Source organism: Pseudomonas sp. BF-B-30 (assembly GCF_019956305.1).
GTDB lineage: Bacteria > Pseudomonadota > Gammaproteobacteria > Pseudomonadales > Pseudomonadaceae > Aquipseudomonas > Aquipseudomonas jessenii.
This window is the reverse complement of sequence record NZ_JAHBDG010000035.1, coordinates 1-55,242: the sequence shown is the minus strand read 5'-3', so window position 1 is coordinate 55,242 and position 55,242 is coordinate 1. Positions and strand designations below refer to the sequence as shown.

46 protein-coding genes are annotated in these 55,242 nt (G+C 61.2%); 27 read left to right on the top strand and 19 right to left on the bottom strand.

Translation table 11 applies throughout. From position 1 onward, the window contains the following. Positions 1-357 precede the first annotated feature (357 nt). Complete coding sequence (gene mrdA / locus KGB29_RS18910) at positions 358-2,250, top strand: penicillin-binding protein 2 (RefSeq protein ID WP_150814916.1); 1,893 nt, start codon at positions 358-360, stop codon at positions 2,248-2,250. Positions 2,251-2,262: 12 nt separating this feature from the next. Here mrdA and KGB29_RS18905 read toward each other — a convergent pair whose 3' ends face one another. Continuing rightward, the gene (locus tag KGB29_RS18905) at positions 2,263-3,222 is read right to left on the bottom strand and encodes a LysR family transcriptional regulator (protein WP_150814917.1); all 960 of its coding nucleotides are present in this window, start codon (positions 3,220-3,222) and stop codon (positions 2,263-2,265) included. Between the two features lie 155 nt (positions 3,223-3,377). Here KGB29_RS18905 and KGB29_RS18900 point away from each other — a divergent pair, with 155 nt between their 5' ends. The 6 genes from KGB29_RS18900 to KGB29_RS18875 all read left to right on the top strand — a co-directional run bounded on the left by KGB29_RS18900 (position 3,378) and on the right by KGB29_RS18875 (position 8,969). Further along, positions 3,378-4,679 (top strand): MFS transporter, encoded by a 1,302-nt coding sequence (locus tag KGB29_RS18900; RefSeq protein WP_057713891.1) that lies wholly within the window; start codon positions 3,378-3,380, stop codon positions 4,677-4,679. Continuing rightward, positions 4,676-5,431: a class II aldolase/adducin family protein gene (locus tag KGB29_RS18895; protein WP_150814918.1), complete on the top strand. Its 756-nt coding sequence runs from the start codon at positions 4,676-4,678 to the stop codon at positions 5,429-5,431. Before KGB29_RS18900 ends, KGB29_RS18895 begins: the two co-directional genes overlap by 4 nt. Next, positions 5,428-6,369, top strand: a complete 942-nt coding sequence (locus KGB29_RS18890) for a 2-hydroxyacid dehydrogenase (RefSeq protein WP_191626134.1) — start codon at positions 5,428-5,430, stop codon at positions 6,367-6,369. Before KGB29_RS18895 ends, KGB29_RS18890 begins: the two co-directional genes overlap by 4 nt. A 205-nt stretch (positions 6,370-6,574) precedes the next feature. Further along, the gene (locus KGB29_RS18885) at positions 6,575-7,954 is read left to right on the top strand and encodes an MFS transporter (RefSeq protein WP_150814919.1); all 1,380 of its coding nucleotides are present in this window, start codon (positions 6,575-6,577) and stop codon (positions 7,952-7,954) included. A gap of 18 nt (positions 7,955-7,972) precedes the next feature. Then, positions 7,973-8,365 (top strand): RidA family protein, encoded by a 393-nt coding sequence (locus tag KGB29_RS18880; RefSeq protein ID WP_150814920.1) that lies wholly within the window; start codon positions 7,973-7,975, stop codon positions 8,363-8,365. Next, complete coding sequence (locus KGB29_RS18875) at positions 8,358-8,969, top strand: RraA family protein (RefSeq protein ID WP_150814921.1); 612 nt, start codon at positions 8,358-8,360, stop codon at positions 8,967-8,969. Before KGB29_RS18880 ends, KGB29_RS18875 begins: the two co-directional genes overlap by 8 nt. On the opposite strand, the gene KGB29_RS18870 is transcribed toward KGB29_RS18875, so the two are convergent. The 9 genes from KGB29_RS18870 to KGB29_RS18830 form a co-directional block, all read right to left on the bottom strand. Beyond that, positions 8,966-9,883 carry a LysR family transcriptional regulator gene (locus KGB29_RS18870; protein WP_046043224.1) on the bottom strand — a complete coding sequence of 306 codons (918 nt, stop codon included), beginning with the start codon at positions 9,881-9,883 and terminating at the stop codon, positions 8,966-8,968. The two genes, KGB29_RS18875 and KGB29_RS18870, sit on opposite strands and share 4 nt — an antisense overlap. Before the next feature lie 143 nt (positions 9,884-10,026). Further along, a complete protein-coding gene (locus KGB29_RS18865) occupies positions 10,027-11,157 on the bottom strand; it encodes a glycosyltransferase family 4 protein (RefSeq protein ID WP_150814922.1) in 1,131 nt (376 codons plus the stop codon). After that, positions 11,158-12,288 (bottom strand): glycosyltransferase family 4 protein, encoded by a 1,131-nt coding sequence (locus KGB29_RS18860; RefSeq protein ID WP_150814923.1) that lies wholly within the window; start codon positions 12,286-12,288, stop codon positions 11,158-11,160. Further along, on the bottom strand, positions 12,272-13,648 hold the full coding sequence (locus tag KGB29_RS18855) for a glycosyltransferase family 4 protein (RefSeq protein WP_150814924.1): 1,377 nt from the start codon (positions 13,646-13,648) through the stop codon (positions 12,272-12,274). Before KGB29_RS18855 ends, KGB29_RS18860 begins: the two co-directional genes overlap by 17 nt. Beyond that, positions 13,645-14,904, bottom strand: a complete 1,260-nt coding sequence (locus KGB29_RS18850; protein ID WP_150814925.1) for an ABC transporter ATP-binding protein — start codon at positions 14,902-14,904, stop codon at positions 13,645-13,647. The genes KGB29_RS18855 and KGB29_RS18850 overlap by 4 nt, the downstream gene beginning before the upstream one ends. Continuing rightward, positions 14,904-15,701, bottom strand: a complete 798-nt coding sequence (locus KGB29_RS18845; RefSeq protein ID WP_150814926.1) for an ABC transporter permease — start codon at positions 15,699-15,701, stop codon at positions 14,904-14,906. The genes KGB29_RS18850 and KGB29_RS18845 overlap by 1 nt, the downstream gene beginning before the upstream one ends. Then, a complete protein-coding gene (locus KGB29_RS18840; RefSeq protein ID WP_150814927.1) occupies positions 15,702-17,144 on the bottom strand; it encodes a mannose-1-phosphate guanylyltransferase/mannose-6-phosphate isomerase in 1,443 nt (480 codons plus the stop codon). Positions 17,145-17,147: 3 nt separating this feature from the next. Further along, the gene (gmd, locus tag KGB29_RS18835) at positions 17,148-18,119 is read right to left on the bottom strand and encodes a GDP-mannose 4,6-dehydratase (RefSeq protein ID WP_057713902.1); all 972 of its coding nucleotides are present in this window, start codon (positions 18,117-18,119) and stop codon (positions 17,148-17,150) included. Next, on the bottom strand, positions 18,116-19,030 hold the full coding sequence (locus KGB29_RS18830) for a GDP-mannose 4,6-dehydratase (protein WP_150814928.1): 915 nt from the start codon (positions 19,028-19,030) through the stop codon (positions 18,116-18,118). The genes gmd and KGB29_RS18830 overlap by 4 nt, the downstream gene beginning before the upstream one ends. Before the next feature lie 423 nt (positions 19,031-19,453). On the opposite strand from KGB29_RS18830, the gene KGB29_RS18825 reads away from it, so the two are divergent. From KGB29_RS18825 to KGB29_RS18805, 5 genes are read left to right on the top strand one after another with little or no spacing between them, the layout of a single operon-like run. Next, on the top strand, positions 19,454-21,046 hold the full coding sequence (locus tag KGB29_RS18825; RefSeq protein ID WP_150814929.1) for a glycosyltransferase: 1,593 nt from the start codon (positions 19,454-19,456) through the stop codon (positions 21,044-21,046). Continuing rightward, on the top strand, positions 21,040-22,344 hold the full coding sequence (locus KGB29_RS18820; RefSeq protein ID WP_150814930.1) for a glycosyltransferase: 1,305 nt from the start codon (positions 21,040-21,042) through the stop codon (positions 22,342-22,344). Before KGB29_RS18825 ends, KGB29_RS18820 begins: the two co-directional genes overlap by 7 nt. Further along, positions 22,341-23,207, top strand: coding sequence for a class I SAM-dependent methyltransferase (locus KGB29_RS18815; RefSeq protein ID WP_150814931.1), 867 nt, complete (start codon positions 22,341-22,343; stop codon positions 23,205-23,207). The genes KGB29_RS18820 and KGB29_RS18815 overlap by 4 nt, the downstream gene beginning before the upstream one ends. Continuing rightward, positions 23,204-24,361, top strand: coding sequence for an acyltransferase family protein (locus KGB29_RS18810; RefSeq protein WP_150814932.1), 1,158 nt, complete (start codon positions 23,204-23,206; stop codon positions 24,359-24,361). Before KGB29_RS18815 ends, KGB29_RS18810 begins: the two co-directional genes overlap by 4 nt. Beyond that, complete coding sequence (locus tag KGB29_RS18805; protein ID WP_057713908.1) at positions 24,355-25,188, top strand: class I SAM-dependent methyltransferase; 834 nt, start codon at positions 24,355-24,357, stop codon at positions 25,186-25,188. Before KGB29_RS18810 ends, KGB29_RS18805 begins: the two co-directional genes overlap by 7 nt. Positions 25,189-25,262: 74 nt before the next feature. On the opposite strand, the gene KGB29_RS18800 is transcribed toward KGB29_RS18805, so the two are convergent. The 5 genes from KGB29_RS18800 to KGB29_RS18780 all read right to left on the bottom strand — a co-directional run bounded on the left by KGB29_RS18800 (position 25,263) and on the right by KGB29_RS18780 (position 30,487). Continuing rightward, positions 25,263-26,051: an SDR family oxidoreductase gene (locus tag KGB29_RS18800; protein ID WP_150814933.1), complete on the bottom strand. Its 789-nt coding sequence runs from the start codon at positions 26,049-26,051 to the stop codon at positions 25,263-25,265. 46 nt (positions 26,052-26,097) lie between these two features. Continuing rightward, entirely contained in the window at positions 26,098-27,645 is a 1,548-nt protein-coding gene (locus tag KGB29_RS18795) for an amino acid ABC transporter permease/ATP-binding protein (protein ID WP_150814934.1), read from the bottom strand. A 64-nt stretch (positions 27,646-27,709) separates the two neighbouring features. Then, complete coding sequence (locus KGB29_RS18790) at positions 27,710-28,504, bottom strand: ABC transporter substrate-binding protein (protein ID WP_057713911.1); 795 nt, start codon at positions 28,502-28,504, stop codon at positions 27,710-27,712. 46 nt (positions 28,505-28,550) lie between these two features. Continuing rightward, on the bottom strand, positions 28,551-29,621 hold the full coding sequence (locus tag KGB29_RS18785) for an isopenicillin N synthase family dioxygenase (protein WP_150814935.1): 1,071 nt from the start codon (positions 29,619-29,621) through the stop codon (positions 28,551-28,553). Positions 29,622-29,635: 14 nt separating this feature from the next. Next, a complete protein-coding gene (locus tag KGB29_RS18780) occupies positions 29,636-30,487 on the bottom strand; it encodes a sugar phosphate isomerase/epimerase family protein (protein WP_154908859.1) in 852 nt (283 codons plus the stop codon). Positions 30,488-31,048: 561 nt separating this feature from the next. Here KGB29_RS18780 and KGB29_RS18775 point away from each other — a divergent pair. The 8 genes from KGB29_RS18775 to KGB29_RS18740 all read left to right on the top strand — a co-directional run bounded on the left by KGB29_RS18775 (position 31,049) and on the right by KGB29_RS18740 (position 41,715). After that, positions 31,049-32,359: an MFS transporter gene (locus tag KGB29_RS18775; protein ID WP_057713914.1), complete on the top strand. Its 1,311-nt coding sequence runs from the start codon at positions 31,049-31,051 to the stop codon at positions 32,357-32,359. Between the two features lie 25 nt (positions 32,360-32,384). Beyond that, positions 32,385-33,614: a Zn-dependent hydrolase gene (locus KGB29_RS18770; RefSeq protein ID WP_150814937.1), complete on the top strand. Its 1,230-nt coding sequence runs from the start codon at positions 32,385-32,387 to the stop codon at positions 33,612-33,614. A gap of 153 nt (positions 33,615-33,767) precedes the next feature. After that, positions 33,768-34,793 carry a histone deacetylase family protein gene (locus KGB29_RS18765; protein ID WP_150814938.1) on the top strand — a complete coding sequence of 342 codons (1,026 nt, stop codon included), beginning with the start codon at positions 33,768-33,770 and terminating at the stop codon, positions 34,791-34,793. Positions 34,794-35,037: 244 nt separating this feature from the next. Continuing rightward, positions 35,038-36,942, top strand: coding sequence for a sigma-54-dependent Fis family transcriptional regulator (locus KGB29_RS18760; protein ID WP_150814754.1), 1,905 nt, complete (start codon positions 35,038-35,040; stop codon positions 36,940-36,942). Continuing rightward, a complete protein-coding gene (locus KGB29_RS18755) occupies positions 36,942-38,660 on the top strand; it encodes an ABC transporter ATP-binding protein (RefSeq protein WP_057713918.1) in 1,719 nt (572 codons plus the stop codon). Before KGB29_RS18760 ends, KGB29_RS18755 begins: the two co-directional genes overlap by 1 nt. After that, positions 38,650-39,327: a S8 family serine peptidase gene (locus KGB29_RS18750; protein ID WP_150814755.1), complete on the top strand. Its 678-nt coding sequence runs from the start codon at positions 38,650-38,652 to the stop codon at positions 39,325-39,327. The genes KGB29_RS18755 and KGB29_RS18750 overlap by 11 nt, the downstream gene beginning before the upstream one ends. Further along, positions 39,324-40,622 carry a lycopene cyclase family protein gene (locus KGB29_RS18745; RefSeq protein WP_150814756.1) on the top strand — a complete coding sequence of 433 codons (1,299 nt, stop codon included), beginning with the start codon at positions 39,324-39,326 and terminating at the stop codon, positions 40,620-40,622. The genes KGB29_RS18750 and KGB29_RS18745 overlap by 4 nt, the downstream gene beginning before the upstream one ends. A gap of 94 nt (positions 40,623-40,716) precedes the next feature. Then, positions 40,717-41,715: an acyltransferase family protein gene (locus KGB29_RS18740; protein ID WP_150814757.1), complete on the top strand. Its 999-nt coding sequence runs from the start codon at positions 40,717-40,719 to the stop codon at positions 41,713-41,715. Between the two features lie 103 nt (positions 41,716-41,818). Here KGB29_RS18740 and KGB29_RS18735 read toward each other — a convergent pair whose 3' ends face one another. Then, positions 41,819-43,309, bottom strand: a complete 1,491-nt coding sequence (locus KGB29_RS18735) for an aldehyde dehydrogenase family protein (RefSeq protein ID WP_150814758.1) — start codon at positions 43,307-43,309, stop codon at positions 41,819-41,821. A 525-nt stretch (positions 43,310-43,834) separates the two neighbouring features. Between KGB29_RS18735 and peaA the strand changes: the two genes are divergently transcribed. The 4 genes from peaA (at position 43,835) to peaD (ending at position 48,392) form a co-directional block, all read left to right on the top strand. Beyond that, on the top strand, positions 43,835-45,415 hold the full coding sequence (gene peaA / locus KGB29_RS18730; protein WP_223544013.1) for a quinohemoprotein amine dehydrogenase subunit alpha: 1,581 nt from the start codon (positions 43,835-43,837) through the stop codon (positions 45,413-45,415). Positions 45,416-45,496: 81 nt separating this feature from the next. Further along, positions 45,497-46,927 (top strand): quinohemoprotein amine dehydrogenase maturation protein, encoded by a 1,431-nt coding sequence (peaB, locus tag KGB29_RS18725; RefSeq protein ID WP_008056152.1) that lies wholly within the window; start codon positions 45,497-45,499, stop codon positions 46,925-46,927. Position 46,928: 1 nt separating this feature from the next. Then, on the top strand, positions 46,929-47,252 hold the full coding sequence (qhpC, locus tag KGB29_RS18720) for a quinohemoprotein amine dehydrogenase subunit gamma (protein WP_008016081.1): 324 nt from the start codon (positions 46,929-46,931) through the stop codon (positions 47,250-47,252). Positions 47,253-47,273: 21 nt separating this feature from the next. Then, complete coding sequence (peaD, locus tag KGB29_RS18715) at positions 47,274-48,392, top strand: quinohemoprotein amine dehydrogenase subunit beta (RefSeq protein WP_150814760.1); 1,119 nt, start codon at positions 47,274-47,276, stop codon at positions 48,390-48,392. A gap of 273 nt (positions 48,393-48,665) precedes the next feature. Here peaD and KGB29_RS18710 read toward each other — a convergent pair whose 3' ends face one another. Further along, a complete protein-coding gene (locus KGB29_RS18710) occupies positions 48,666-49,067 on the bottom strand; it encodes a lysozyme inhibitor LprI family protein (protein WP_057716582.1) in 402 nt (133 codons plus the stop codon). A 277-nt stretch (positions 49,068-49,344) separates the two neighbouring features. Here KGB29_RS18710 and KGB29_RS18705 point away from each other — a divergent pair, with 277 nt between their 5' ends. Beyond that, on the top strand, positions 49,345-49,833 hold the full coding sequence (locus KGB29_RS18705; protein ID WP_150814761.1) for an SRPBCC family protein: 489 nt from the start codon (positions 49,345-49,347) through the stop codon (positions 49,831-49,833). Between the two features lie 286 nt (positions 49,834-50,119). On the opposite strand, the gene inhA is transcribed toward KGB29_RS18705, so the two are convergent. Next, positions 50,120-50,806, bottom strand: coding sequence for an isonitrile hydratase (gene inhA, locus KGB29_RS18700; RefSeq protein WP_102671074.1), 687 nt, complete (start codon positions 50,804-50,806; stop codon positions 50,120-50,122). Positions 50,807-50,895: 89 nt separating this feature from the next. On the opposite strand from inhA, the gene KGB29_RS18695 reads away from it, so the two are divergent. Continuing rightward, the gene (locus KGB29_RS18695; protein WP_150814762.1) at positions 50,896-51,879 is read left to right on the top strand and encodes a GlxA family transcriptional regulator; all 984 of its coding nucleotides are present in this window, start codon (positions 50,896-50,898) and stop codon (positions 51,877-51,879) included. 40 nt (positions 51,880-51,919) lie between these two features. On the opposite strand, the gene KGB29_RS18690 is transcribed toward KGB29_RS18695, so the two are convergent. Continuing rightward, a complete protein-coding gene (locus KGB29_RS18690; RefSeq protein WP_150814763.1) occupies positions 51,920-53,743 on the bottom strand; it encodes a glycoside hydrolase family 15 protein in 1,824 nt (607 codons plus the stop codon). 257 nt (positions 53,744-54,000) lie between these two features. Here KGB29_RS18690 and KGB29_RS18685 point away from each other — a divergent pair, with 257 nt between their 5' ends. Beyond that, positions 54,001-55,173, top strand: coding sequence for an MFS transporter (locus KGB29_RS18685; RefSeq protein WP_150814764.1), 1,173 nt, complete (start codon positions 54,001-54,003; stop codon positions 55,171-55,173). Positions 55,174-55,242: the final 69 nt, after the last annotated feature.

Below are 55,242 nucleotides of genomic sequence, written 5' to 3'. Positions count from 1 at the left end.
TCCCGAACTCAGCAGTGAAACGATGCATCGCCGATGGTAGTGTGGGGTTTCCCCATGTGAGAGTAGGTCATCGTCAAGATTAAATTCCGAAACCCCTATCTGCGTATGCAGGTAGGGGTTTTGTTTTTGGCGTCCCTGTAGGCGCGAGCCCGCTCGCGAAAAACCCGAGAGCGCTGCGGGGCATCAGGTTTCCCGCGTCATCGTTAACGTCCATCGCGAGCGAGCTCGCTCCTACAAGGTCACTGTAAAAAAAATCACATAAACCTGACTCCGCGCTTTTGCTAAGGTGCAGCTCATTTTTAATGGACTGAGTTTGCGCCCACGGATCGGCATTCTTTTCAAAGAGTTGCTGTAGAAATGCCCGAACCGATACCCATCAAGGACCACGAGAAAGAGACACGCCTGGTCAATAAAAGGCTGATGGCCTGCGGCTTGTTCGTTGCCGCTGTCACCTGTGCGCTGGTAGTGCGCCTGTATGTCCTGCAGGTGGTCGAGTTCGACTATCACTCGACCATCTCCGAAAACAATCGCGTACATGTCCTGCCAATTACACCGACTCGCGGGTTGATCTACGACCGCAACGGCGTACTTCTCGCGGATAACCGTCCCAGCTACAATCTGACCATCACCCGCGAACGTGCTACCGATGTAAACGAAGAGCTGGACGAGGTAGTCAATTTCCTGCATTTGCCCGCTGAAGACCGCTCGCAGTTCGACAAGGCGATGAAGCAGGCACGTCACCCCTTCGTACCTGTGACGTTGTTCTATGAACTGAGCGAAGAGCAAATTGCCGTACTCGCCGTCAACGAGTTCCGCTTGCCGGGCCTCGATGTCGAGCCGCAGTTCGTTCGGCATTATCCATTGGGCGAGCACTTCGCCCATTCGGTCGGCTACGTCGGACGTATCAACGAGAAAGAGTCAAAGGCTCTGGATACCGTGGAGTATCGAGGCACCCAATCCATCGGCAAGACCGGGATTGAAAAATTCTACGAGAAACAACTGCACGGCCATGTCGGTTATGAGGAAGTCGAAACCAATGCCCAGGGCCGCGTCCTGCGAGTGCTCAAGCACACTGACCCGGTGCCAGGCGAAAACATTGTCCTGAGCCTCGACGTCAAGCTTCAGGAAGCCGCCGAGCAAGCCTTGGGCGATCGCCGTGGCTCGGTGGTCGCACTGGATCCCTCGACCGGTGAAGTGTTGGCCATGGTCAGCAACCCGAGTTTCGATCCGAATCTGTTCGTCACCGGTATCAGTTCCAAGGAGTACTCCACGCTACGGGACTCCATCGACCGACCGCTGTTCAACCGTGTGCTGCGCGGTCTCTATGCGCCGGGTTCGACCATCAAGCCGGAAATGGCAATCGCTGGCCTCGATGCCGGTGTCGTCACACCACAGACCCGTGTGTTCGACCCCGGTTATTACCAGCTGCCGGATTTCGATCACAAATACCGCAACTGGAACCACAGCGGCGACGGCTGGGTGGATATGGATGCGGCGATCATGCGTTCCAACGACACCTACTTCTATGACCTGGCACACAAGCTCGGTATCGATCGTCTGCACGACTACATGGCCATGTTCGGACTGGGTGAGAAAGTCTCCCTGGACATGAATGAAGAGTCCACCGGCCTGATGCCATCCCAAGCCTGGAAACGCGCCACCCGTCGTCAGGCCTGGTATCCGGGCGAGACGGTGATTCTCGGTATCGGCCAGGGCTACATGCAGGTCACGCCACTGCAGTTGGCCCAGGCGACGGCGCTGATTGCCAACAAAGGTGTGTGGAATCGCCCGCGCCTGGCCAAAACCGTGGACGGTGTCGCGCCGGTGGATGAGCATCCGATGCCGAACATTCTGCTCAAGGATCCTCGCGACTGGGAGCAGGTCAACCATGGCATGCAGATGGTGATGCACGATGCCCGCGGGATTGCCCGGGCCGCAGCCGCGGGCGCGCAGTACCGTATCGCCGGTAAGAGTGGTACCGCGCAAGTGGTGGCGATCAAGCAGGGCGAGCGCTACAACCGGGAGAAAACCCGTGAGCGTAACCGCGACAACGCCTTGTTCGTCGGTTTTGCCCCGGCCGAGCACCCGAAAATCGTGATTTCGGTGATGATCGAAAACGGCGAGGCGGGTGGCCGTGTCGCCGGACCGGTCGTGCGGGAGATCATGGACGCCTGGCTACTCGATCAGGACGGGCATCTCAAGCCGCAGTACGCAGCGCCGAGCAAGGCACCGGGCGATCCTCACGTCTGAACCTTCATGGCTTCACAGCACAGGCTCACGGATGCTGAGCATGTGCTGGAAGCTCTCGAGGAACACCGATTCAGCCTGGCTCATCTTCTGTTCGCGATTCCACAACAGCTGGATATCGAAATCCACCACCCCGTCTTCCGGCGGCAAGCGCCAGAGCAGACCTTGCTCGACATCCCGGCGCACCAGATGGGTGGGCAAGGCGCCGATGCCGTAACCCGCGCAGATCAAGCGGTAAATTTCTTCGAAACTGGTGGAGGAGGCGACGATCTTGCCGGTGAAGCCTTGCTGGTCGCGGAACAGCGTCAGGGGTGAAAGATTGCCGCCGAGTTGATCGCTGGTGAAGCTGACGAAGTTTTCCGCCGCCAGTTGTTCCAGGGTCAGATTCTGTTGCCCGAACAGCCGGTGACGTTGGCCACAAAAGTAAGCATAGGTCTCGCGAAACAGTACCCGTTGTTCCAGTCGTGGCTGTGGCAAGCGGCACAGGCCAACGCCGACTGTCGCAGTTTTTTGCAGCAGCGAACTGATGATGTTCGAACTGCCCATGACCTCGACTTCCAGCTCGATTTTCGGATGGGTTTCATGGAAATCAGCGAGGAAGTCATCGTAATGCCGAGCCTGCACACCGCTGACGGTGAGGATGCGGATCTTGCCCACCACGTCGTCGTGACGACTCTCCACTACCGTCCCCAGGCGTGAAATATCTCCGTAGATATCCGCCGCTATGCGCAGGACTTCTTCCCCGGTTTCCGTCAGATCAAAGCGTCGTCCGCTGCGGGCAATCAACACGCATTCCAGTTGTTCTTCCAGTCGTTTCAGCGCCTGGCTGACGGCCGACTGGGTGATGTGCAGTCGCGCGGCGGCGCGGCTCATGCTGCCTTCCTGGCCGATGACCAGATAGGTGCGCAGCAGGTTCCAGTCGAGGCGGTCATTGAGAAAGCGGCGGCCGACCCACGGGTTGGAAGTGGAAGGCATAAAACCTCATGCAGTAGCAGTGCTAATAGTAAAGATAAGGAATTGAAAATTGACTAATCCTGGCATGGAAGCGATAAAGCCCACAAGTGCCAAAGAGCGCAACCGTCATCAGCCTTAACACCTGCCCAAAAACTATAAGTACACAGGGTCCTTGCATGCACACTACTCCCCAGCCGCGCCGAGCCGCGGCCGCTGCCTTCATTGGCACGACCATCGAGTTCTACGACTTTTACATCTACGCCACCGCGGCGGCGCTGGTCCTTGGGCAAGTGTTCTTCCCCAGCAGCGACCCGGTCATGAGTACCCTGGCGGCGTTCGGCAGTTTCGCGGTCGGCTTCATTGCCCGTCCCATGGCCGGGATGGTGTTCGGTCATCTGGGGGATCGTCTCGGGCGCAAGAAAATGCTGTTGGTGACCATGGCCTTGATGGGCGTAGCCACGGCGGGTATTGGCCTGTTGCCGAGCTACGCCAGTGCCGGCATCTGGGCACCCATTGGTCTGATCGTGCTGCGTGTCATTCAGGGCATTTCGGTCGGTGGTGAGTGGGGTGGGGCGGTGTTGATGGCGAGCGAACACGCGCCGGCCAAGCGCAAGACGTTCTACGCATCGTTCGCCCAGCTCGGCAGTCCCGCCGGTTTGTTGCTGGCACTGATCGCTTTCCGTCTGGTGACGTCCCTTGAGCCAGAGGATTTCCTCGCCTGGGGTTGGCGCTTGCCGTTCCTCGCCAGCGGCGTGTTGATGATGGTCGGGCTGTTGATCCGTTCCGGCGTTCACGAGTCGCCGGAATTCGCCAAGGCCAAGGACAACAACGAGACCGCCAAATACCCGGTGATGGACGTGATCCGTACCTGCTGGCGGCAGATCCTGTTCGCCGCCGCTGCCGTGACCATCGGCTCGGCCGGGTTCTTCTTCACCAACACCTTCATGATCACCTATGTCACCCAATATCAGGGCATTGCCCGATCGACGATTCTCGATTGCCTGTTTCTGGTGACCGTCATCCAGTTGCTCTCACAACCGCTCTCGGCGTTGATCGCCGAACGTATCGGCGAAGGTCGTTTTCTCAAATGGGTCGCGTTGCTTTGCATGGTCACGCCATACCCGATGTTCCTGCTGGTAGGCACGCAGAACATTGTGTTCATGACTGCCGGCATTGCCCTGGCAGTGGTGATTCTCTCGGCGCTTTACGCGGTGATCGCCGGCTACATGACCCAGGCCTTCCCGGTGCACCTGCGCTACTCGGGCATTTCCATCGCGTACCAATTGGCTTGCGCCGTGGCCGGCGGCACCACGCCGCTGATTGGCACCCTGCTGGCCAGCAAGTTTTCCGGACAATGGTTGCCGCTGGCGGTGTTCTTCACCTTGCTCTCGGCCCTGTCCCTGATCGGTGTTTGCGGCCTGGCCCGCCTGCGCGCCAACCCGGTCGTCACCCACGCTGCTAAAGAGGTGTATTCGTGAGTAAACCTGCACACATCGACCCGGTTGAATGGCGAGCCCGTTGCGAACTGGCTGCGCTGTATCGACTGGTCGCGCACTTTCGCATGACCGACCTGATCGACACCCATATCACCCTGCGGATTCCGGGGCCTGAGCATCACTTCCTGATCAACCGCTACGGGGTGATCTTCGACCGCATGCGCGCCTCGGACCTGGTGCGCATCGATCAGGAAGGGCGGGTGGTCGACCCGGAGTACGCGGGCCATCGGGTCAACGCTGCCGGCTTCGTGATTCACTCGGCGATCCACATGGCGCGTCCGGACCTGAACTGTGTGATCCATACCCACACGGCGGCCGGCATGGCGGTCGCGGCGCAGAAGCAAGGCCTACTGCCGATCAGTCAGCATGCGCTGAAGTTCTACGGCAAGCTGGCCTATCACACCTATGAGGGCATCGCGCTGTCGCTGGATGAGCGCGAGCGCTTGATTGCCGACCTCGGTCCGCACCGGGCGATGATCCTGCGCAACCACGGTTTGCTGGTGGGTGGTTCGGGCGTGGCCCAGGCGTTCCAGGAAATCCACTTCCTGGAGCGGGCCTGTCAGGCCCAGGTGCAGGCGCTGGCCGGTGGTTCGGCACTGCATTACCCATCGCCGGAAGTCTGCGCGCACACCGCCGAGCAGTTCGACCGCGATGAGCAGGACAACATCATCGACCTGGCCTGGGAGGCCGCCCTGACGTTGATCGAATCCCAGCGCGAGTCATATTTGTCATGAACGCCGTCATCAACACTGTGGTTCTGCTGTCCCGCGACACCTTGCTGCTCAAGCAATTGCAGGCGGCGTTTGCCCGCAGTGCGCCGCAGCTCACCGCCGTGCTGGCCGACGATTCCCGGGCCGCCAATGCACAGATGGCGGCGTGCTGGTTTCCCTTGCCGGGCAGTCTCGGCGCATTGCCGAACCTGCAGGTGATTCACTCGGTGGCCGCCGGTATCGATCACCTCGATCACGATCCGTCGTGCCCGGACCTGCCGGTTTGCCGTGTGGTCGACCCGGGCCATCGCCAGGGGATGACCGAGTACGTGCGCTGGGCGGTGATCCACTATCACCGCGGTTTCGATCAGGTGTTGTCGCACCAGCGGGAGCAACGCTGGGAGCGGCCGCTGCAACGGGCGGCGGGGCAGTTCAAGGTCGGTGTGATGGGGCTCGGATCGCTGGGCAGCGCGATTGCTCTGGATCTGGTCGCAGCCGGTTACGACGTGCGCGGCTGGGCGCGGCGCAGCAAGGACTTGCCCGGTGTGCGCACCTTCGCCGGGGGTGATGCGTTGCATCCTTTTCTCGACGGCATCGAGTTGCTGATCAACCTGTTGCCACTCACCAGCGAAACCCGCGGGATTCTCGGACGAGCCACTTTCGAACAGCTTGCCAGCGGCGCGGCACTGATCAACTGTGGCCGGGGCGGTCATTTGAACATCGACGATCTCGAACAGGCCCTGGCGAGCGGACATTTGCGCGGCGCCTTGCTGGATGTGTTCGAGCAGGAACCGCTGCCGGTCGATCACCGGCTCTGGACAATGCCCGGTGTCACCATCACCCCGCATATGGCTTCGGCGGCGTCCCATGACTGTATTGCCGAACAAGTAGCGGAGAACTTCCGTCGCCTGAATGCTGGCGAGCCGTTACTCAACTGTGCCGACCGAGTATTGGGATATTGAACTAACACACCCCCGGTAGGAGCGAGCTCGCTCGCGATGGTCGTTAACGATTTCGCGTGTTTGCCGGTTAAACGCGGTGTTCTTGAGTTCATCGCGAGCAGGCTCGCTCCTACAGGGACCAGCTTCCCGTAAGTCATAACAACAACCTTCGCCTCAACCGTTTTACTGCCAGTCAAAACAATTAAATAAATTCCTGGAGACAGTGATGAGCGATCTATCGTCCGCAGAAAAGTCCGGCGCACCACCGGAAGTTGCAATCAGTATGAAAAAAGTCGCGGTGGCCAGTGTGATCGGCACCACCGTGGAGTGGTACGACTTGTTCGTGTTTGCCACGGCTTCAGCGCTGGTGTTCAACAAAGTGTTCTTCCCGGATTTCGTGCCGCTGATCGGAACGCTGCTGGCTTTCGGCACCTTCGCTTCGGCGTATCTGGCACGGATTGTCGGCGCGGCGTTGTTCGGGCATTTCGGTGATCGCCTGGGGCGCAAGTCGATGCTGTTGATCTCGCTGCTGACCATGGGCGCGGCCACCTTCGCCATCGGCTTGTTGCCTGACTTTGCAACCATCGGTATCTGGGCGCCGATCCTGTTGTTGCTGCTGCGGGTCGTGCAAGGCCTGGCATTGGGGGGCGAATGGGGCGGGGCGGTGCTGATGGCGGTGGAGCATGCGCCGGCCAACAAGCGTGGCTTGTACGGCTCCTGGGTGCAGATCGGCGTGCCGGCCGGGACCATGATTGCCAACCTGGCATTCCTGTTGATCGCGGCGTGGCTGTCCCCGGAGGATCTGTTGGCCTGGGGGTGGCGTATTCCGTTCCTGGCCAGCGTGTTGCTGATCGCCGTCGGTTTGTATATCCGCCTGAACATCTCGGAAACCCCGGCTTTCAACAAGGTCAAGGAAGCCGAAGTGCAAGTGAAAATGCCGTTGGCGGAAGTGTTCCGCAAGTACTGGAAGCAAGTGCTGCTGGGGGGTATTGCCACCATGTCCACGGGCGCTTCGTTCAACATTATCGTGGCGTTCGGCTTGACCTATGGCACACAGAACCTCGGCTTCAGCCGCAGCGTGATGCTCGGTGTGGTGCTGCTGTCCTGCGCCTGGTGCATTGTCATGTTGCCGGTGTTCGGTGCGCTTTCGGACCGCTTCGGACGCAAACCGATCATTGTCGGCGGCATCATCGCCGAAGCGCTGGTGGCGTTTCCGATGTTCTGGCTGATGGACACCAAGGAGCTGTCGATGGTGGTGTTCGGTTATCTGTTGTTGATGACCGCATTCGCCGCCAACTACGGGCCGATCGCGACCTTCCTCGCCGAGCTGTTCGGCACCCGGGTGCGTTATTCCGGTTTGTCCATCAGCTACATGTTGTCCGGCCTGCTCGGCAGCGCGGCGACGCCCATCGTCACCACGGCATTGCTGGCCGCGACGGGCAAAGGTTCGTCGGTGGCCTGGTACATGATCGGTGCGGCATTGATTTCACTGGTGGCCCTGTTGCTGTTGACCGAGACCTTCAAGAAGGACATCAGCGAGATCCCCAGCGTCGTCCCCACAGACGATCTGGCCCCCGGTAAACCCTTCAAATCGGCTACGGCCTGACATCTGGAGTTCTACAACATGCGCAGAATTCAATCGGCCCCGGGCTACATCGACCCGGTCGGGCCTTACTCCCAGGCCGTGGTCAGCGGCCACCTGGTGTTCACCGCCGGGCAGATTCCGGCCCACGGCAGGCTCGACGAACAGCCTGCTGATTTCCCCGAGCAGGTACGGCAAACCTTGCGCAATCTCGAAGCGATCCTGATCGAGGCGGGCTCCGGTTTCAGCCATGTGATCAAGGTCAATGCCTACCTGACCGACCCTGCGCAACTGGAGCCGTTCAACGCCGTGTACCGCGAGTTCCTCGGCCATGCGCCACCGGCGCGCACCACGGTGTGCGTGGCATTGTGGGGCGTATCGCTGGAGATCGACTGTGTTGCCGAACTGATTGCCGGGGAGCCGCAGCATGGATGAGTCGCAACTGATCGAACAGCTCAAGGCCGTGAGCTTTCCGACCCTCGGGCACTTTCTCGAAGAGGGTTTTGCCGATCCGCAACTGCGGGCCATGGTGCCCAATGTGAAAGTCGTTGGCCGTGCGTTGACCCTGAAACTGGTGGGCGCCGATGCCATTGCCGTCAACCGGGCCCTGGCGCAAATCAGGCCGGGCGACGTGCTGGTGATCGACACCGGTGGCGATCATCGGCATGCGCCGGTCGGTGCGGTGACCAGTTGCGCGGCACGCTTTGCCGGCGCGGTGGGTATTGTGGTGGACGGCGCAGTGACCGATCTGCTGGAGCTGCGTGAAGCCGGGTTGCCGGTGTTCGCCCGAGGCACCAGCCTGTTGACCACCAAGTTGCACGGTCGTGGCGACAGCGTCATCAATCAGCCCATCCACTGCGCCGGCGTGACGGTGCAGCCGGGGGATTGGGTGCTGGCGGACGACAACGGCGTGTTGTTTCTCGACACGGCATCGGCGGCGGCAGTCATCGATCAGGCGCTGGCTTCGGATCGCAGCGAGCCGCGCTTGCTCGAACGCTTGCAGGCCGGTGAACCGGTGACGCAAGTCTTGCGCGTTTAGTCCGTCAGCCGTTGTTGCAGGCTTTCGAGAAAGATCGTCTCGGCACGGCTCATGCGCTGTTCGCGGTTCCACAGCAAATGAATGTCCACATCGGCAATCCCCTCGTGGGGCGGCAGGCGCCAGAGCAATCCGGCGTCGACGTCGGCCGCCACCACGTGTTCGGGCAGACAGCCGATACCGAAGCCGGCGATCACCAGTCGCCGGACTTCTTCCAGGCTCGGTGAGGACGCGACGATGCGACCACTGAAACCCTGCTGATCGCGGAAAATCGTCAGCGGCGAGAGCATGCCGCCGATCTGGTCACTGGTGAAACTGACGAAGTTCTCCCGTTGCAAATCCCCTTCGGCGACGTCCTGCTGGCCGAACATCCCATGGTGCTTGCCGCAGAAAAAAGCATAGCGTTGACGCAGGAACAAGCGCTGCTCCAGGCGTGGCTGCGGGCGCCGATTGAGGCTCAGGCCGAGGGTCGCGGTTTTTTCCTGGAGGGCGCTGACGATGTCGGAACTGCGCATCACGTCGACTTCCAGATCCACTCGCGGGTATTGGCGGTGGAAGTCGGCGAGAAAGTCATCAAAGCGCTCGGAGAAGATCCGGCTGATGATCAGCAACCGCACTTTGCCGATCACTTCGTCGGCCGGTTGTTCCAGCACGCTACTGACCTGGGACATTTGCCCGTAGATTTCCCCGGCCAGGGCGAAGATCTGCTCGCCGACTTCAGTCAGGGCAAAACGTGGCCCGCGACGGGCAATCAATTGGCGGCCCAGTTGTTCCTCCAGGCGCTTGAGCGCCTGACTCACTGCCGGTTGCGTCAGGTGCAGGCGGGCGGCAGCGCGGCTGATGCTCTGCTCCTGGCCAATCACCCGAAAGGTGCGCAGCAGGTTCCAGTCCAGGCGGTCGTTGAGCAGGCGTTGCATAGGCGGTCAGCAGCAAGTCAGGGGCCAATGGGGAGAGTCGACGGCTTGTACACGCAGTGCGCAAGCCATGGACATCTACAGTCGCGGGATCGTACCACTGTTGGAACGCGGTGGCAGAGGCAAGTCGGTCCTGTAAAAAAGCGTCATGCGTAGGCGAGGGCTTTCTCTTCCAGCAGTTCCTCATACAACACCGACCATTTGCGACCCATTTCGTCTGCCGTGAACAGGTTCTGATAACGGGCCTGCGCTTTCTCGCCCATTTGCGCCGCCAGCACAGGGTTTTCCCAAAGCGTGCGCATCGCCTCGCGAAACGCCGATGGATTGCTCGGCGGCACCACCAGCCCGGTCTCGTCATGGATGTTGATGTAACTGGTGCCCGTGCCGATCTCACTGGAGATCATCGGTTTGCCATACATTGCGCCTTCAAGCAGCGAAATGCCGAAGGCTTCGGAGCGCAGGTGCGATGGGAACACGATGGCGTAGCTCAGTTGCAGCAACGCTACCTTGTCCTCGTCCCCCAGGCGTCCGAGGAAGTGCACATTGCGCAGACCCAAGGCGGCCGCCTGGGCATGCAGCTCTGCTTCCAGTGGGCCGGCACCGACAATCACCGTCGGATAATCCAGATCCTTCAGGGCGTCGAGCAGGATGTGCAAACCTTTGTAGTAGCGCATCACACCCACAAACAGAAAGAACTTGTCGCCAAGTTTTTGCCGCCAGTGAGCCATTCGATCGCTGTCCGGCTGTGGGTAGCCTGCCTTGTTCAATCCATAGGGGATCACTTGGGTCTTGTGCTGAAACTGTTGCAACACATCACTGGTGTGCAGGTAATTGGGCGATGCAGCGACGATCCGGTCGGCGCTGTGCAGAAAGCGGTTCATCAGCGGCCGGTAAAGTCTGAGCAGGTGTTTCTGGCGGATAATGTCCGAGTGGTAGGTCACCACGCTGGGTTTTTTCAAGTCGCTGGCGAAATGCACCAGGTCCATGAACGGCCATGGAAAGTGGTAATTGACCACGTCGGCCTCGGCTGCCAGTTCGCGAAACTGCTTGAAGACGCTCCAGGAAAACCCTGTGGAGGCGAACTGAATGTCGAGCCTGGCTCGATGGACTTCATGTTGAGCGATCTGCATCGCCGCGGGTGTCGGATCGGCACTGAGTGTCAGCACTTTACCTTCAACGCCGTGCAGGGCACCGCTTTCGCACAACTGGAAAATTACCTGCTCGATCCCGCCGACCGAGTCAGGCAGGTACGTCTTGAAAAAATGAAGAACCCGCATTCAACCTCCCATAGCCTGGCGGTAAGCGCTGGCGGTGACTTGCGCGCAGCGTTCCCAGGTAAAAAGCCCTGCCTGTAGCAATCCGGCTTCCCGGCATGCCTGCCAATGCGCTGGATCCTCGATCAGACGGCTCATTGCATTGCGCAAGCCGTCGGGGTCATCAGGTTCGATATAGTTGCCCGCAGAGCCTGCCACTTCGGGCATGGCCGAGCGTCGAGTCAAAATGACCGGCGTGCCGCAGGCCATGGCTTCCAGTACCGGCAGGCCAAATCCTTCGTACAGCGACGGAAAAATCAATGCCCGGGCGCCGGCCAACAACTGCGCAACGTGCTCGTCAGGCAGATAGCCCAGCAAACAGACATGCCCGCTGGCCAGGGCCTGGTGCAATTCTTCGCTGAACTGCTCGCGCTGCCAGCCGGCCATGCCGACGATCAGCAACGGAAAACGCTGGCGCACGGTTTCCGGCAGCCGGGCATGAGCGCGCAGGGCCAGGGTCAGATTCTTGCGTGGCTCCAGGGTACCGACGCAAAGGAAATACTCCCGCGCCTCGACGCCGTGGGCCTTGAGGACCTGATCGATGGCCTCGGGTTCACGGGGGTGGAAGCGCGCGGCCACACCCAGCGGTGCGACAACAAATCGCTGCGCCGGTAGCCTGAAATGTGCCTGGGCTTCGTCGGCAATGTATTGCGAGTCGGTCAGAATCAGGCTGGCCTGTTGCACGCCGTCGGCCACGCGCCGTTCGATTTCACGCAAACGCGCCGGTGGCTGAGTTTGCGGATAGTGCAGGTGAGTCAGGTCATGCAGGGTGATGACTGTCGGGCCATCGAACGACAGCGGCCACAGGCTTGGCTCGTGATACAGATCGATCGCCTGGGCGGGACGCTGGTCGAAACGCTTTTGCTCCAGCCAGCGCCGTGCCTGATAGGCGCCCGGGATCTGTCGCAGCAACGGCGTCAGACGCGAGTAACCGGGCATCGCCGCCTCAGGCAGGGTCGAACTCCAGCCCCAGCCGTGGAACAACGACAACTCGACGTCCGATTCGCGGGCCAGGGCCGTCGCCAGTTCGGCGACGTAGTGGCCGATGCCCGTGCGCGGGGCCTGAAGGATGCGGGCGTTAAGGGCAATTCGCATGTTGACTCTCAGGCACCTTCGCATCGCTGTGCAGATTGCGCTGGATGCGATCGACCAGTTGCGCACTCGCCTCGCGCCAGCTCAGCCAACGCCAGTTATCCAGGTTGAGGGGCGCGGGAAATGCGCCGCCGCTTTCCATGTCGATGACCAGATCGGCCAGGTTCTGCGGGTCGGAGAGGTCGAAATACGCCATGTACTCGCCACCGATTTCGCGGAACACCGGGATGTCGCTGGCCATGGCCGGCAGGCCTCGCTGCATGGCTTCCACCAGCGGCAAACCGAACCCTTCGACGTAGGACGGGAACACCAGCGATGTCGCGTGGGAATAGGCGTGTTCCAGGCTCTTGTCCGAAAGGTTGTTGAACATGAACAAACGCAGGTTCAATTGCGGATGCTGGCGTATACGCTCGATCAGCGCCTCGCATTTCCAGCCGATCTTGCCGACGATGCATAACCGGGCTTTGGAACCGGCCGCCCAGGCGCGCTCGAACGCGTCCAGCAGATACGCATGGTTCTTGCGCGGCTCGATGGTGCTGACCATCAGGAACACAGGGTCCGGCGTCTTGAACATCTGCAGCAGCCCCGGGGCGACGGTAGACCGGGCATCGGTCAGGTCGAGTTCGGAGCCAAGGTGAAAATAGTCGAACCAGCGTTGCTGAACCTGCGCGGTACCGATCCGGCGAGTCATCTCCTGGCGGACCTGGTCGCGGATGGTGGTCGAGATCGCCACGTAGCCATCGGCGGTGCGGGCGATCCAGTCGAACCATTCGTTGAAGACCTTCACCAATCCTGCGTCGCAAAACTGCGGGTGGGTCAGGGGAATCAGGTCGTAGATCACCGAAACGATGCCGACCCCGTCACGCTTGAGTTGTTCGGCCAGGGGGAAGAAGTTGGCGTGCCAGGACGAGTCCAGCAGCACCAATTGGTCGCCGGCGCGATGCTGCAACGGCACGCAACGCTCGGGAACCTTCTGGCCCTTGAGTGCCCGATCGAGCAGGCGCATCGGCAGGCTCAGGCAGGCGAACGCGGTCAGACGGCAACCGACGTAAAGCACCCGGCGGGCGAACTTCGATTGGCTGAAAGGACGGCGACGTTCCAGCGCGCGGTGGCGCAGCCAGAACTGATTGGCGAACTGTTCGAGCTTCACCCGCAGGCTCACCAGATCCACTTTGACGGTCGGCAAAGGCGCCAGGCTTTTCACCTCGAACAACGCGCCATTGATCATCACCACCGGAACGCATTCGCGCCGGGCGTTCGCAGCCGGCAATTGCTGAATCACATTGCGAACGACCCGCTGGATGCCCGAGTTGGCATCCGGGTGTTCGAAGACGTAGGTACATTCCACCAACAGTCTGGTCATCGCGTCACTCCAACGGATTCCACCCGGTTTTCGCTGGAACGGGTCACGCTGGTCTGCGCTTCGAGCCAGGAGCAACCCACGAAGTCTTCCTGGCGATTGTTGATCACGTGGAAGACCAGCCCGTAGTCACGCCATTCGAAATTGCGATCCAGGTGCGAATCCAGTCGCGACAAGCTCAAGGCCACCGAATAATTGCCCTTGCCCAAGCGCATGTCGAAGGCAAAACGGTAGGTGACGCGCTCGCCGGCACTCAGGTCGGTGAGGGCTTTGTCCACCCGGTGGGTATTGATGCCGTACATGGGCTGGCCAAGGCGATCCTTGATCATGAAGCCGAGAATCAGTCGCTCGATGTCCTGGCGCACCTCGACCTGCACTTCCAGGACCATTGACTGACCGACTTCCGCCACTTCCACCGAGCGGCCCTTCGGGTCAAGCAGGCGAACGCTGAGAATGCCCGCTTCGCCTGTCCCGGAAATGGTTTGCACCTGCCCGTTGGCGAGCATTTCCTGACGCACCGTCTGGCCCTCGCGCTGGGCGAGCATGGCGTTGTAGTAGTCCATCACTTCTTCAGGCTTGCCGCGCATGGCCATGCGCCCGTTCTCCAGGAGGATGGCGGTGTCGCAGATCGACTGGATCGCCGAACGGTCATGGGACACGATCAGCAAGGTGGTACCTGCCTTGCGGAAGTTGCGGATGCGATCGAAGCTTTTGTGCTGGAAGTAGGCGTCACCCACGGACAGCGCTTCATCGACGATCAGGATGTCCGGCCGTCGCGCGGTGGCCACGCTGAACGCCAGGCGCATCTGCATGCCGCTGGAATAAGTGCGAACCGGATGGTCGATGGCCTCGCCGATTTCGGCGAAGCTCTCGATCTCTGGCATCAGCGCTTCGATTTCTTCGACCTGCATGCCGAGCAACTGGCCGGCCATGAAGGTGTTCTGCCGACCGGTGAAGTCCGGGTGGAAGCCCATGCCCAGCTCCAGCAGCGCCGCTACGCGACCTTGCAGCTGGATGTCGCCGCAGGTGGGCTGGGTAGTGCCGGTGATCATCTTCAGCAGCGTGCTTTTGCCGGCACCGTTGACCCCGACGATGCCCACGGCTTCACCCGGCTGAATCTCGAAATCGACCCCTTGCAGCACCCAGTGCAGGTGATGCCGGGTGCGGGAAAACGGCACCAGCCATTCGAACAGCCGGCTCCAGCGATTCGGGTACTGCTTGTAGGCCTTGCCCAGGCCACTGACACGTATATGTCCCATCAGAGCTCGTCCACCATTTCACCGACACGCTGGCGGAACAGCCGCAGCGCCATCCCACAGAACAACAGGCCGATCACCAGCAACGGGACCAGCGAGCTCCAGTCTGGCCATTGGTTGTAGAGAAACAGGTTCTGGTAGCTGTTCATCAGTGCCGTCATCGGGTTCAGCTCGATAAAACGCTGGATGCCCGGCGGCAGGATCGACAGCGGGTAAACGATGGGCGTCAGCCAGAACCAGAATTGCAGGCAGATGCCGAAAAACTGCCCGACATCGCGAAAGAACACGTTGAGCACGCCCAGAATCATCCCCAGCCCCGCAGCGAAGGTCACTTGCAGGACCAGCAACGGTACCAGCGCCAGCAGCGCCATGCCGGGCAGCCGTCCGCTGATCAGCAGGAAGCCGAGGAACAACCCCAGGATGATCGCGAAATTGATCCCGGCATTGAGCAGCACGATGACCGGCAGGCAGATGCGCGGGAAGCTGATTTTCTTCAGCAGGTTGGCGTTTTCCAGGAACATGCTCTGGCTGCGCGTCGTGATCTCGGCGAACAGGCCCCAGGTCAGCAGGCCGGCGCACAGGTAGACGCTATAGGCCAACCCGTCATCCACACCCGGCAAGCGGGCGCGCATGATGGTGGAGAAGATCACCGTGTAGACCACGATCATCGACAGCGGATTGAGCACGGTCCACAAGGCACCGAACAGCGAGTTGCGATAACGCGCCTGAAACTCCCGTTTGACGCTGCCGAGGATGAAACCCCGGTAACTCCACAGTGATTGGTAAAGATTACGCAGCATTCAAACCGTCCTGCCGTATTGATCTTCGAAGCGGACGATGTCGTCCTCTCCCAGGTATTCGCCGCTTTGCACTTCGATGATCACAAGGTCGATCACGCCGGGATTTTCCAGGCGATGCTTGTGACCGGCGGCAATGAAGGTCGATTCGTTCTTGGCCACCAGGTGCGTGCCGGTGCCATTGTTGGTGACCTTGGCCATGCCTTCGACCACCACCCAGTGTTCATTGCGATGGTGGTGCATCTGCAACGACAACTTGGCGCCGGGCTTGACCACGATGCGTTTGATCTTGAAGCGCGGACCTTCTTCGAGCACGGTGTAGGTGCCCCATGGCCGGCTGACCGTACGGTGCAGGCGATAGGCTTCGTGCTCTTTATCCTTGAGTTGCCTGGCCACCCGGCGCACATCCTGGGCGCGGTCGGCATGGGCTACCAGCACCGCGTCGGCGGTGTCGACGATGATCAGGTTATCCACACCCACGGTCGCGACCAGGCGGTTATCGCTCTGGACGAAGTTGTTGTGGCTGTCGATGAAAATCGATTCGCCGACGGTGCGGTTGTTCTGTGCATCCGCTGGAACCAGCGCGGCCACCGCCCCCCAGGAGCCGATGTCGCTCCAGTCGAAACGGGCCGGCACCACGACCACTTTGTCGGAGCGTTCCATCAACGCGTAGTCGATGGAAATGTCCATGATTTCGCCAAACAGGACCGGTGACAGTTCCTGTTGCAGACTTCCGGCGTTTTCCACCGCGGCGCTGGCGGCCATGCAGGTTTGCGTCTGCTCCAGCAAGTCGGGAGCATGGGTTTGCAGTTCGGCCAGCAGGGTGGCGACCGAGAAGCAGAACATCCCGGAGTTCCACAGGAAGTTGCCGCTTTCCAGGTAATGCGTCGCGGTTTGCAGGTCGGGTTTTTCGACGAAGCGCCGCACACTGGCAGCGCCTTTATCGTCCAGCGATGTACCGGCTTCAATGTAGCCAAACCCGGTTTCCGGAGCGGTCGGCACGACACCGAAGGTCACCAGGTGACCGCGCCTGGCCAATGCCACGGCATGCTCGACCGCGTCCTTCAGTGCGTCGACATTGACGATCAGGTGGTCGGCGGGCATGACCAGCATGATCGCGTCGTCGCCATGCAGGGCCTGGAGGGAGAGGGCGGCGGCGGCAATGGCCGGTGCCGTATTGCGCCCCGTCGGCTCCAGCAGGAAGTGTCCGCGATGGCGGCCAAGGTGCGCGTCCCGAAAGTGATCCTTGCTCTGGAAGTAGTACTCGCGGTTGGTCACCGTGACGATATCGCCCCAGCCGTCGAGCAGGTCCGCGGCACGCCGATAGGTCTTGCCCAGCAGCGACTGGCCGTCGGGCAATTCCATGAACGGTTTGGGATGGCCTTCACGCGACACCGGCCACAACCTTGTCCCGGCACCGCCGGAGAGAATCACGGGAATCAGCATGGCCTACTCCTTGGCGACGCGTTTCATGTCCGCATCCATCATCATGCGGATCAAGGTATCCAGGTCGGTTTTTGGTTTCCAGCCCAGCACACGCTGGGCCTTGGCCGGGTTGCCGAGCAGCACTTCGACTTCGGCCGGGCGGAAGAACGCCGGGTCGATCTTCACGAAGTCGCGGTAGTTCAGGCCCACGTGATCGAAGGCGATCCGGCACATCTCGCGCACGGTGGTGGTGACGCCGGTGGCCACCACGAAGTCATCGGGCTTGTCCTGTTGCAGCATCAGCCACATGGCTTCGACGTAGTCCCCGGCAAAGCCCCAGTCGCGCTTGGCGTCGATGTTGCCCAGGCACAGTTCCTGCTGCTTGCCCTGCTTGATGCGGGCGGCGGCGTCGGTGACTTTGCGCGTCACGAACTCGATGCCGCGCAGCGGTGATTCATGGTTGAACAGAATGCCGCTGCTGGCGTGCAGGTTGAAGCTTTCGCGGTAGTTCACGGTGATCCAGTGGCCGTACAGCTTGGCCACGCCATAAGGGCTGCGCGGATAGAAGGGGGTGTTCTCGTCCTGTTGCTCGGCCTGGATCAGGCCGAACATTTCGCTGGTGGACGCCTGGTAGAAACGCGTGTGCGGGCTGAACTGACGGATCGCCTCGAGCAGGTGGGTAACGCCCAGGCCGTCGACGATGCCGGTGGTCACCGGTTGATCCCAGGAAGCCGCGACAAAGCTTTGTGCGGCAAGGTTGTAGATCTCGTCCGGTGCCGATTTGATCACCGCGCGCTGCACTGAACAGGCATCGGCCATGTCGCCGTCCAGGTAGACGATGTCCGCCTCGACCCCCATCTCGCGCAGGCGCCAGCGCGAGTCGCTGCTGCGACGCGCCACCAGGCCGTGGACTTTGTAGCCCTTGTCGAGCAACAGTTTCGCCAGATAAGCGCCATCCTGGCCGGTGATACCTGTGATCAATGCACTTTTAGTCATTCTTGTCGTACTCGCTTCTCCCAGTCGGACAGGATCGCCCGCAGGGATTGTTGTGTTGTGATTTCAGGCTTCCAATCGGTGGTTTGGGTCAGCCTGGCAGGGCTGCCACTCACACGTCGCTGATCCGCGCGGCGAAGTCGCGCAGGGTCCTGGACCAATTGCAGGTCGACCTGGGCAAGATCTGCCAGCTGTTCGATCAAACTGCGAATGCTCTGCTCGCGCCCCGAGCAAATGTTGTAGACCTGCCCCGGCGTACCTTTTTCCAGCAATGCCAGGTAGGCCGAGACCACGTCCCCGACATCGAGGAAATCGCGCGTGACGTCGATGTCCCCGACTTCCAGTTGTGGCCCTTGCAGGCCTTGCTTGATCCGGCAGATCTGACGTGCGGCGTGGGCGATGACGAAGCTGTCTTTCTGACCGGTGCCGATGTGGTTGAACGGGCGGGCGACCAGTACGGGCCAGCCTTCGCTCACGCCCCATTGCAGGCTCAGGAACTCGGCCGACAGTTTGCTCACGGCGTATGGGTTGCGCGGGCAGGGTGGCTGCAATTCAGTGATGGGCAGATGCTCTTCAGCGACCTGGCCATAGACATCGCCGGAGCTGACGTACAGGAACGTGCCGCTGAAGCCGCGTGCCTTGAGGGCTTGCAGCAGGTTCAGGGTGCCCAGCAGATTGATATTCAGGGTACCGGCCGGATCACGAAAAGCCTCCGGGACGAACGTCTGGCCGGCCAGGTGGATCACCGCATCGGGCATGACCGGCCACAAGCCTTCGAGGCTGTCCGGCGCGGCAAGATCGTAGCGGCCGGGAACAGGCAGCAGCTCCCATTCCGAGGCGTCAGCCTGCAAACGCGATTGGATGTGTTGTCCTACGAATCCAGTCAGACCCGTGACAAACAGACGTTTTTTCAACAGCGACCCCCGGTCATACATTTCATCCATTTCCTACTGGCTTAATGGAAGGGTCTCACGAATCAACAGGATCGCTCGTAAGACAGATGAAATGTTTTGTTGTAGTTGTTTGGTAGCCAATCTGTGCCATTTGCTCGGCAATTTCAACAGGTCCAACCGTGACTGATCAGTTCTCGTCTGCGTAGCCTGATTTATTCTCGTCGGGCGGTTCACGAATCCTCAACGGATGTGGTTAGAATGCCCCTCGTCACGATTACCCGGGGTTCGGCAGCGTCGCTTCGAAACTGCGAGAAACTGACCACTAAAACAAGAACGAAGACGGGCAGGAAGACGATGGACGAGCGCCAGTAAACACGGACTCGAACCGTATCCTCCCCGTCATAGCGTGAGGCTGCCGGGATGGCGGCGTCACCGTGGGATGCCATGAATTTTATTCTTTACTCCGACGTCAACGACAGCTCCATCAGCCGGAGTCTCGGCCGTCCAGAATACAGTTACTACTTCGTGCTCAAGGCGTACCGACCGTTGTTCGAAAGCCTCGGGCCGGTGCATGTGGTGTCATCGGCCGCCGAGGTCGACCCGCTGTATCGGCAGTTGCAGCAGGCCGGCCAGGACTGCCTGTTCATTTCGTTCGCGCCACCGCACAAGACCCCCACCGACCTGCAATGCCCGATGGTGTGCGTGGTCGCCTGGGAGTTCGACAGCATTCCCGCCGAGCACTGGGACAACGATCCGCGTCAGGACTGGAGCCAGACACTGGCGCGCCTGGGGCGAGTGATCACCTTGTCCACCCACACCGCCGAAGCCATCCGCCGGACCCTGGGCGACGACTTCCCGGTGCTGGTGCTGCCGACGCCTTTGTGGGAACGCTTCGCCGGCATCCGCCAGCAATATCCCGGTACGCCGGTGAACGCGGGTGCCACGTTGCAGATCAAGGGTTGCATCCTGGACAGCCGCTCGATGGGGTTGTCCGCCGATGGTTTGATCGCGCCGATCATCGAGCAACCGCCGCAGGAAATCGCCGAGCCCGAGCCGGAATCCGAACCCGAGCCTGAACCTGAACCTCCGGTGCCGCCGTTGACCCTGCGTCGACGCCTCTTCATAACCAGACACTACCTGCTGTTGTGGTATCGCGAAGCTGTTCGCGATCTGGTGCCGGATGCCGTTCGGCCGTGGCTGGCCAGGTTTCGCACGCCTCAACCGTTGCCGATCGAACCTGCGGTCAGCGAAGCTCCCGCGCCGGATGAACCCGTCATCAGCGCGACTTGCGCGCAGGACGAGCATCCACAAGCGGCTTTCCCCGACACCAGTCAAACGGTGGAAATCGAGGTCGATGGCGTCATCTATGTGAGCGTGTTCAATCCCGATGACGGGCGCAAGAACTGGCATCACCTGATCACGGCGTTCTGCTGGGCGCTGCGTGATGTGCAAGACGCCACGCTCGTGTTGAAGATGACCCAGAACGACCTGTCGACCTATTACGTCGAGCTCATGACCTTGCTGTCCCAGCTCTCGCCCTTCGCCTGTCGCGTGGTGGTCATGCACGGTTATCTGCAGGACGAGCAGTTCGCCCGGCTTTATGGCGCGGCGAGTTACTACGTCAACGCTTCACGCTGCGAAGGCTTGTGCCTGCCGCTGATGGAGTTCATGTCCTGCGCCCGGCCTGTCATCGCCCCGAACCACACGGCGATGCGCGACTACATCGACGAGCGCGTGGCTTTCATCGTCAAGTCCAGCCAGGAGCCGACGATCTGGCCGGAAGACGCGCGCATCCTGTACCGCACATTGCGCCACCGTCCGGACTGGGGGTCGTTGAAAACGGCTTATGAGAACAGCTACGCAATGGCAAAGAATCAGCCGGACGCCTGGCAGGCCATGGCGGACGCGGCCAGCGAACGCATGCGCCAGTACTGCAGCTTCGCGCCGGTGCAGCAGCGGCTGGCGTTGTTCTTCAAACAGGAACCTGTCCGTGACGTCGTGCCGGTGGTTGCCGAAACGGGGGCTGCATCGTGCTGATCATCATTCATTCGGAAACCAACAAGAGCAACATCCAGCAGAATCTTGGGCGGCCCGAGTACAGCTATTACTTCGTCCTCAAGGAATTCCGCCCGGTGCTCGAACGGCTGGGGCAGGTGATCGAGGTCAGCAACCCGGACGAGCTGGTCGATCGGTTGTATTTCGATTGCCTGAGCCGGGGCGAAGACTGCGTGTTCCTGTCCTTCTCCCCGCCGCATCGCACACCGGTCCACTACGCGTGCCCGACGATTCCGGTGTTCGCCTGGGAGTTCAGCACCATTCCCACCGAGAGCTGGCAGGGCGAACCACGGCATGACTGGCGGACGGTGTTGGGCTCCTGCGGGACGGCGATCACCCACTCCAGTTTTACCGTGAATGCCGTACGCGATGTGATGGGCCCCGATTACCCGATCAGTGCTATCGCAGCACCTGTCTGGGACCGTTTTGCCGCCCGTGGCGAGCTTCTGGACAAGCGTCCGGTCGTGGGCCCCACGCGCCTGAACCTGCGCGGGCTATTGATCGACAGTCGCACCACGGACTTGCGTCCCTACGGCCCCGAACGCTTGCGCGAGGGCACGCCGATCGCCTTCGACCAACCGCCGCGTGACTGTGAGCTGCTGCTCGAGGGCGTGGTCTACACCTCGGTGTTCAATCCCTACGACGGACGCAAGAACTGGAAGGACATGATCAGTGCGTTCTGCACTGCCTTTCGCGACACGCCCGACGCGACCCTGGTGCTCAAGCTCACGCACCATGACATCGCCAACGCTTTGAACGACATGCTGCACCACGTCTACAAGAATCAGTCCTACCAGTGCCGCATCGTGCTGGTCCACGGCTTTCTGTCCGACATCGACTACGAGCGCCTGGTCGAGGCCACCAGTTACGTCGTCAACTGCTCCTACGGCGAAGGGCAATGCCTGCCGTTGATGGAGTTCATGTCCTGCGGCAAGCCGGCCATTGCGCCGCTGAACACCGCCATGGCCGACTACATCGACCGTGACAACGCGTTTATCGTCGAAGGCACCGACGAACTGACCTCCTGGCCCCACGATCCTCGCGCCGCGTATCGTACCCTGCGTTACGTCACGGATTGGGACTCACTGTGTACGGCATTTTCCGCCAGCCATGACGTCGCCAGGCAGGACGTCGAGCGCTATCAGCGAATGTCGGCCCATGCCGTGCGCAGCCTGCAGGGGTTCTGCAGCCAGGCCGTTGCCGAACAGCGCCTGAAGGCGGTGTTCGAGCAGTTGCTGCAACGGCGTGAAGCAAACTGCGCACAAGCGTCGGGCACATGATTCGGCGCCTGCTTGCGAAGTTGCGGCCCGCACCGGTAGCGGTCGCCCCACCAGAAACGCGGGTCTCGCCCAGGGACATCGGTTTGTACGATGCCCTGCTCGACGGCTGGTTTCTCGGCGACAGCGGTGAATTGCTCAAGGGGTTTGCCATCACCGCCGACGACACCTTGCTGGATGTTGGTTGCGGTGAAGGCGTGGCGACTTTGTTCGCGGTCCGCCAGGGCGCGTCGGTGATTTTCACCGACAGTGAACACGACAAGGTCCGCGAGCTTGCCCGACAAGTGGCGGCGCAATCAGACAAGCCGAGCCTGGGGTTGGTCAGCAACAGTTTGCCGCTGCCATTGGCCGAGGGCTGCGCCAGCAAAGTCGTGTGCATGGAAGTACTGGAACACATCGATCAGCCAGAACCCTTCATGGCCGAACTGGTGCGCATGGGTCGCCCCGGCGCGCTGTACCTGCTGAGCGTACCGTCCCCGGTGGGCGAACATTTGCAGAAGGGCATCGCTCCGGCCAGCTATTTCCAATCGCCCAATCACGTACAGATTTTCAGCCCCGAGCGATTCGCCGCGCTGGTGGAAGACGCGGGCCTGGTCATCGAGCATCGCCAGGCGTCCGGTTTTTTCTGGGTCATGGGCATGATTTTTTTCTGGGCCAGCGAACGGGCTGCCGGGCGTGAATTGGGTGGCGCGGTTCGCGACCGGATTCAGGCGCCGTATCCGCCGCTGATGGAGAGCTGGGCGAAAACCTGGCAGGACTTGCTGGCCCAGCCCGACGGGTTGGCGATCAAGCAGATGCTGGATCAGTTCATGCCCAAGAGCCAGGTGATCATTGCTCGCAAACCTCATGTCCAGGAGGGCGCATGAGCAACGAAAAACGAATCATGGACATCGAGTTGTTGCGCGGCATTGCGGTACTCGGCGTGCTGTTTCATCACCTGCAGGACAGCCTGTTCGCGGCGGCCGTGCCGTTGTTGCAGGCCATCACGCTGTACGGTCAGCCGTGGTGGGGCGTGGATCTGTTTTTCGCGATCTCGGGCTTCGTCATTGCCCGCAGCCTGATCCCGGCCTTGCGCCATTGCACATCGCGTCAGGAATATTGGCAACAGACGCGTAATTTCTGGTTGAGACGGGCCTTTCGATTGCTCCCTTCAGCCTGGTTATGGCTGGCGCTGATGTTGCTGGCGTGCCTTTTTCTCAACCGCTCCGGCGCGTTCGGCACCCTGCACGCGAACATTCAGGCGACCCTGGCCGGCATCGCCCAATACGCCAATTTCCGCTTTGCCGACAGTTTTTATCACTACGAGTACGGCACTAGCTTCGTGTACTGGAGCCTGTCGCTGGAAGAGCAGTTCTACCTGCTGTTTCCGCTGATGATCGTGCTGTTTCGCAAGCACCTGGTGTGGGCGTTGCTGGCGCTGGTTGCGGTGCAATTGTTCACCTTGCGTACACCGATCCTGATGGTAGTGCGCACCGATGCGCTGGCCCTTGGCGTGCTGTTGGCGATGTGGAGTACGCAACCGTCGTACCTGCGCTGGGAGCCAAAATTCTTGCGTCGTCCATGGGCGGGCGTTGCCGCATTGATCGCGCTGTCGTTGCTGCTCAGTTTCCTGGCAACGGATCGTTTCACCTTCACCTCTTACCGGATCGGCGTGATTGCAGTGCTGTGCGCGCTGCTGGTCTGGATCGCTTCTTACAACCGCGATTACCTGTTGCCGCGCGGCGTGTTCAAAAACCTGATGACGTGGGTCGGCAGCCGTTCCTACGGGATTTACTTGATCCATATCCCGGCCTACTTGCTGGTTCGTGAATTCATTTTCCGTTTGCAGGCTGCCGGGCTGCCCAGTCCGGCAGGCCATCCGATCTTGATGTTGCTGATGGCTGGCGGCCTGATCGTGCTGCTGAGCGAACTCAACTATCGCGTCATCGAAATGCCCATGCGCAACCGCGGCGCCTCGCTGGTCAAGCGCCTGGGCACTTCCCGAACAGCCGTCACATCCTCTGGAGCCACCTCATGCTGAGCCTTTTGAAGAAACTCACGGCGGGCACGCCCGCGCCTGTGCAGCCAGAGACCCCGCCCGCGGCGCCAGTGGCGGAGAAAGTCGACCCTTACATGCTCGGCCTGCACGATGCGATGCTCAGCGGCTGGTTCAATCAGCAGACCGGCGAACTGTTCAGCGGATTCCCGGTGACCCCCGAGGACACGCTGCTGGATGTTGGCTGCGGCGACGGTGGCAACGTGCATTTCTGCGGGATGCGCGGGGCGAAGATCATCATCGCCGATATCGACGCGGCCAAGGTTGAAGCGACCCGCCTGCGCCTGAGCGATACACCGGCCCGCGATGTCGAATGCCATGTCACCGACTGCAACCCGCTACCGATTGCCGATGCGACCGCCACGCGGGTGGTGTCGACCGAGGTCATCGAGCACGTGGACGATCCGGCGCAGTTCCTCGCTGAACTGGTGCGCGTCGGCAAACCGGGCGCGCTGTACCTACTGAGCGTCCCGCACCCCAGCTCCGAAGACCTGCAGAAAGATATCGCGGCGGCCGAGTATTTCCAGAAGCCCAACCACATTCGCATCATCAGCGAAGAGCAGTTCAAGGCCATGGTCAGCGATGCCGGCCTGGAAGTGATCAGCCACAGCCAGTACGGGTTCTACTGGTCGATGTGGATGCTGTTGTTCTGGGAAGCCAAGGTCGACTTCAGCAACCCGGACCATCCGTTGCTCAACCACTGGGCGGATACCTGGCAGGCGATCCTGGCTTCGCCACGGGGCGCACAGATCAAGCAGGCGCTGGATGCCGTGGTGGCGAAAAGTCAGGTGATCATTGCGCGTAAACCCTGATCAGCAATGCTCACCCGGGCGAGGCCGCGAACTCAAGCCTGATTGCCCGGGTACACCTGCATAGCCCTTGCCCATTATTGGCTGGAGCGAACGGCCCCTCCATCAATCAACAGATTCTGCCCGGTCAGGTAGCCCGCATGGTTGCTGCAAACGAAGGCACACAGCGCACCGAACTCTTCGGGTGAGCCGAAGCGTTTGGCAGGAATTTCGCTACGGCATTGGCCAAGGAATTCCTCGCTGTCCTGCCCCGTCTCCTGGGCAGCAGCGACCAGGTTGTCACGCAGTCGATCGGTGTCGAATGAGCCTGGTTGCAGGTTGTTGATCGTCACATTGCGACTGGCGATGTTTTCTTGCCGGGCAAGCCCTGCGATAAAACCCGTCAGACCACTGCGCGCGCCGTTGGACAGGCCCAGGCTTTCGATAGGGGACTTCACGGCACTCGACGTGATGTTGATGATTCGACCAAATCCACGTGTCGCCATACCGTCTACCGTGGCCTTGATCAACTCGATAGGCGTCAGCATGTTGGCATCCAGCGCCTTGAGCCAGGCGTCGCGATTCCATTCGCGAAAATCCCCGGGGGGAGGGCCTCCAGCGTTGTTGATCAAGATATCGAAATGCTCGTGGGCCATGAGCGCTGCCGCCCGACCCTCGGCCGTCGAAATGTCTCCGGCTACGGCGATGACCGTTACTTCAGGATTTAGCGCTCTGAGCTCACGGGCTGTTTCATTGAGCGTGTGCTCGCCGCGTGCGGTGATCACCACGTTCACGCCTTCATGGACAAGTGCCTGTGCGCAGGCTTTGCCCAGACCTTTGCTGGCGGCGCATACCAGCGCCCAGCGTCCTGCTATTCCCAGATTCATGTGCGTTTTCCTGAAATAAGAATGCTCAAAGAAAGTGGTTGCCTATTCATGCATGATCCACCGTTGCAGACCGGCTTGGCGATCGAGCACTGATGCCCATGAAGCGCCGCACTCGTTCTCCTTCGGCATCGCATCGTATGGTTTCAGGTGCGGCATCCAGTTGGATATTACCGTTCTCCATGAATACGACCCGGTCGGATATCGACATGGCAAAGTCCATTTCGTGGGTCACGATCAGCATGGTCATGCCTTCTTTGGCCAGGTCGCGGATCACGTTCAGCACGTCGTTGACCAGTTCCGGGTCGAGGGCCGAGGTCGGCTCGTCGAATAGCATGATCTGCGGTTCCATCGCCAGGGCTCGAGCGATCGCCACGCGCTGTTGCTGCCCACCGGAGAGCTGGTGCGGGTACTTGTGGGCATGGGCCAGCAGGCCGACCTTGTCCAGTAGCGCATAGGCACGATGTTCACTCAGCTCGCCCGGCTGGCCATGGTAACGGGGCGCCAGGGTGACGTTGTCGAGAATGGTGCGGTGCGGGAACAGGTTGAAGTTCTGGAACACCATGCCGATGTGCCGCACGCCTTTGCGCAGGCGGGTGCTGTTGGGTTTGTCCGACGCTTCGATGAATTTTTCGCCGAACAACAGAATGTCGCCGGTATCGATGGTTTCCAGGCCGTTGACGGTGCGGATCAGCGACGTCTTGCCGGAGCCGGATGGCCCGATGATCGAGACCACCTGGCCGTACTCGACATTCAGGTCGATGCCCATCAGCACCTGGTGGGTGCCATAGCTTTTCTGGATGTTCTTCAGTTGCAGGATGGGCGTCGCATTGTTGCCTGCCGCTTTGCGCGCAGTGTCGGGCAACGCTTCGGCGCTGGCCCTGAAGTTGGCTATGGCGGCCGCGTCGAGTGTGTGAGGCTTGCGGAAGTTCAGGTCCAGGTAGCGCTCCAGGCGCTGCAGGAAAAAACCGAACACGGTGACGATCAACACGTAATAGACGCCTACTGCCGCCAGGGTTTCCATGACCAGAAAGTTGGTGGCATAGAGGCGTTGGCCGACCGTGAGGATTTCGGTCAGGGAGATGACCGAGACCAGTGATGTCAGCTTGACCACCGTGATGTATTCATTGATCAGCGTGGGCAGCGAAATACGGAATGCCTGGGGGATCACGATCAAGCGTTGCATGCCGAACAGGCCGACACCCAGCGCGCGCCCGGCTTCCTTCTGGCCTTTGGCCACGGAGATCAGGCCACCACGATGGATTTCCGCCATGTACGCCGCTTCAGTGACCACCAGGGCCAGCAGGCCCGAGTAGAAGGGGTTGGACAGAATCGGTCCGCTACCGGGAAACAGTTGCGGCAGGTTGTAGACGAAGACCACCAGCACCAGCAACGGAATGCTGCGGAAGAACCAGATGTAGACCGCTGCGGGAATGCGCAGCAAGGGCGTGTGGGACAGCTTGGCCGTGGCCAGGACAAAACCCAGCAGCATGCCGATGAACCAGGCCAGGGCGCTGAGCTGGACCACCGTTACGCAGGCCTTCCAGAAGTCCGGCAGGGAGAACAGGGACAGGAAATATGACCAATCGAATTGCATGGGGCACCTCGATCTGCCGCCCCGGTGCAGGGGAGGCAGATGACCAGACTACAAGGACAGGTTCTTAATTGGCAGTCGGTTCTTCCAAGCCATATTTCTGGAGAATTGCGGCGTATTCACCGCTCTTTTTGCTCTCCTCGAAGGCCTTTTGCACGGCCTGGAAGGTTTCGTCGTTACCTTTTTTGACGAAGATGCCCAGGGTTTGCTGATAAATCGGATGCTCGGTGGTGATCACTACCCGGCCGTTGGTCTTTTCCGCGATCATTTTTGCCGCGCCGGCGATTTCAACCTGGGCCTGAATGTTCCTGGACAACAAGGCCTGGGTCACTTCGGGGGCCGAAGGGTACTCGCTGACGGTGATGGCGCCTTTGTTGTTCGGCACACAGTAGTCGTCGGAGAGCTTCTTGAATTCCTTGACCCAGGTGGTGCCCTGTTCCAGGCCCAGTTTCAGGCCGCACAGGTCTTCAGGCTTCTTCGCATTGATCTCGCTGCCCTTGGGCACCATGACCGCAGCACCGGTGTTGGCGTAGGCGATGGTCTGGGCCTGAGTCTGGCGCTCAGGCGTGATGTACATGCCGGAAATGACTGCGTCGTACTTGCCGGAGTTCAAGCCCAGGATCAGGCTCGGGAACTTGGTGTCGACGAACTCCACCTTGGCGTTCATGTGCTTGGCCAGTGCTGTTGCCAGTTCGGGGTCCGAACCCACCACGTTTTTGTCCTTGTCATAGGACTCAAAGGGAGGGTAGGTGATCTCCATGCCGACCTTGAACGTGTCTGCCGCGGCCATGCTCACCGAGGCACCGAACATACCGGCTGCCAATACAGCCAGGCTCAAAAGGTTTTTCTTATTGTTTTTCATGATGTACTGACTCCGGCGTAGGTAGGGGGTTAGCTGAAAACTTCAATCAGGACGGTTGAGCCTGATTTTTCAAATGTCCGAAACTGGCGGGCTTGCGTGCCTTGCCTGGCAGTTGAACTTCCCCGTTGGCCACCCTCTGGCGCAGATACTGATAGGTCTGCAGCGCCTGGCCATACATGTGTTCGCCGATGGTGATTTCTTCGTAGTCGTTGCCTGCCTGTGCGAACCCGGGCAGCGGTTTGATCTGGGTGTGATAGTCGCAGGCATAAAACAGCGGAAAGGAATAACGTTCCTCCTTCACGCTGCGCACCCGGTGCGCGGTGGCTACGAATGCGCCTGCGGTCATCACTTCCAGCATGTCGCCGATGTTGACCACAAAGGCATCGGCAATCGGTGGTGCATCGATCCATTGGCCAAGGTTGTTCATCACCTCAAGGCCTGGTTTGTCGGCCAAAAGGATGGTGAAACACTCGTAATCAGTATGGGCTCCAAGACCCGGTGCGTCATGGGCGGCACCGTCGAAGGGGTAGTGGATGAGGCGCAGCTTGGACGGCGGACGGGTGACCAGGCTGTCGAAGTAGTTTTCTTCCAGGCCCAGGGTCAGGGCGAAGCCACCGAACAGGCGCCGGCCCAAGGCGAAGATGGCTTCATAGTAGGCCTGCACCGACGCCTTGAAACCTTGCAGCTGTGGCCAGTCATTGGGCCCCAGCAATGGCGTGTTGGTCAGCACCAGCGGGTCATCGGCCGGGACTTCGAAGCCGACGTCAAAGGCTTCCTTGTGGTCCGGCTTGCCCTTGGAATAGACCTCTTCGCCTTCGGGCACAAATCCCTTGTGGGTTTGGGAAGTGCCGATGTAGTGCTGCATCTTGGTGTCGAAGGGTTGGTCGAAAAAGTCCTTGGCCGCCTGGCGCAGGTTGGCGATCAGTTGCGGGTCGATACCGTGATCGGTGATGTAGAGGAACCCGACCTCGCTGGCGGCGCGCCCCAATTGTTCGGCCACGGCCAGGCGGTGTTCCAGTTCAACGCTGAACAGACCGGCGATATTGACCACCGGGATGCTGTTGAAGTTGGCTTTGTGTGTGTCAGTGCTGGCGCTGTTGTTTTTATTGTCAGGCATGACGCATCGGCTCCCTAAGGATGGCTTGAGTGGCTGAAACGGTCGAAGTGTTCGCGCTCGGTCTGGCCCATCCACACGTTCAACGACCACAGGTCGGCGACCGGGACATTGGTGAAGGGCAAATGATGCAGGTAGCCGTCGGCGCCGAATTCCGGGGTCAGGGTGCTGACCTGGTAACCGCGGGCTTGCTGCGAGCGCCAGATGCTTTCCCAGTGCTGCTGGTGGAAGGCCAGTTCCCTTGCATATTCGGGAGCCGCCGGGTGCGGAACCTGCGGGCCCTGGTCGTAACCGACCCGGGCCTGGATATGGTGAACCCGCTCGATGAAAGCGCTCAGGTCATCGGCCGGGTCATTCAACAGGCGCTCGCAGGTCACGACCCAGTGGCTGATGTCACTGGTGAACAACAGATCGGGCAATTGCCGGATCAACTCCAGGGTCACCCAGGGGTTGAACAGCGAACGCGAACGGTGGGTTTCGAAACTGCAGACCTGGCCGTGCTTGCGCGCCAGATCCAGTGCCTGGCCGAAAAACTCCACTTGCTGTGGCAAGGACCATCGGTCATTGCCCGCCAGCACGTTGACGAAGCGTGGGCCGAGTTCAGCGGCCCAGGCGAGTTTCTGGTCGAGGTCATTGAGGTGAATGGCGGGGGACGCCGACTGGTCCGGCAGCACGTCATACGCGGTGAAGACTGTGCTGATATAGCCCAGGCGATTGGCCTGGAGAAAGGCGCCAAACTCGGTCCGTTCACGGGCGTCCAGTGGCAGGCGTGCTTCCATGCCATCAAAGCCCGCTTGCAGCAACTCCTCGAGTGCCTGAGCCTTGCTGGCGGTGTAACCCCACAGCGTGCGAAAAATTTCCAGCTTCATCGGTGATCCTCAAAAATCCCAAGGCCTACTGCAAAAGCATTTCGACGGCGCCAGGCTGCCAAGAGGCTGGTTCGCTGTGGAGCCGATGTTAGGCACAGGCCGCGCACTGAAAGAATCTGAAAGTTCAAATGAATACTTCAGACTTTCGTTAACAAATAGCTTGCTACTTATAGCGCTGGCCAGGAGGGATTTTATGGGCGAGAACGTGTCTGCGTTGGCTATTAGCGAGAGATGCCATTGTTACGACATCATTTTGAGGAGTCCCAAGCGACCCCGGGCCGATGAGGGTTCGCTTTTGGTCGGTTGTTGCCTGTCGAGAAGAGCCGCGATCTGTAACTGACATTGCAGCCCCCCGTTTACATTCTGCTCAACGCCTGTGCGTTGCACATCGCATTCGACTGTCGCCCTCAATTATAAGCTTAAGTAATACTTAGAATAATAAATAGAAAATTGACTAATCATGGCCCGGGAACGAAAAATCATCCCCAGACCGGCGCCGCCAGAGCGCCGCGGATTTGCCGTTTCTCTCCTGCCAGAAAAATAACCAAAGGAGCCCGACCCATGAAGCCTCAAGCTTCGTCCCAGCCGCGCCGTGCGGCCGCCGCTGCCTTCATTGGCACCATGATCGAGTGGTACGACTTTTACATCTACGCCACCGCCGCCGCGCTGGTATTCGGTGCGCTGTTCTTCCCCTCGGACGACAAGCTGTTCAGCACCATGGCCGCTTTCGGCACCTTCGCCGTGGGTTTCTTTGCGCGGCCGTTGGGCGGGATTGTCTTCGGTCATATCGGTGACCGCATCGGCCGCAAGAAGTCGCTGATCATCACTTTGTTGATGATGGGCGTGGTCACGGTGTGCATCGGTTTGCTGCCGACCTATGCGCAAATCGGCGCCGCTGCCCCGGTGCTGCTGATTCTGCTGCGCATCGTCCAGGGCATTGCCGTGGGTGGCGAGTGGGGCGGGGCGGTGCTGATGGCCGGCGAGCATGCACCGAAAGGCCGGCGCAATTTCTTCGCCTCGTTTGCGCAACTGGGCAGCCCGGCGGGTTTGATCCTGTCGCTGCTGGCCTTCAGCGCCGTCACCCGTCTGCCGGAAGAAGACCTGATGAGCTGGGGCTGGCGCCTGCCGTTCCTCGCCAGTTCGCTGTTGCTGCTGGTGGGCCTGGCGATTCGCCTGGGGGTCAATGAGTCGCCGGAGTTTCTCGCCAGCCGCGAATTGGCGAGCAAAAACAAACGCAAGGAGCAGGCGCCGGTCATGGAAGTGCTGCGCACCGCGTGGCGTCCATTGTTGCTGTGCATCGGCGCCAACACCTTGGGGATCGCCGGGGTGTATTTCACCAACACCTTCATGATCGCCTACACCACTCAGCAACTGGAACTGCCGCGCTCACTGATCCTTGAGTGTCTGTTTGTCGTCGCGATCATCCAGTTTTGCATCCAACCGCTGGCGGCCTGGGTCGCCGAGAAGATTGGCGCCACCCGCTTCCTGTGCCTGGTGTCGCTGCTGGCCATGGCTTCGCCGTACCCGATGTTCGTGCTGGTCAGTTCGGCCCAGGCGCCGCTGATCATCCTCGGCATTGCGTTGGCGGTGGTGTGCATGGCGTCGTTCTACGCAGTGATCGCCGGCTACGTCAGCGGCATGTTCGAGACCCGTGTGCGCTACACCGCGATCTCTCTGGCGTACCAGATTTGCGGCGCTGTGGCCGGTGGCCTGACGCCACTGATCGGTACGCTGCTGGCACACAGGTTCGTTGGCCAGTGGTGGCCGATGGCGGTGTTCTACAGCCTGATCGCCGCGACTTCGCTGCTGTGTGTCCTGTCCCTTGCCCGTCGCCATGCCAGCGCTGAACGCCTGGAACTGGCCAAGGCCTGACCCCCGAATTTTCCTGGAGAAACACATGTTGAAGATCAATGGCGAACGCCTCTGGGCGAGTCTGATGGCGATGGCCGAAATCGGCGCCACCGCCCGTGGCGGCAGCTGCCGCCTGGCCCTGAGCGACGAGGACAAGGCCGGTCGGGAACTCTTTGCCCACTGGTGCCGCGAAGCCGGCATGACCCTGAGCGTGGATGCCATCGGCAACCTGTTTGCCCGCCGCGCCGGCACCGATCCTGATGCTGCGCCGGTGATGATGGGCAGCCACCTCGACACCCAGCCCGAAGGCGGGCGTTTCGACGGCGTGTACGGCGTGCTCGCCGGCCTGGAAGTGGTGCGCTGCCTGAACGATCTGGGCATCCAGACCCGCAAGCCGCTGGAAGTGGCGGTGTGGACCAACGAAGAAGGCGCACGCTTCACCCCGGCGATGTTCGGCTCGGCGGTGTTTACCGGGATCATGGATCTGGACGCTGCGCTGGCGGTACGCGATATCGATGGGATCAGCGTCGCCGAGGCGCTGCAGCGTACCGGTTATGCCGGCGAGCGCCCGCTCGGCGGCGCGGTGGATGCGTACTTTGAAGCCCACATCGAGCAAGGGCCGATCCTCGAAGACAACGCCAAGAGCATCGGCGTCGTCAGTGGCGGCCAGGCGATTCGCTGGCTCGACGTACGGGTCGAAGGCATGGCGGCCCACGCCGGCACCACGCCTATGCCGCTGCGCAAGGACGCCTTGTACGGCGTGGCGCAGATGATCCAGGCCATCGAAGGCCTGGCGACGGACTTCGCTCCCGAAGGCCTGACCACGGTCGGTGAATTGAGCATCAACAAATCGTCGCGCAATACCATTCCGGGGCTGGTGAACTTCACCGTCGACCTGCGTCATCACCGAGATGAAACCATCGAGACCATGGAACAACAGGTCCGTGCGCGGCTTCAGGCGATTGCCGACGCTCGCGGTTTGAAACTGGCGATCACCCCGCACTGGATCAGCCCGGCGACGCCGTTCGACGTGGACTGCGTGGCGGCGGTGCAACAGGCCGTGGACACCCTGGGCTACGCTCAACAATCGATTGTCAGCGGCGCCGGACATGATGCGATCCACCTGGCGCGGTACTGCCCGACAGCCATGGTGTTCATCCCGTGCGTGGGCGGCCTGAGCCATAACGAAGCGGAAGATGTGCTGCCCGAGGATGTGCGCCAGGGCACCGATGTGTTGCTCAATGCCGTGTTGGCCCGCGCAGTAATCGTTGAATAAACACAATTCCCATGTGGGAGCGGGCTTGCTCGCGAAGGCGTCGTGTCACACAACATTGATGTCGACTGACACTCCCTCTTCGCGAGCAAGCCCGCTCCCACATTTGGGCGTGCTCGATTCCAGGATCTACGTTAACTGACAGGTATTCATTCCATGCGCAGTTTTTTTCACCCCGAACAATTGCTTCACCACCCACGCAGCTACTACTCCCGTGGCCAGATGCGCACGCCGCAGGAAGTGCCGGAGCGTGCGCAGCGCCTGGTGCAGGCGTCTCACGCGTTGGGCTTTGCCGTTGAGCAACCGGCCGATGCCGGGCTCGATCCGCTGCTGGCGGTGCACGGCGCACCGTACCTGAGGTTTTTGCAGGAAGCCCATCAGCGCTGGAAAGAGATTCCCGAGGATTGGGGCGACGAGGTGATGTCGAACATCTTTGTCCGCGAACCCAATGCCCTGCGCGGAATTCTCGCGCAAGCGGCGCGCTATCTGGCCGATGGCAGTTGCCCGGTGGGCGAGCAGACCTGGCGTTCGGCCTACTGGTCGGCGCAAAGCGCCATCGCCGGTGCCCGGGCTTTGCTCGATGGTGAGCCGGCAGCGTATGCCCTGTGCCGGCCACCGGGTCACCACGCCCGGGCCGAAGCGGCGGGTGGTTTCTGTTATGTGAACAACGCGGCGGTGGCGGCGCAGGTATTGCGCGCCGGTTTTTCGCGGGTAGCGGTGCTGGATACCGACATGCACCACGGTCAGGGTATTCAGGAGATTTTCTACGACCGCGATGACGTGCTCTACGTGTCGGTGCACGGCGATCCGACCAACTTCTATCCGGGGGTCGCAGGTTTTGCCGAAGAGCGTGGTGTCGGTGCGGGCGAGGGTTTCAACCTCAACCTGCCGATGGCCCATGGCGCCAGCGAGGCGGTTTTTCTCGGGCAATTGGAAGTAGCGCTGAAGGCGCTGAAGGACTTCGGCGCCGAGGTGCTGGTGCTGTCCCTGGGCTTCGATATTTTCGAGCTGGACCCGCAGAGCAAAGTGGCGGTGACTCGCGAAGGGTTTGCCGTGCTCGGTAAGCGCATTCGCAGCCTCGGGTTGCCGTGCCTGATCGTGCAGGAGGGCGGGTATCACCTGGAGAGCCTGGAGGATAATGCCCGGGCGTTTTTTGTGGACCCTGAGGTTTGGCAGCTCTGAGATCTTTGCTGCCTGGTAGATCGCTATCGCGAGCAAGCTCGCACACACTGGTCAGTGTTGAACACAAATATGCGGTTCACCTCGGTCAAGTGTGGGAGCGAGCTTGCTCGCGATGAACGATAACGGGGTCCACCTGACGGATCACAAGCGCCGTAAGGCACTTGCCATAGCCCTTACGTTAACGTAAAGATTGCGGTAGGGCGCCGACGTATGAAGGCGCAGGGTGGATGACCCGGAGCGCTTGATGACGCCAATAAAAACAAACTCCCCCAAACTGCATAGCGAAGCCCGGCTGGCTCGGGAAAAGTTGCACCTGGAAGGCGAAGTGCCGGATGGCGTCCTGCGTGCGGAAATCGATGCCTCGTGGCGACGCAGCCTCAGCCATGGCGTGCATTTCAATGCCAAGCATGAGCTGGCGCTGGAATCGAGTGCCAGCCTCGACGTGTTGCTGTCCAGCAACCGCTTGTTGATCGACGCTGCGTTGCCGGCCATCGATTACCTGGCCGAGCGTCAGGGCAAGGAAGGGCTGATCATCCTCGCCAACTCCGACGCCACCATCCTCGCCGTCGAAGGCCGCGCCGACCGTCTCAAGGGCAGCGGCCTGCAGGACATCACCCTCGGCACCTGCTGGAGCGAAGCGGTTCGCGGCACCAACGCCCTGGGCACGGCACTGGTGGAAGCCCGGCCGACCCTGATCGATTGCGGCGAACATTATCTGGATCGCCTCAGTGATTTTTCCTGCACTTCGGTGCCGATCCATTGCCCCCAGGGCGACATTCTTGGTGTCCTCGACCTGACCCGCGAAGGCCCGCTCGGCCGTGCCCACGACAGCACTGCGCTGCTGTCCATGGCGGTCAGCCAGATCGAAAGCCGGGTGTTCAACGCCAGTTATCCGGACGAAATCGTCCTGGCCTTCCACAGCCGCCGGCAATATCTGGAATCCCCGTGGCAAGGCCTGCTGGCCGTGAGCCTCGGCGGGCAGATCCTGGCGGTCAGCGCCCAGGCCTGCCAGTTGCTCCACGCCGAGCGCTCGGCCCTGATCGGTCGGCGCTGCGAAGAGTTTCTCGGAGTCGACGGCCTGCAATTGTTGGCGCGTCTGCATCAGGGTGGAGCCGGCAGCCTGCAAACCGCCAAGGGTGAATTCTTCTACAAGACCCTGCGCGCGCCGCAGCGCTCGATCAACGTCAGCAGCCCGCCGCGCACAGTCGCGAAACCGCCCAAGGCGCAACCGGATCTGGAAGCGCTCGCCGGCAGCAATACGCGCTACGCCCGTGCCTTGCGCATGGCCCGTCAAGGCCTGGCCAATGAACTGCCGGTCCTGTTACTGGGCGAAACCGGCACCGGTAAAGAGGTGATCGCCCGCGCCCTGCACATGGCCGGAGCGCGCTGCGACAAACCCTTCGTGGCGGTGAACTGCGCGGCCATTCCCGAAGGCCTGATCGAGTCCGAACTGTTCGGCTATCGTGAAGGCGCGTTCACCGGTTCACGCCGGGGCGGCATGGTCGGGCGCTTGCAGCAGGCCCACGGCGGCACCTTGTTCCTCGATGAAATCGGCGACATGCCTTTGGCTTTGCAGGCCCGGTTGTTGCGGGTGCTGCAGGACCGCAAGGTCGCGCCCCTGGGTGCAGGCGAAGAGCAGGACATCGACGTCGCGCTGATCTGCGCCACCCACCGCGACCTCAAGCGTCTGGTGGAAGAAAAACACTTTCGCGAGGACCTGTTCTACCGGGTCAATGGCATCAGCGTGATGCTTCCGGCCCTGCGCGAGCGCGAAGATTTCGGCGCGCTCGTCACTCGCATGCTGACGACATTGGGCGCACCCGCCGTGGTCCTGCACGATGATCTCGATCGCTTGCTCAACGGTTATCAGTGGCCGGGCAACATCCGCCAACTGGAGATGGTCCTGCGCACCGCGCTGGCCATGCGCGAACCGGGCGAAACCGTGCTGACCCTCGACCACTTGCCCGACAGCATGCTCGACGAGTTGACCACCAGCGAACGGCCCCAGGCCGGCAGCATCCGGGAAAACGAACTGGAGCTGATCCGTCAGTCCCTGGACACGCACCAGGGCAATGTCTCGGCCGCCGCCGACGCTCTGGGCATCAGCCGCGCGACGCTTTATCGCAAGCTCAAACAGTTGCGTTCGTGATGCAGCGCTTGATCGTTCGGCTGATCGACAGCCAGAACCCCGAGGCTCTGCAAGCGGCATTGCGTTGGCTGTACAGCTTCGTGCGACCCCATCGCCTGGCGATTGCCGGGCTGCTGGGTTTGTCGGTCTGCGCCTCGGCGCTGGTGCTGGTGCAGCCGTGGCTGACCAAACTGCTGATCGACGATGGCCTGTTGGCGCGCAATTTCCCGATGCTGGTAATGATCGCCGGGCTGATGATCGTTGCCGGGTTACTGGGCACGGCGCTTTCGGGCATCAACCGCTACCTGCACACGCGACTGTCCGGGCGCATGCTGTTTGCCCTGCGCGATGACCTGTACCGGCATTTGCAAACCCTGTCGCCGAGCTTTTACGGCCAGCGGCGTATCGGCGACCTGATGTCGCGCCTCGATGGCGATGTCGCGGAAATCCAGCGGTTCGCCGTGGACTCGCTGTTCTCGGCCGTGTCCAGCGTGATCGGCCTGGTGGTGGCCGTGGCGATGCTGCTGACCTTGTCCTGGAAACTGTCGCTGCTGGCGCTGGTGCTGATTCCCCTCGACGTGCTCTGGCTGCGCTGGATGCGGCGCAAGGTGGAGCGTGATGTGCGGCAGTTGCGCGAGCGTTCGGCGGACATGTCGTCGTTCATGGTCGAGACGTTGCCGGTGATGAAGTTCATCCAGTCCGCCGGCCAGCAACAGCGCGAAGCGCGGCGCCTCGAGACGCTGGGGCAGGGCTACATGAGCCAGTTGCTGCGCCTGCAAGTCACTGAGTTTTTCACCCAGGCTGTGCCCGGTACCCTGACCTCGCTGTCCCGGGCCTGCGCATTTCTGATCGGCGGTTACTGGGTGGTGCAGGGCACCTGGCAACTCGGCGCCCTGATTGCGTTTTCCACCTACCTGGGCATGGCCGTGGGGCCGGTGCAAAGCCTGCTCGGGCTCTACGTCGCGATCCAGCGGATGACCGTCAGCCTCGGCAGGGTCATGGAGTTGCGCGGCGAACAACCGACCGTGTTGACGCCCGCCACGCCAAGGGCAATGCCCACTGGCGGCGATCTCTGGTTCGACAACGTGCACTTCGCCCATCCCGGTCGTCAATCGACCCTGCGCGGCATCGAGGCGCGGATTCCCTACGGTATGAAAGTGGCCCTCAGCGGCGGCTCGGGCGTGGGCAAGTCCACCCTGATCGACCTGCTGCAACGTCATCACGATCCGCAATCGGGCCGGGTACTGCTGGGCGACGTCGATCTGCGCGAGCTGGATCTGTTCCAGTTGCGTCGGCGCATCGCCATCGTCAGCCAGGACATCGTGCTGTTTCGCGGCAGCCTCGCCGACAACCTGGCCTACGCGGCACCGGACGCCAGCCGCGAGGCGATTGCCGACGTGGCGCGACTGGCGCAACTCGACAGCCTGATCGAGTCCTTGCCCGAAGGTCTCGACAGTCCCTTGGGCGAGCGGGGCCAGCAGTTGTCCGGCGGGCAGAAACAACGCATCGCGATTGCCCGGGCACTGTTGCAGGACCCACTGATCCTGGTGCTCGATGAAGCCACGTCCGCAGTGGATGAAGCCACCGAACGCGAGGTCATCGACGCCATCGACCGCCTGTTTGCCGGGCGTACGCGCATCCTGATCAGCCATCGCCCTTCAACCCTGGCCGACGCCGACCTGCGCTTCGAATTGCTCGACGGCGTACTGACCTCGAAAACGGTGCTGCATGAAACCTGAGTTGCGCATTGGTGTGGTGGACAGCGGTCACTCGGCGGCACAACGGGTGCAAGTGATCGCCGGTCGGCGCTTTTCATTGCTCGAAGACGGCCTGGCCGAGGGCGACTTGCGCGAAGACCCGCTGGGGCATGGCAGTGCGGTGATCGAGGCCATCGGCCGGCGTGCACCCTCGGCGCTGTTTTGCGTGGCTCAGGTGTTCGACCAGCGGGGTGTCACCAGCGCCTTGCAGATCGCCACGGCGATTGACTGGCTGCTGACGCAGGACGTTCGATTGATCAATTTGAGCCTTGGCCTGCGCCAGGATCGCAGCCTGCTGCGCGCGGCCTGCGCGGCGGCGGTGGCGCAGGGCGTGCTGCTGTGTGCGTCGAGCCCGGCCCAAGGGGAAGGGGTGTTTCCGGCGAACTATCCGCAGGTGTTGCGGGTGACCGGCGATGCGCGGTGCGCCGAGCAGGAATGGTCGTGGCTCAACAGCGCCCAGGCGGATTTCGCCGCGTGTGTGCATGGCACGTACCCGGGGCAATCCGGGGCGAGCCTCGGTTGTGCCGCCTTGAGCGGACACATCGCCGGGTTCCTCGTCGAACAGCCTGGTGCCAGCAATGAGCAAGTCATCGAGTGGATGCGCGAGCATGCCCGTTACCGTGGCCCTGAACGGCGCTTCGGGCCATGACCGACATCGTCATTCTGGGCGCCGGCCCGGCGGGGGCCGCGGTCGCGCTGGGTTTGAAGCGGCTGGGCCATGGCGTCACGCTGATCAGCGAATGGCGCCGGTTTGCGGCGCTCGAAGGCGTGTCCGTACGGGTTCTCGAGGCTTTGCGCGGCGCGGGCCTGCACCAGGCGTTGGCGCAAGCAGCGCTGCCTTCTCAACGCCAGGTGAACTGGAATGGCCAGCAGCATGCGCAGAACATCGAATACTTGCTCGACCGTCCGCTGTTTGACCGAGGCCTGCGTGAGGATTTGCGCCTGGCGGGGGTCGAGTTGATCGAAGGCCGGGTGCTGACGGTTCAGTCATCGACCAATGGCCACCGAATCGAAATCGACGGCCGCGAACCACTGCTCGCGCCGTTTCTCGTAGAGGCCCGAGGACGACAGGCCCCCGCTATCGGCAAAGGCTTGCGTGGGCCCGAGACCGTCAGCTTGCTCAATCGCTGGCAGGGTTCGCCGGGCAGCACTGCCAGCGCAGTGGAAAGCCTTGAGGACGGTTGGGCATGGATGGCGCGGCGCGCCGACGGCCAGTGTTACTGGCAATGGACGGTGGATGTGGCCAGTGCCGGGTTACCGGGCAAGGCTATGTTGCTCGATTACTGCCGACAGCGGCGCGAGGGTTCGCGGCTGGCCACTGCATTTTTCGCTGGCGCAGCGCAAAGCGATCTACAACTGCACGCCCGCAGCAGCACGGCGATTCTGAGCCCGCAGGTGTGTGGCGAAAACTGGATTCGGGTCGGCGATGCGGCAATGGCGGTGGACCCATTGTCGGGCAACGGGATCTTTCAGTCCTTGTCTTCGGCGCTGCAGGCGCCCGCGGTGATCAACACGCTGCTGTGCAAACCCGAACGAACGGCTCTGGCCCAGCGTTTCCACCAGCAGCGGGTGGGGCAGTTGTTTTTGCGGTTTGCGCGGATCGGCCGGGATTTTTATGCCGATGAGCAACGCTGGCCGGACCAGCCGTTCTGGCAGGCACGGCGGAGCTGGCCGGATGCCGAGGTGGCCCATGCCGAGGCGGATTTCAATGCGCTGAGGATTGAACGGGCGCCGGTGTTGCGTGATGGACTGGTCGATGAAGCCGAGGTGGTGATCACGGTGGATCAACCGCTGGGTATCTGGCATGTGCATGGGGTTGAAGTGGCGGCGTTGGTGCAGAGGTTAAAGCAGGGAGAGCCGGCGGATCAGGTATTGGCCGGGCTGACGGTGGAGCAGGGGCGGATGGTTCGCAGCTGGTTGCTGGGCCAGGGTTTCAAACCCTGAATGAAGAACGTCCGGATACGGCGAAAAAGCCTGTTCTCCCAGCGCAAAGCATCGTAATTTACGCGCCATAACGACAAGGAATTTTGGGGTGTAAGTGGGAGCTTATCGTCTGCTATTGGCCGTTCTGGTGGCCGTTTCTCATATGGGCAAGACGTTCATGGGGCTAAACCCCGGCGTGATTGCCGTGATTTCCTTCCTGATCATCAGCGGTTTCGTGATGACCTCGCTGATCGAACGCAACTACAAGGCGCCGGAGAAAGTCGGCCTGTTCTACCTGGACCGCGCCCTGCGGCTCTATCCTCAATTCCTGTTCTACTTCGTGGTTTCCTGTGCGGTGATCTATTTCCTGCTGCCCGGCACGCCTCAAGCCGCCGAACTGACGCTGCGCAACATCGGCGCAAGCCTGGCTATCGTGCCACTCGGCTTCTACATGTTCGGCGCGGCGGGATCGTGGATCTTGCCGCCGGCCTGGTCTTTGGGGCTTGAGATGTGCTTCTACCTGATGATCCCTTTCCTGATCATCTATAGGGCGCGGGGCGTTGCGTTTGCTCTATCCGTCGTCGTCTTCATGGCCGCGTGCCTGGGTTTCATCAACACCGACCTGTACGGCTACCGTCTATTGCCGGGTGTGCTGTTCATGTTCCTGTGCGGCAGCTACCTGTACAAAGCGCAGCCGAAGGATTTGGCGATCGCTGCCGGCACCGCCGTGGTGGCGGCCCTGATGTTTGCGGCCATCATGGCGGGATGGATAGAGCGCCGACCGTTCAATGCCGAAGTGACCGCCGGCATAGCGCTGGGCGTGCCCGCCGTGTACCTGCTGACAAAGCTCAGGTTTCACCGGATTGACGAGTTCCTCGGCAATATCAGCTACGGCGTGTTCCTGAATCACTATGTGGTGATGTACTTCCTGCACGCTGTCTGGTCGGTTGCCTACGATGGGGCCGTTGTTGCAACAGTGCTGGCCTTGTCGTTGCTGCTCAGCGGCGTTTCGTACTACTGCGTCGAACGGCCGGCCCTGAAGCTTCGTCACGCGCTTCGGGCCGGCGCAAAATATGGGGTGGGTCAACCACAGGGCCGCGAAACAGTGGCGTAGTGGCTGTGGGGGCGCCTTCGCGGGCAAGCCCGCTCCCACAGGGGAACGCATTCCAATGTGGGAGAGGGCTTGCTCGCGAAGGCGGCCTGAAGGACGCTACGAATCACAGCTTGATCAGCACCGACTTCAACTCGGTGTAATGCTCGATCGCCGCATACCCCATCTCACGCCCGACCCCGGACATCTTGTAGCCGCCGAACGGCAGCGCCGGGTCCAGGGCGCTGTGGCAGTTAACCCACACCGAGCCTGACTTGATGCGCGGAATCATCCGGTGCACCGCCGCCAGGTCATTGGACCAGATGCTCGCGCCCAATCCATACGGACTGTCATTGGCCATGCGCAGGGCATCGGCTTCGTCATCGAACGGGATGGCCACCAGCACCGGGCCGAAGATTTCTTCCTGCACCAGTGAGTGCTTCTGATCGACGTCGACAATTACCGTTGGCTTGACGAAGAACCCAGGCCCGAACTGCTCGCCACCGCAGGCGATGGTCGCGCCGCTTTCCCGGCCCTTTTCGATGTACCCGTAGACGCGCTCCTGCTGGCGCGCCGAGATCAAGGGCCCCATGTCGACGCTTGGGTCCAGGCCGTTGCCGAGTTTCATGGCGTTGGCAATGTCGCTGATGTCCGCCACCACATTGTCGAAGTGCTTGCGCTGCACATACAGCCGCGAGCCTGCGCAGCAGACCTGGCCGTGGTTGAAGAAAATCGCGCTGGCAGCCCCGGCCGCGGCGGTTTTCAGGTCGGCGTCGGCCATGACGATGGTCGGTGATTTACCGCCTAGCTCCAGGGTGACCCGGGTCATGGAATCCATGGCGATCTTGCCGATCTGCTTGCCGACGGCGGTGGAGCCGGTGAAGGTCAGCTTGTCCACCAGCGGGTTGTGGGTCAAGGCAGAACCTGCGGTGATGCCGGTGCCGGTGACCACGTTGAATACGCCTTCGGGATAACCGGCTTCCAGCACCAGTTCGGCAAGTTTAAGTGCGGTCAGCGGGGTTTCGTCGGCCGGCTTTAGCACCACGGTGCAGCCGGTGGCCAGGGCCGGGCCGAGTTTCCAGCAGGCCAGCAACAGCGGGAAGTTCCAGGCAACGATGGCACCGACCACGCCCACCGCTTCACGGCGGATGAAGCTGTGGAACTGGTCGTTGGGCATCAGCGGTGCCGACACGTCAACCGTAGAACCTTCGATCTTGGTCGCCCAACCGGCCATGTAGCGCAGGAAGTCGATGGCCAGTTGCACGTCCATCACCTGAGCCACCGCCGCGCTTTTACCGTTGTTCAGGCATTCCAGTTGCGCCAGCAGTTCGGCGTCGCGCTGCATCAGGTCGGCGAGTTTCCACAGCAGGTTCTGCCGCTCCCGGGGACGGGTGCGGGTCCAGGCCGAATCGTCGAACGCCTGGCGGGCGGCGAGTACCGCGCGGTCGACATCTTCCGGCGTTGCTCGTGGTACCACGCACAACACCTCACCGGTGGCCGGGTTGTGCAGGGGCATGGTCTGGCCGTCGGCGGCCTCGACCCAGTCACCGCCGATGAGCATGCGCGGGGCGCGCTGGATGAATGCCGAAGTGGCGGGAAGCAGGTTTGGGAGCGACATTGGCGAGGCCTCTTGTTGTTCGTGAGAACCGGGCTTTCGCAATGCCTGTGCCAGTTGTGTTTTTTCGGCCGAAAGGCCCGATCCAGTGGGGTGACAGATATTTTCCGGGTCACCCTGACATCGATAAACGTCGCAAATTGCGACGACGTGAGACGTCCCGAACACAACACCCTGTAGGAGCGAGCCTGCTCGCGATGGACAAAAGAGCACCACGTTTAGCCTGTAAGCACGCGATATCGTTAACGACCATCGCGAGCAGGCTCGCTCCTACAGAAAACTATGCTTGTCTCAGAGTGAAACAGTTGTCGCGAAATTAAACGTGCAACGCCCATGACGTCTCCCGAAAAAAAACGGTTATTAGTCACAAGTCATTGATTCATTGAAATATTCATAAGCTGGCACGCTCCGTGTATTGCTCATCGCAGACGTTTCTCTTGCCTCCGTCGGCGGATCAAAGCCGGCGGCAGAAACCATAAAAACGATAAGCCACAACAATAAGAACGCACCGTGCGAGGTTCGACGTTGATGAAGAGAAAACTCCGATCAGGCATGAGCGCCAGCCTGCTGGCCGTAGCCGCTTGTGTAGCGCTGCATTCGCCTCATAGCCTGGCAGCCCGCGACGCCCAGACCATCCTCAAGGAAACCTGTCAGGGCTGTCACACCCCCGAAGCCGATAACGCCCTCAGCCGCATCAGCCACCAGCGCAAAACGCCGGAAGGCTGGCTGATGAGCATTGCCCGGATGCAGACCATGCACGGTTTGCAGATCAGCGATGAGGACCGTCGCACGCTGGTCAAATACCTGGCCGACACCCAGGGCCTGGCGCCGAGCGAAACCGACGGCGTGCGTTATGCGCTGGAGCGCCGGCTCAATACCGTCGAGCAGTTCGACGACCAGACCAGCCAGATGTGCGGCCGCTGCCACTCCGGTGCGCGGGTTGCCCTGCAACGGCGTCCGGCCCAGGAGTGGGAACGCCTGGTGAATTTCCACCTCGGTCAGTGGCCGTCCCTGGAGTACCAGGCGCTGTCCCGGGACCGCGACTGGTTCGATATGGCCCGCAAAGAAATGGTGCCGCTGCTGGCCAAACGTTATCCGCTGGACAATCCGGCCTGGAAAAAATGGCAGAGCGCGGCGCTGAAAGCCGATGCCCTGGTGGGCGACTGGAGCTTCAGCGGCCACTTGCCGGGCAAGGGTGAGCTGGCGGGTGTAATGACCGTGAGTGCCGATGGCAGCGAGACCTTCAAGGTCAGCGTCAAAGGCCAATACGCCGACGGCACGCCGTTCAACGGCGACGGCAGTGCAATCCTCTACACCGGCTACGAATGGCGCGGCAACGTGACCATCGATGGCGTGACCATGCGCCAGGTGTTCGCCGCCCAGGGCAATGCGATGCAGGGCCGGATGTTCGAGGCCGAGCACGACGAGCGCGGCCTGGACTTCGTCGCCGCCAAGCAAGGCTCCAACCGTTTGCTGGCGGTGCAGCCGGGTTATCTGAAGGCCGGCAGCGAAACCGAAGTGACCCTGATCGGCAGCGGCCTGACCGGCAAACCGGACTTCGGCAAAGGCGTGGAAGTGCTCGAAGTGGTCGAGCAGAGCCCTGAGCGGATCAAGGTCAAGCTCAAGGCGGCGGCCAATGCCCAACCGGGCGTGCGCGCGGTCAGCGTCGGCACGTTAAAGGGCCCGAGCCTGTCGGTGTACAGCAAGATCGCCTCGGTCAAGGTTGTGCCGGAATTCTCGGTGGCACGGATCGGCGAGGGCGGTGGTTCGACGCCGAAAGTCCAGGGCCGTTTCGACGCGGAAGCCTGGGGCAAGGGCGCTGATGGCAAGCCGTACCGCATCGGTGTGTTCCCGGCGCAGTGGAAAGTCGAGGCCTTCGACGACCGCGCCAGGGAAGACGAAGACGTCAAGTTCGCCGGCACCATGCAGGCCGACACCGGCGTGTTCACTCCGGGCGATGCCGGGCCGAACCCGGCACGCAAGATGTCCACCAACAATGCCGGCAACCTCAAGGTGATCGCCGCCGTCGAAGACGCAGGGAAATCCCTGACCGGCGAAGGCCACCTGATCGCGACCGTGCAACGCTGGAACAATCCACCCATTCCGTGAGTTGGCTGACGGCACAGGCTTCAGACACTTTTCGGAATGACCGCAAGCCCCGCCAAGCGGGGCCTGCACAGGAGGTTTGCCATGGGCGCTATCTTGAATCTGGTCGAACGCAACCTGCACGAAGTGCAGGTCGATGCCGACCGCATGCTGTTTCACATCCCCAGCAGTTCGCTGTTCGCCAGCGATGAACTGACGGGCACCATCATAGACACCTTGCGCGGGCCAGGTTGTTCCTCGGACGACCTGATCCAGCGCCTGGCCGCGCGTTTCAACGGCGAGGAAATCACCGAGACCCTGCGCGAGCTGATGGCCCTGGAACTGGTCAGCGACGGCTCGCCGCTGACCCCCGACATCGCCACCAAACGGGTCGAGCGCACGGCGATCAATACCGTGGTGCTCAACGTCAACACCGGCTGCAACCTGAGCTGCACGTATTGCTACAAGGAGGACCTCGACAAGCCGTCGGCGGGCAAGAAAATGGACGTCGAAACGGCGATCGCCTCGGTGGAAATGCTGCTGCGCGAATCCCCGGACGAAGAGCGTTTCACCGTGGTGTTCTTCGGCGGCGAACCGCTGAGCAACCGCAAGCTGATCGAGTACATGGTCGACTATTGTGAGAAGCGTTTTCGCGAGGCGGGCAAGTTCGTCGAATTCGTCATGACCACCAACGCCACGTTGCTCACCGAAGAAACGGTGGATTACCTCAATGCCCATCGTTTCGGGCTGTCGGTGAGCATCGACGGGCCGAAGACCGTGCACGACCGCAACCGTATCACCGTGGGCGGGCAGGGCACCTATGACGTGGTGCGGCGCAAGGCCGAGATGCTGCTGTCGCGCTACAACAGCCGTCCGGTCGGAGCTCGCGTAACGCTCACCACCGGCGTGACCGACGTCGAAACCATCTGGGATCACCTGTTCAACGAACTGGGTTTTGCCGAAGTCGGCTTTGCCCCGGTGACCTCCGGCGACATCAGCAGCTTCAATCTCACCAGCGATGAACTGGTGCAGGTGTTCGCCAACATGAAGGCGCTGGGTCGTCGATACCTGGAAGCGGCGCTGGAGCACCGCAACATCGGTTTCTCCAACCTGCACCAGCTCATCACCGACATCCACGAAGGCCACAAGAAAGCCCTGCCGTGCGGCGCGGGCCTGAAGATGCTGGCGGTGGATCACAAGGGCGAGCTGAACCTGTGCCACCGTTTTACCGGTTCGAGCCTGCCGACCTTCGGCAACGTCCATAGCGGCGTGAAACAGGTGGAGTTGAACGACTTCCTGTCCCAGCGCCTGGACCGTACCAACACCGGCTGCGAAGACTGTCAGATCCGCAACCTGTGTTCCGGCGGCTGCTACCACGAGAGCTACGCCCGCTATGGCGATCCGACCCACCCAACCTATCACTACTGCGAACTGATGCGTGACTGGGTCGACTTCGGCATCGAGGTCTACACCCGGATCATGGCCAATAACCCTGCGTTCATCAGCAGTTACATCACTCCGCGCAAGGCTCACTGATATGAAACATCTCAAGGCAATCAATAACAAAGCGTTGAAGCTGGATCAGGCCGCGGATGAAAACCGCATAGAAGAAGTGGTGGCCATGAGTTCCGTGGCGGGCTGTGCCTCGACCACCGACCCGGGCTGGGAAATCGATGCGTTTGGCGGTGTGTCGTCGCTGTGCCAGCCAATGGAGGCCGATCTCTACGGGTGCTCCGACCCTTGCTGGTGGCCGGCCCAGGTGCCCGACATGATGAGCACCTACCCGGACTGGAACAAGGATGCCCAGGCGTCCAACGACAACTGGCGCAACCTCGGCACTGTCTTCCCCAAAGACAAGTGATCACAGAAGAAGGATTCCAGCATGCGTAACATCAAAGCCTGCGGCCTGGCCGCGTTCGCCGTCCTGAGCAGCTGTTCTGTCAGTGTTCTGGCCGATGAAAATACCGCGCTGCAAGTCGGTCACGAATACATGGTGACCACCAACTACCCGAACAACCTGCACGTGATCGACCTGGCCACCGATACGCTGTTCAAGACCTGCAAGATGCCCGATGCCTTCGGTCCCGGCTCCGTGCAGTTGTCGCCGGACCGCAAGACCGCCTACGTGCTGAACAATCACTATGCGGATGTCTACGGTGTCGAACTGGACAACTGCAAGCAGGTGTTCCACGCCGGCATCACCCAGAAGCCGGGTGAGAAGGCCAGGTCCATGTTCGCCTTCACGGTCAGCCACGACGGCAAGGAGCTGTACACCGTCGCCAACCCGACGCTGATGATGAACGATCGCTACGAAGTGCAGCAGCCTCGGCTCGACGTGTACAAGACTGACGCCGGCATGGACGCCAGGCCGGTGCGCAGTTTCCCGGCGCCGCGCCAGCTGACCATCATGCAGAGCGGTGACGACGGCACGCTGTACGTGGCCGGGGCCGATGTCTACAAGGTCAATGTGCAAACCGGCAAGTTCGACGTACTGATCCCTAGCCGTCACTGGAAACGCCCGAACTACAGCGCGCCCGACGTGCTCTACGTGTGGAACCAGCAGACCTACCGGCATGACTTCTCGCTGCTCTACACCGCGGCGAAATTCAAGGACAAGAAACAGGACCCGGCCACCGCCGAATACCTGTACGGCCTGTTCAGCGTCGACCTGAAGACCGGCAAGACCGAAACCACCGACTTCGGGCCTCTGACTGAAATCTACTTCAGCGGCATGCGTTCGCCCAAGGACCCGAACCTGATGTTTGGCGTACTCAACCGCCTGGCCAAGTACGACATCAAGCAGAAGAAAATGCTCCAGTCCGCCGCGCTCGATCACTCGTACTACTGCATTTCCTTCAACAAGGACGGCAGCAAGATCTACCTGGCGGGGACGTTCAACGACGTGGCGATCTTTGATGCCGACAGCCTGAAACAGACGGGCAGCATCAAGTTGCCGGGCGGAGACATGGCGATTACCACGGCGCAGATTTTTGTCCGGTAATTGCGGCGCCTGAACTGACGCCTTCGCGGGCAAGCCCGCTCCCACAGTGGATTCGCAGTGTGATCACTATCGCGTGAACACCACTGAACCCTGTGGGAGCGGGCTTGCTCGCGATGGCGGCATGTCAGGCAACATCAATGTTGAATGTGCCTACCTCATCGCGAGCAAGCTCGCTCCCACAGTTTTTGTGGTGACGCCGGCATTGCGAGTACACCCTAATCCCCTGTGGGAGCGGGCTTGCTCGCGAAGAGGCCCTCAAAAACACAGCAAAAATCAAACCCCCGGCACCGGGCAACTCATATCCCCCTCCTGGCACTTCAGGTAGTTCTTGAACGTCTGAACCCGTGCCTTGGTCAGTTCCGTGGTGCAGTTGCTGTATATCAGCGGATACACACTCCCGCCTTCCACCCCGGATGCCGAAAACTTGCACTCGGCATCGCGGAACGCAACCCACGCCCGCTGCGCACCCACCAACTGCTTCTTGCTGTCCGGGTTGCTCTTGAGCCGCGAAGTGATTTGCTGGTACAGCGCATTCAATTCCTTGTCGGCGGCCGCGTTCTGCTGCGCCGCGCACTGGTTCATCGTCGCCTGATCGCTGGCGTTGTCGCAGTCCACGGCGAACGCCATGGAGGTGAACAACAGGGGTGTCAGCGCCAAGAGTAAGCGTGGGTTCATGCTGGAGTGCTCGCTGTGACCGAAAGAGAGGTGCAGTGTAGCGCTGAGGGGCACAGGCAACTGCCGCGCAGATTTTTCATGTCGCTATCCTTTTCGATGCTGTTTCGAGGGCGAACGTTAGCAGTTTCGACCCGCTGACTTTGCGATTGCCCAGAACTTATCCAAGCAAATGCAACCGAATATCTCAGGTATGGTTGATTGCTTATCCCGATTGGTACAACTTTAGAGTTGGTCTTGTGGTCTTACTGACCTACTGTTCAAGTACAGGAGGTGACTTATGAACCCAGCATCTGATCGCATTGAAAGGAAAGTCCTGCTCAAGGCCAAGCGTTCACAGGTCTGGCGTGTGCTGGCCAATGCCGAAGTGTTCGGACAGTGGTTTGGCGTGGCGCTCGAAGGCAAGCGTTTTGTGGCAGGCGAATGGACCCAGGGGCAGGTTACCTATCCCGGTTATGAACATTTGCGTTGGAATGTACTGGTAGAGCGGGTCGAGCCGGAGCGGCTGCTTTCGTTTCGCTGGCACCCGTATGCCGTGAACCCTGAAGTCGATTACTCCCAGGAACCCACCACCCTGGTGAAATTCGAGCTCGAAGACATGGACAACGGCACGTTGCTCAAGGTCTCCGAGTCCGGTTTCGATCACATTCCCCAGTCCCGTCGCGAAAGGGCTTTCCGCATGGACAGTCGTGGCTGGGAAGAGCAAATGAACAATATCGAGCAGTTTTTGATCGACAATGCCAAAGCCCACGAGCAACAGAGTGGCTGAAGTCGGCTCGAAACCTGAGGCGTCCAAGGGTTTTCGGACGGTGGTTTATAGCGAATGTCTTACACGCGATGGTAGCGATATCGCCTGTTACAAATTGGATCCTAAGCGTAATCTGGCCTCACCCACTGAAGCACAGGATGTGCTCAGGATCATGGATGATCGACCATATGCAAGGAACGCTACGACAAGGAGTCGTCATGGTCTTGGAAAAACCCGCTTCGGCGGGTTTTTTTTGCGCGCATGAAAAGTCGTGGCGGCAGGAACCGGGTTCCCGCCGCCATTTTTTTCACTGTCGATCGAGTTTCGCCGCCGCGCGTTCGGTGATCTGCGCCCGCAGTTTCAACGAGCCGGCAGCCCGCCGGCGAGCCTCACCCAACACGCTGGCCGGGGCCGTCTCGGGGCTGCCCGCGGTAAACGGCGGGGCCGGGGCGTATTCCAGTTGCAGTTGCACCAACTCGGCGGTGGCCTGGTCGAACAGCTCGGCGGCCAGGGTCAGGGCGAAGTCGATACCGGCGGTGATGCCGCCACCGGTCAACAGATTACCGTCACGAACCACCCGGTCTTGCACTGCGATTGCGCCCAGCGGCTTGAGTAGTTCGTGATAGGCCCAGTGAGTGGTGGCACGTTTGCCCTTGAGCAATCCCGCCGCACCCAGCACCAGCGAGCCGGTGCACACCGACGTGATGTACCGCGCGTTGGCGGCCTGGGCCTTGAGAAAGTCCAGAGTCTGGTCATCTTCCATCAAGGGACCGACGCCACTGCCACCGGGCACGCAGATCACGTCCAGTGCCGGGCAATCATCGAAGGTGGTGGTCGGTTTCAACAGCAGGCCGGTGCTGGCGGTGACCGGCATCAGGTCTTTCCAGATCAGATGCACTTTCACATCCGGCAGCGAGGCCAGTACGTCGTAAGGGCCGGTCAGGTCCAGTTGCTGAACCTGTGGAAACAACAGAAAACCGATCTGCAACGTCATGGTGTTTTTTCTCGTGAAGTGGGTGGACGGTTTGACTCTAGGCTCGTAGGCTTTGGCGCATACGCCAATATCCCCACGAATTACGCCAAATGTCGAAAACCATCCATGTACTCGCTTTCGCCAACGTGCAAATACTCGACGTCACCGGGCCGTTGCAGGTTTTCGCTTCGGCCAACGACATAGCCCGTCAGCAAGGCCTGCCGCCACCCTACGCACCGACCGTGATTGCCAGTGGCGGCGGGGCGGTGATGTCGTCGGCGGGGTTGGCGCTGTTGGCCGAACCGTTGCCGGATGAGGGCACTGATACCCTGATCATCGCCGGTGGCTGGGGTGTTTACGCAGCGGCGCAAGATGCGCCGTTGGTCGCCTGGGTGCGCGAACATGCCCGTGGCTGCCGGCGGGTTTCCTCGGTATGCACCGGTGCGTTCCTGCTGGCGGCCAGCGGCTGGCTCGACGGCCGGCGCGTGGTCACCCACTGGACCCGTTGCGAGCAACTGGCGCAGCAGCATCCGCAACTGCACGTCGAGCCCAACCCGATCTTCATCAACGACGGCCCGGTCTGGACCTCGGCCGGGGTGACCGCCGGCATCGACCTGGCGTTGGCCATGGTCGAAGAAGACCTGGGGCGCACCATGGCCCTCGAAGTCGCGAGGCAACTGGTGGTGTTTCTCAAACGTCCGGGTGGCCAGTCGCAATTCAGCGTGACCCTGTCACTGCAACAGGAAGGCAACCGTTTCGACGAACTTCACGCCTGGATCAGCGAAAACCTGGCCCACGACCTGGGCATCCCGACTCTGGCCTTGCAAGCCGGCATGAGCGAACGCAGCTTCGTGCGCCACTACCGCGCCGACACCGGCCAGACCCCGGCCCGGGCCATCGAACTGATCCGCGTCGAAACCGCGCGGCGTTTGCTCAGCGATACCGGCGTGCCGATCAAACGAGTAGCGGTGCAATGCGGCTTCGGCAGCGAAGAAACCCTGCGCCGCAGTTTCCTGCGGGCCATGGGCGTGACGCCGCAGGCATATCGGGAGCGGTTTTCGGTCAGTGCCGGCGCAGATCCACTGGGGTCTTGAGCCACCTTTTGCCTGAGTTCGAACATTGTTTAACCCGTATTCACGGCTGCCAAAACCTCTTCTCCCCACTCAGCCTCCGATCCAGAAAGCAAGCCGCACTGATCAACGCCAGATGCGTCAATGCCTGCGGCGTGTTGCCCATGTGCCGCCCATGGCTATCGAACTCTTCGGCATACAACCCCAGCGGGTTGGCGTACCTGAGCAACTGTTCGAACTCCAGGTGGGCCTTGTCGAGCTGGCCGGCGCGGGCCAGGCATTCGACGTACCAGAACGAGCACGCGGCAAAGGCGCCTTCGCTGCCAGGCAGACCGTCGATCTTGCTGTCGTCGTTGCGGTAGCGGTAGATCATGCCGTCGCGTACCAGGCTTCTTTCGATGGCTTGCAGGGTCGCCAGCCAGCGCGGGTCGCGGGCGCTGACGAAACGCACCAGCGGCATCAGCAGCATCGAACCGTCCAGGCCGGTGCCGCCGATGTGCTGGACGAAGTGCCCGCGTTCCTCGCACCAGAAGTTCTCCCAGATGTCGGCGTAGATCGCCTGGCGGGTCTGGTCCCAGCGCGCGAAAGGTGCCGGTAGCGAGCGCTTTGAAGCGAGGCGGATGGCGCGGTCCAGGGCGACCCAGCACATCAGCCGTGAATGCAGGAAATGGTATTGCTCGCCGCGCATTTCCCAGATGCCGACATCTTTCTGCTCCCAGGTTTTACAGACCTGATCGACCACCTCCACCGTGTGTTTCCAGCCTTCATGGGAGATGGCTTCGCCGTATTTGTTGACCAGGTAAATCGCGTCCATCAGCTCGCCGAAGATATCGAGCTGGACCTGTTCATAGGCCTGATTGCCGATGCGCACCGGTTGTGCGCCACCATGGCCGGACAGGTGCGTCAGCTCGATCTCCGGTAATTCCTGGCGACCGTCGATGGCATACAGGATGTTGAGTTTCATCGGCTTGCCCTGACAATCGCTGACCCGCCCCCGCAACCAGCGCATGTAGGCGTTGGCTTCTTCGACGAAGCCCAGGCGCATGAACGCATAGACGGTGAACGAGGCGTCGCGGATCCAGGTGAAGCGATAGTCCCAGTTGCGCGAGCCACCAGGGCTTTCCGGCAGGCCGAAGGTGGCGGCGGCGAGAATGGCGCCGTGCTTGCGCGAGGTCAGCAGCTTCATCGCCAGGGCCGAGCGGTTGACCATTTCGCGCCAGCGGCCGCGGTAGTTGGACTGGCCGATCCAGTCGCGCCAGAATTTCAGGGTGCGCTCCAGGCACAGTTGCGCAGCGCCTTCCTTTAAGCGCGGATCGTCGAGGGCACCGAGCAGGAATTGACTGGTCTGGTCTTGTTCGAGGGTGAATTCGGCCACCGCCGCATTGCCGTCGATATGCAAAACCTGATCCGAAGACAGGCGCAGGGACGGCTGATCGACCGCGTCGAAGGTGACGTCTTTTTCATCCATGCGTGCGCGGGTTTTGGCGCGAGCGTAGTCATGACGCACGGCGCAGCGCATCTGGAAGGTGGCGCGGCCGCTGACCACACGGATCCGCCGCATCAGCAGCGGCAGGTCATCCTCGGTGTCACCGACCGGCAGCAGGTCGGTGACCTCGACCACGGCGCGATCGCTGAGCCAGCGGGTCAGTAGCACATTGGTGTCGGGCAGGTAGATTTGTTCGCGACGGGCGTCGGGCAAATCCGGCGACAACTGGAAAATCCCCGCCTCGGGGGTGTCCAGCAGCGAGCAGAAGATCGACGGACTGTCGAATTCCGGCCAGCAGAAAAAGTCCACGCTGCCCTTGTCATTGACCAGCGCCGCGCTGCGCATATCGCCGATGATGCCGTGGGCGTCGATGGGGCTTTGGCGTTCGGGGTGATCAGCCATTGTCGCGAAACTCCGGGAACCTGGGGCCTATTCAACTGACTGGTCGGGGTCGGTGAGAGTTCATTTGGCGAAGGGAGGTGAGTTGTCTGTTCTGGCCCCATCGCGAGCAAGCTCGCTCCCACAGTTGATTGGTGTACGCCGGCCATTGTGGGAGCGAGCTTGCTCGCGATGGGGTCTTCACATTCAACCAACAATTCCACGCTTCCCCCGCAATCAGCCGTTATGGCAACGTGCAGTCCCCTGATGAGACCCGTCCCATGGCAAACCCCTATCGAGAGTTATTCAAAGCCCCCGGCAGCCGCGCATTCGTGCTGGCCGGAATGATCGCGCGCATGCCGATTTCCATGACCGGCATCGGCCTGATCACCATGCTCTCGCAGTTGCAGGGTGGCTACGCAATGGCCGGCGCGGTGGCGGCGACGTTCGCCCTGGCCACGGCGTTTTGTGCGCCGCAGGTATCGCGGCTGGTGGATCGATTTGGCCAGGGGCGGATTCTACCGGTATCGGCGTTGCTGGGCGGTGGGGCACTGTTGCTGCTGTTGTTGTGCACGCGGTTGCAGGCGCCGCACTGGACGCTGTTTTTCTTCGCCGCGCTGGCCGGTTGCATGCCGAGCATGTCGGCGATGGTGCGGGCGCGCTGGACTGAGGTGTATCGCGGCCGCCCCGAGTTGCAAACCGCCTACGCCCTGGAGTCGGTGCTGGACGAAGTCTGCTTCATTGTCGGGCCACCACTGTCGGTGGGGTTGTGCGTGGTGGCATTCCCCGAGGCCGGTCCGCTGGCGGCCTTGCTGGCGCTGGCCATCGGCGTCACCGCATTCGTCCTGCAACGCAGCACGGAGCCGCCGGTGCATCCCCATGAAGAGCATCACCAGGGCTCGATCATCCGTTGCCGCGACATTCAGTTGCTGATGCTGTTGATGGTCGCCATGGGCACCATTGTCGGCGTGGTGGACGTGGTTAGCGTCGCCTTCGCCCAGCATCAGGGCCAACCGGCGGCGGCGAGCATCGTGCTGTCGGTGTACGCCATCGGCTCGTGCCTGGCCGGGTTGGCGTTCGGCGCACTGCGCTCGAAAGTGCCGCTGGCGCGCCTGTTCCTGTACGGCGGGGTGGCGACGGCGGTCACCACCTTGCCGTTGCTGCTGGCGACGAACATTTTCGGTTTGTCATTGGCGGTGTTTGTCGCCGGCCTGTTTTTCGCGCCGACGCTGATTGTCGCCATGGCCCTGGTGGAGCAGATCGTACCGCCGGCCAAACTCACCGAAGGCCTGACCTGGCTGGTCACCGGCCTGAGCATCGGCGTGGCGATCGGCGCCGCCGGCTCCGGCTGGCTGGTGGACGCCTTCGGCGCGCGCAGCGGGTTCTGGCTGGCGATTGCGGCGGGGGCAGTGGTGCTCGGTTCGGCAATCCCGAGCTATCGTCATCTGAAATGAAGACTTACCTGTGGGAGCGGGCTTGCTCGCGAAGGCGTCGTGTCAGTCGACATCAATGTTGCATGACAC

Excerpts from the sequence above, each read along its gene's own strand:
- mrdA (WP_150814916.1), top strand. The coding sequence starts at position 358 with ATGCCCGAACCGATACCCATCAAGGACCACGAGAAAGAGACACGCCTG.
- KGB29_RS18905 (WP_150814917.1), bottom strand. The coding sequence starts at position 3,222 with ATGCCTTCCACTTCCAACCCGTGGGTCGGCCGCCGCTTTCTCAATGAC.
- KGB29_RS18900 (WP_057713891.1), top strand. The coding sequence starts at position 3,378 with ATGCACACTACTCCCCAGCCGCGCCGAGCCGCGGCCGCTGCCTTCATT.
- KGB29_RS18890 (WP_191626134.1), top strand. The coding sequence starts at position 5,428 with ATGAACGCCGTCATCAACACTGTGGTTCTGCTGTCCCGCGACACCTTG.
- KGB29_RS18885 (WP_150814919.1), top strand. The coding sequence starts at position 6,575 with ATGAGCGATCTATCGTCCGCAGAAAAGTCCGGCGCACCACCGGAAGTT.
- KGB29_RS18880 (WP_150814920.1), top strand. The coding sequence starts at position 7,973 with ATGCGCAGAATTCAATCGGCCCCGGGCTACATCGACCCGGTCGGGCCT.
- KGB29_RS18875 (WP_150814921.1), top strand. The coding sequence starts at position 8,358 with ATGGATGAGTCGCAACTGATCGAACAGCTCAAGGCCGTGAGCTTTCCG.
- KGB29_RS18870 (WP_046043224.1), bottom strand. The coding sequence starts at position 9,883 with ATGCAACGCCTGCTCAACGACCGCCTGGACTGGAACCTGCTGCGCACC.
- KGB29_RS18865 (WP_150814922.1), bottom strand. The coding sequence starts at position 11,157 with ATGCGGGTTCTTCATTTTTTCAAGACGTACCTGCCTGACTCGGTCGGC.
- KGB29_RS18860 (WP_150814923.1), bottom strand. The coding sequence starts at position 12,288 with ATGCGAATTGCCCTTAACGCCCGCATCCTTCAGGCCCCGCGCACGGGC.
- KGB29_RS18855 (WP_150814924.1), bottom strand. The coding sequence starts at position 13,648 with ATGACCAGACTGTTGGTGGAATGTACCTACGTCTTCGAACACCCGGAT.
- KGB29_RS18850 (WP_150814925.1), bottom strand. The coding sequence starts at position 14,904 with ATGGGACATATACGTGTCAGTGGCCTGGGCAAGGCCTACAAGCAGTAC.
- KGB29_RS18845 (WP_150814926.1), bottom strand. The coding sequence starts at position 15,701 with ATGCTGCGTAATCTTTACCAATCACTGTGGAGTTACCGGGGTTTCATC.
- KGB29_RS18840 (WP_150814927.1), bottom strand. The coding sequence starts at position 17,144 with ATGCTGATTCCCGTGATTCTCTCCGGCGGTGCCGGGACAAGGTTGTGG.
- gmd (WP_057713902.1), bottom strand. The coding sequence starts at position 18,119 with ATGACTAAAAGTGCATTGATCACAGGTATCACCGGCCAGGATGGCGCT.
- KGB29_RS18825 (WP_150814929.1), top strand. The coding sequence starts at position 19,454 with ATGAATTTTATTCTTTACTCCGACGTCAACGACAGCTCCATCAGCCGG.
- KGB29_RS18815 (WP_150814931.1), top strand. The coding sequence starts at position 22,341 with ATGATTCGGCGCCTGCTTGCGAAGTTGCGGCCCGCACCGGTAGCGGTC.
- KGB29_RS18810 (WP_150814932.1), top strand. The coding sequence starts at position 23,204 with ATGAGCAACGAAAAACGAATCATGGACATCGAGTTGTTGCGCGGCATT.
- KGB29_RS18805 (WP_057713908.1), top strand. The coding sequence starts at position 24,355 with ATGCTGAGCCTTTTGAAGAAACTCACGGCGGGCACGCCCGCGCCTGTG.
- KGB29_RS18800 (WP_150814933.1), bottom strand. The coding sequence starts at position 26,051 with ATGAATCTGGGAATAGCAGGACGCTGGGCGCTGGTATGCGCCGCCAGC.
- KGB29_RS18795 (WP_150814934.1), bottom strand. The coding sequence starts at position 27,645 with ATGCAATTCGATTGGTCATATTTCCTGTCCCTGTTCTCCCTGCCGGAC.
- KGB29_RS18790 (WP_057713911.1), bottom strand. The coding sequence starts at position 28,504 with ATGAAAAACAATAAGAAAAACCTTTTGAGCCTGGCTGTATTGGCAGCC.
- KGB29_RS18785 (WP_150814935.1), bottom strand. The coding sequence starts at position 29,621 with ATGCCTGACAATAAAAACAACAGCGCCAGCACTGACACACACAAAGCC.
- KGB29_RS18780 (WP_154908859.1), bottom strand. The coding sequence starts at position 30,487 with ATGAAGCTGGAAATTTTTCGCACGCTGTGGGGTTACACCGCCAGCAAG.
- KGB29_RS18775 (WP_057713914.1), top strand. The coding sequence starts at position 31,049 with ATGAAGCCTCAAGCTTCGTCCCAGCCGCGCCGTGCGGCCGCCGCTGCC.
- KGB29_RS18770 (WP_150814937.1), top strand. The coding sequence starts at position 32,385 with ATGTTGAAGATCAATGGCGAACGCCTCTGGGCGAGTCTGATGGCGATG.
- KGB29_RS18765 (WP_150814938.1), top strand. The coding sequence starts at position 33,768 with ATGCGCAGTTTTTTTCACCCCGAACAATTGCTTCACCACCCACGCAGC.
- KGB29_RS18760 (WP_150814754.1), top strand. The coding sequence starts at position 35,038 with ATGACGCCAATAAAAACAAACTCCCCCAAACTGCATAGCGAAGCCCGG.
- KGB29_RS18755 (WP_057713918.1), top strand. The coding sequence starts at position 36,942 with ATGCAGCGCTTGATCGTTCGGCTGATCGACAGCCAGAACCCCGAGGCT.
- KGB29_RS18750 (WP_150814755.1), top strand. The coding sequence starts at position 38,650 with ATGAAACCTGAGTTGCGCATTGGTGTGGTGGACAGCGGTCACTCGGCG.
- KGB29_RS18745 (WP_150814756.1), top strand. The coding sequence starts at position 39,324 with ATGACCGACATCGTCATTCTGGGCGCCGGCCCGGCGGGGGCCGCGGTC.
- KGB29_RS18735 (WP_150814758.1), bottom strand. The coding sequence starts at position 43,309 with ATGTCGCTCCCAAACCTGCTTCCCGCCACTTCGGCATTCATCCAGCGC.
- peaA (WP_223544013.1), top strand. The coding sequence starts at position 43,835 with ATGAAGAGAAAACTCCGATCAGGCATGAGCGCCAGCCTGCTGGCCGTA.
- peaB (WP_008056152.1), top strand. The coding sequence starts at position 45,497 with ATGGGCGCTATCTTGAATCTGGTCGAACGCAACCTGCACGAAGTGCAG.
- qhpC (WP_008016081.1), top strand. The coding sequence starts at position 46,929 with ATGAAACATCTCAAGGCAATCAATAACAAAGCGTTGAAGCTGGATCAG.
- peaD (WP_150814760.1), top strand. The coding sequence starts at position 47,274 with ATGCGTAACATCAAAGCCTGCGGCCTGGCCGCGTTCGCCGTCCTGAGC.
- KGB29_RS18710 (WP_057716582.1), bottom strand. The coding sequence starts at position 49,067 with ATGAACCCACGCTTACTCTTGGCGCTGACACCCCTGTTGTTCACCTCC.
- KGB29_RS18705 (WP_150814761.1), top strand. The coding sequence starts at position 49,345 with ATGAACCCAGCATCTGATCGCATTGAAAGGAAAGTCCTGCTCAAGGCC.
- inhA (WP_102671074.1), bottom strand. The coding sequence starts at position 50,806 with ATGACGTTGCAGATCGGTTTTCTGTTGTTTCCACAGGTTCAGCAACTG.
- KGB29_RS18695 (WP_150814762.1), top strand. The coding sequence starts at position 50,896 with ATGTCGAAAACCATCCATGTACTCGCTTTCGCCAACGTGCAAATACTC.
- KGB29_RS18690 (WP_150814763.1), bottom strand. The coding sequence starts at position 53,743 with ATGGCTGATCACCCCGAACGCCAAAGCCCCATCGACGCCCACGGCATC.
- KGB29_RS18685 (WP_150814764.1), top strand. The coding sequence starts at position 54,001 with ATGGCAAACCCCTATCGAGAGTTATTCAAAGCCCCCGGCAGCCGCGCA.